The sequence below is a fragment of the Streptomyces avicenniae genome, assembly GCF_000719135.1.
Classification (GTDB): domain Bacteria; phylum Actinomycetota; class Actinomycetes; order Streptomycetales; family Streptomycetaceae; genus Streptomyces; species Streptomyces avicenniae.
This window is the reverse complement of sequence record NZ_JOEK01000020.1, coordinates 1-57671: the sequence shown is the minus strand read 5'-3', so window position 1 is coordinate 57671 and position 57671 is coordinate 1. Positions and strand designations below refer to the sequence as shown.

The following is a 57671-nucleotide window of genomic DNA, read 5'->3' as shown; positions in this document are numbered from 1 at the left end:
CCTGCTGCCAGCCGTCCACGAACGACTCCTGCGCGGTACGGATCAGCGCCTGCGCCTGGGGGCCGGCCTGGTCCGCGACGTCGAGGGCGTTGGCGACGCCTTCGCGCGCGGTGTCGGCGGGGCCTTCTGGTATGCCGTCGAGCCGGGTGTCGATGGCCGCGCGGTAGCCGGAGGACAGGAGCGCCCCGAGCAGGGCGACGCCGAGCGCCGTGCCGAACTCGCGCGTGACGTCGTTGAGCGCCGAGGCGACGCCCTGGCGTTCGCGCGGGAGCGCGCCGGTGATGGCCTCGGTGGAGGGGGTCATCGACAGGCCCATGCCCGCGCCCATGGCGAGCATGCCGGGGAGGACGGACAGGTAGCCGCCTTCGACGGAGACGACCGCGGCCATGAGCGCCAGGCCCGCTCCGGCGAGGGCGACGCCCGTGGCCGTGGTCGCGCGAGGGCCTGTGCGGGCGGCCAGCCGTGGGGCGAAACCGGAGGCGGCCATCATCAGCACGGCCATGGGCATCAGCGCCAGGGTGGACAGCAGGCCGGACCAGCCGAGGACGGCCTGGAAGAAGGGGAAGAGGACGACGAAGATCCCCGCCTGGACGCCGAAGACCACGAGAAGCGTCAGGGAGCCGCCGCTCAGGCCGCGGTCGCCGAACAGGCGCACGTCCAGGAGCGCGGCGTCCCTGCGGCGCAGTTCCCAGGCGACGAAGCCCGCGGCGGCGGCGAGGCCCGCCGCGAGGCCGAGCAGCGTGGCGGGGGCGGTCCAGCCGCGCTCGGGGCCCTCCTGGAGGACGAAGATGAGCCCGGCCACGGCGACGACGGACGTGAGCGCGCCGACGGTGTCGAAGGAGTGGCCGGTCCTCTCGCGGGAGTCGGGGACGGAGCGCAGCGTCATGACGACGGCGACGGCGACGAGCGCGACGGGCAGGACGAAGAGCCACCGCCAGCTCACCACGTCCACCAGGGCGGCCGAGAGGAGCATGCCCAGGACGCCGCCGCCCCCGGCCACCCCGGTCCACACGCCGATCGCCCGGCCGCGTTCCTCCTCGGGGAAGGTGGAGGTGATGACGGCGAGGGTGATGGGCATGATCATCGCGGCGCCCACGCCGCCGAGCAGCCGGGCGGCGAGCATGACCTCGGTCGTCGGGGCGAGGCCCGCCGCCGCGCTCGCGAGGGCGAAGACGACGAGGCCGGTGAGCAGGACGGGCCTGCGGCCGAGGCGGTCGCCGAGCGCGCCGAGCGGCAGCAGGAGCGCGGCCAGGGCGAGCGTGTAGAGGTTGATCATCCACAGGACCGTGCTCTGGGAGGCGTCGAAGGCGACGGCGAGGTCGGGCTGGGCGACGTTCAGCCCGGAGACCGAGGCGATGACGGCCATGAGCGCGATGCAGACGGTGACGAGGATCGTGCGGCGTTGGCGCGCGTCGGGCACGCCGTCGCTCGTGGGGGGTGGCTGGTGCGTGGTCATGGGTTCTCCCGGGAGGGGCGTACGGGCGGCGGCGCGGGTCAGGCGCCGGTCAGGCGCGGGAGGCGGCGAGGGCCGCGTCGGTGTCGGCGCGGGCCAGGTCGGCGTTGATGTGGGCGCCCGCCAGGGCTCCGGCAGCGGCGGAGGCGCCGACCTGGGCGGTCGGGTCGGTGGCGTTGCCCGCCACCCACACGCCGGGTACGGCGGTGGTGCCCGCCGGGCCGGAGGCGAGGCGGCAGCCCGCGCCGCCTGGGGCCTCGTCGGTCGGCAGACCGAGGCCGTCGAGCCCCTCGGTGCGTGGCCACGGGGTGGTCGCTACGGCGAGGACACGCCGGGGGACGAACCGCCCGTCCGTCAGGCGGACGCCCGCGATGCCGCCGTCGTCGGCCGTCACGACCTCGCCGACCGGGGCGTCCACGACGCGGATGCCGCGCGCGGCGAAGCGCGCCCCGGTGTCGGGGTCGAGGTCGGTGCCGTGGGTGAAGTAGACCAGGTCGTCGGTCAGTTGGCGGAAGAGCAGCGCGTGGTGGAGCGAGGCGGGACCGGTGGCGAGAACGCCGATGGGCTCGTCGCGCACCTCCCAGCCGTGGCAGTAGGGGCAGTGCACGACGCCACGGCCCCAGTGCCCGGCGAGACCGGGGATGTCCGGCAGGTCGTCGCGCAGGCCGGTGGCGACCAGGAGGCGGCGCGCGTGCAGGATGGCACCGTCGGCCAGGGTGACGGTGAAGCGCGGGTCGCCCTCGGGGGACGCGGCGGCCCGCACGGCGGACGTCACCTCGCCGGGGACGACCAGGCCGCCGTAGCGGCGCACCTCGGCGCGGCCCCGCGCGTACAACTCGGCGGGCGGGGTGCCGTCCAGGCCGAGCAGTCCGTGCACGCCCTCGGCGGGCGCGTTGCGCGGGGTGCCGCTGTCGATCACGGTGACGGAGCGGCGGGAGCGGGCCAGCATCAGCGCGCCGTTCAGCCCGGCGGCGCCGCCGCCGATGACCACGGCGTCGAGGGTGCCGCCGGACGGCGGGTCGGCCGCACGGGGGGTGGTGGTCGCGGGCATGTCGGATCTCCTTTCCGTCGTCGCCCCAGGTCGCGGGGGGCGGGACACGGCCGAAGCTAACCCGGACTTTGCGGTCGAGGCATACAATGTTGCGTATGACGCAAGACGATGGAGACCTGGACAGCCTGGTACGCAAGCGCGTCCGCGCCCTGCGCGTCGCACAGGGCCTGTCGCTGGAGGAGCTGGCCACCCGCGCCAAGGTCAGCCAATCGACGCTCAGCCGCATCGAGAACGGCCAGCGGCGCCTGGCGCTGGACCAGCTCGTCACCCTCGCCCGCGCCCTGGACACCTCCCTCGACCAGCTGGTCGAGACCGCGACGGACGACGTCGTCTCCAACCCGACGATCGACGGCGCCCACGGGCTGATGCGCTGGCCCCTCAAGGCGGAGCCGGGCATGACGGTCGTGCGCCAGCGCATGACCAACCCGCCGCCCGACAATCCCGCGCGCATGCGCGCCCACCCGGGCCGCGAATGGCTCGTCGTCCTGTCGGGCACCGCCGTGCTGCTCCTGGGCGACCGGCGCTTCCGGATCGAGACGAACCAGGCCGCCGAGTTCCCCACGATGCTCCCCCACGCCATCGGCGCCGAGGGCGGGCCGTGCGAGATCCTGGGGATCTTCGACGGCGACGCCCGCCGTGGTCATCAGCGCGGCGAGGACGCGGCGCAGGCACGCCGCCCGGCACCGTGACGCCGGCAGTCTTGCGTGGTCCGCAGCGCATCCGGCCATCGCCTTGCGCATCCGGGAAGCGGCCGGGCCGTACGGGGGCGGGCCGCCTAGCGTGGCCGCATGAACCACTCCTCCCCGCACACGGCACATCACGGCGCGCAGCACACACACGGGCATGAGCACGGGCACGGGCACGGGCACGACGCGGGCGGCCAGGCGGAGATCCTGGACCTGGACGCCGAGGTGCTCGCCGAGCACATCGCGTCGATCACCGCGTGGCTGCCCGTCAGGACCGCGCCCCGTCACGTCGTGGACCTCGGGTCGGGGACCGGCGCCGGGACCCTCGCGCTGCTGAGGCGTTTCCCCGAGGCCGAGGTGACGGCCGTCGATGTCTCCGCGGAACACCTCGACCGCCTACGGGAGAAGGCCGCAGCCGCCGGGGCGGCCGACCGCGTGCGTACCGTGCGGGCCGACCTCGACGCGGCGGCGTGGCCCGCGCTCGGCGCGCCCGAGCTGGTCTGGGCGTCCGCCTCGCTGCACCACATGGCCGACCCCGCCCACGCCCTGCGACGGGTGCGCGACACGCTGGCGCCCGGCGGGCTGCTCGCCGTCGTCGAGCTGGGCGGCTTCCCCCGGTTCCTGCCGCCGGACGCCCCGGCGCAGGCCCCCGGCCTTGAGGAGCGCTGCCACGCGGCGCTGGACCGCCACCACGCCGAGCACGTCCCGCACCGTGGCGCCGACTGGGGTGCCGCGCTCACGGCGGCAGGGCTCACGGTCGAGGCGGAACGCACCCTCGCCGTCGCCGTCGGCCCACCCCCCACCGACGCGGTCCGCCGCTACGCGCTCAGCGGCCTGCGCCGCATCCGCGACGGCGCGGCGGACGCCCTCGCGCCGGGGGACCTGGCCGTCCTCGACCAACTCCTCGACACCGAGGGCCCGTACAGCCTCTTGCGCCGCGACGACCTGGGGGTGCGCACCGAGCGCACGGTGTGGGCCGCGCGCCGCGCCTGACCTCGGGCGGTCGGCGGCGCGGCGGTCCCCGGGCCGGACGGCGCGTCAGGTGATCGTCTTCACATCCCCACCCCCTCCGTTGCCTCGGGTCGGCCAACTGGATACGGTGACGAAAACCGTTTTCAGAAACCCCGACGGGAGGCGCGTCGTTGGCCGCCACCAGACAACCCGCGCGAGCGCGGGAGCGACGCCGTCCCACCAGGACATCCCTGGTGGGCGTGCACGTCGCCCTGTTCCTCGCCATCCTGGCCACCCTGGTCGTCTCCGGTGCCACAGGACCGGCCGACGTGAGCACGGCCGACGCCGCGCGCGTCGTCGTCGGCCACCTCGTCCCCGACGTGTCCTGGATGCGGGACGGCTCGATCACCCCGCTCCAGGACCAGGCGGTATGGCAGTTCCGGCTGCCGCGCACCCTGCTGGCCGGGCTCGCCGGGGCCGGGCTCGCGCTGGCCGGGGCGCTGATGCAGGCGGCGGTGCGCAACCCGCTGGCCGAGCCGTACGTCCTCGGGGTGTCGGCCGGTGCGGGCGTCGGCGCGGTCGCCGTGATCACCCTCGGCTCCGCCGCCGTGGGCGGACTCCCGCTCAGCGGCGCGGCGTTCCTCGGCGCGCTCGGCGCGACCGCCGCCGTCTACCTGCTGGCCCGTCAGCACGGGGTGCTGGCGCCGACGCGCATGATCCTCGCCGGGGTCGCCCTCGGCTCGCTGCTGAGCGCCGTGACGAGCTACCTGACCCTCACCACCGAGGCGCAGAACGTGTTCAGCGTCCTCTTCTTCCTCCTGGGCAGCGTCTCCGCCGCCACCATGGACCAACTCGCCGTCCCGGCCGCCGCGCTGGCCGCCGTCACGCTCTACGCCCTGGCGAACGCCCGCGCCCTCAACGCCCTGCTGGTCGGCGACGAGAACGCCACGGCGCTGGGTGTCGGCGTCAACCGGCTGCGCGGGCGCCTGGTGATCGCCGCCTCCCTGCTGACGGGCGCGGTCGTGGCGGTCAGCGGCGGCATCGGCTTCGTCGGCCTGGTCGTCCCGCACACCGCGCGCATCCTGGTCGGCGCCGACCACCGCCGCATGCTGACCGTCACCATCCTGGGCGGCGCGCTGTTCCTGATGGTCGCCGACGTGCTCGCGCGGACCGTCGCCGCGCCCACCGAGATACCCATCGGCATCGTGACCGCCGTGGTGGGCGCCCCCTGCTTCCTGTGGCTGATACGCCAGGGACGCGCGGCCAGGGCGGGGATGCTGCGATGAGGATCGACTTCACGGACGTCGTCGTCCGCCGGGGCGGCAGCCGCGTGGTGCACGGGGCGACGTTCCGCGTCGAGCCCGGCCAGGTCGCCGGGCTCGTCGGCCCCAACGGCAGCGGCAAGTCCTCGCTGCTGCGCAGCCTCTACCGGGTCACCAGGCCCGAGTCCGGCACGGTCGCCGTGGGCGGGCAGGACGTGTGGACGCTGCCGCCGCGGACCGTGGCGCGGCAGGTCGCCGTCATGACGCAGGAGTCCACCGCCGACTTCGACCTGGACGTCCTCGACATCGTCCTCCTCGGGCGCCTGCCCCACCACCGCGGCTTCGGCGGCGACTCCCCGCGCGACCTCGCGCTCGCCGACCGCGCCCTCGCCCGCGTCGGCGCCGCGGACCTGGCGGGACGGCCCTTCGCCGGGCTCTCCGGCGGCGAGAAGCAGCGCGTCCTGCTGGCGCGCGCCCTGGTCCAGGAGAGCCAGGTGCTGGTGCTGGACGAGCCGACCAACCATCTGGACATCTCGTTCCAACTCGAACTGATGCGGATCATCGGCGAGTTGGGGCTGACCACGCTCGCCGCGCTGCACGACCTGAACCTGGCGGCGGCCCACTGCGACGTCGTCGCCGTCCTGCGGGCGGGCCGGATCGTCGCCCAGGGCCCCCCGGCGGACGTGCTGACGCCCGACCTGATCCACGACGTCTTCGGCGTCCGGGCCGACGTGCTCGCCCACCCGGCGAGCGGACGTCCCCTGATCGCCTTCTCCCCCCTGCCGTCCCGCTCACCGGACAGTCCGGCGCCCGAGCACCCAGTCAAGGAGCACACGTCATGCCCCGTCCCCTCCTCTCCCGCTTCGCCGCCGCGGGAACAGCCCTCACCTCCCTCGGCGTCCTCACGCTGACGGCCTGCGGCTCGGGGGTCACCGAGCAGGAGCCGGACGCCGAGGCGACCGGCGGCGAGCAGGCGACCGTCCTCACCAACTGCGGCCGGGAGATCGACCTTCCGCGCCCTCCCGAGGCGATCGTGGGCCTGAGCCCGTCCCAGACGGAGCTGCTGCTGCGCCTGGGCCTCGCCGACCGGATGGTGGGCCAGGCGCAGACCGCCACCGCGCCGCTGCCCGACGACCTGCGCGCCGAGGCGGAGGGCATACCCGTGCTCAGCGAGGACGCGCCCCCCACGCGTGAGGTGCTGCTCCAGGCCGGGCCCGACTTCGTGTTCGCGCCCACGGCCTACGAGTTCACCGCCGAGCAGGGGTTCGCCAGCATCGCGCAGCTGGACGAGGCGGGCGTGGCCGCGTACATCGCCACCGGCGGCTGCGAGGACCGCCGCATGACCGGCACGGTGGACGACCTCTTCACCGACCTGGAGTCCCTGGGCCGCGCGCTGGGGGCGGCCGAGGCCGCCTCGGGCCTGGCGGAGGCGTCACAGGCCAGGCTGGACGAGGTGACGGAGGCCGTCTCGGGCGAGGAGCCGGTGACGGTCGCCCAGGTCTACGTCGAGGGCGGCACGCTCTCCGCGATCGGCGCCGGGATCGAGTACGACATCATCAGGCGCGCGGGGGGCGAGAACGTGTTCGGGCCCGACGACGCCGCGTTCGCCGACTTCTTCGCCGCCCAGATCAACCCGGAGGTGCTGGCGGAACGCGCCCCGGACGCCCTGGTGTTCGCGGTCAGCGGCCCGGAGCACGAGCAGGCGACCCGCGACTACCTGGCGCGGACGTTCCCCGACCTCGACGCGGTGCGCGAGGACCGGCTCGTCGCCATCTCGGCGGCGGACGCCTACCCCGGCACGCTCGGGAACGTGGACGCGGTCGCGGAGATCGCGGCCGGGCTCTACCCCGGGGCGTTCTGACGCCGGGCGCGGGTGATGGACCGGGAGGCCGGGCGGTGCATGCCGCCCGGCCTCTCGGCGTCAGGAGGGCGCGTCGGCCAGGACGCGGAGGAGGGCGCTGCCGGGGCGGGCGGTCAGCTCGTCCCAGGTGCCCTCCTCGGCGATACGGCCCGCTTCGAGGACGGCGATGCGGTCGGCGCGGCGGATGGTGGCGCGCCGGTGGGCGATGACGAGCGTGGTGCGCCCGCTCCCGCCGATGGCGGCGGCGAGGCGCGCGTCACCGGTGTTGTCCAGGTGGGCGGTCGTCTCGTCCAGCACGAGGACGCGCGGCCCGGCCAGCAGGGCGCGGGCCAGGGAGATGCGGGCGCGCTGGCCGCCGGAGACCGTGGCGCCGCGTTCGCCGACGAGGGTGTCGAGGGGGGCGATCAGATCGACGCCGCACGTGCGCGCCGTCGCGGCGAGGAGGGCGTCGTCCGCGTCGGGTGCGCCGAGGCGCAGGTTGTCGGCGAGGGTGCCGTGGAAGAGGGGGGCGTCCTGGCCGACCACGGCGACGGCGGCGCGGAGCGCGGCGTCCGACAGGTCGCGCAGGTCGAGGGGCGGGCCGTCCTCGGGCAGCAGTTGGACGGCTCCCGTGGTGGGGTCCCAGAAGCGGGCCAGCAGGTGGGCGCAGGTCGATTTGCCGGCGCCGGATGCGCCGACGAGGGCGACGGTCAGCCCGGCGGGGACGGTCAGCTCGACGCCGTCCAGCACGGGCGGGCCGCCGTAGTCGAAGCCGACGGCGTGCAGCCGTACGCCGAGGGGGCCGGGCGGGAGGGGGTGCGGGGAGGCGGGCGGCGGGGCGAGGGCGGGCGCGTCGAGTGCCGCGCCGACCCGGGCCGCCGCCGCGCGCAGCCCCACGGCGCGGCTCACGGCGGCGGCCGACTCGGCGACCGGGCCGAGCACCGACAGGGCCAGCGCCATCGCGGCCGGGACCCAGGCGCCGTGCAGTCCCCCCGAGGCGGCGGACCGTGCCGCGGCGGCGACCACGCCGAGGACCGCGAGGACGGTGAGCAGGTCGCGGACGGCGGCGGCCGTGGCGTCCCAGGTGGCCTCGGCGCGCTGTGCCTCGCCCACCGTCACGCCTTGGTCCGCGAGGCGGTCGCGCTGCCTGGGGAGGGCTCCGGAGGCGAGCAGTTCGCGGAGCCCGTCCACGGTGTCCACGGTGTCGGCCGACAGCTTCGCGGTGGCCGCCCTGGTGCGCGCGCCCCGTGCGGCGCGTCCGCGTGCGTCGGTGAAGGGGGCGGCGGCGAGCAGGGCGGCGACCGGCAGGAGCGCCGCCAGGAGCCACGGCTCGACCGCGGCGAGCGTCGCGGCGCCGCCGGTGAACACGACTCCGGAGGCGAGGAGTTGGGCGGTGGTGTGGGCGTAGAAGAATTCGAGGGCCTCGACGTCGGCCATCGCGGTGGCGGCCAGTTCTCCGCTGCGCTTCCCGGCGACGCGGGCGGGCGCGCCGCGGGCGAGCCCGTCGAAGACGCGGACGCGCAGCTCGGCCAGCACGCGGTAGGCCAGGTCGTGCGAGAGGTCCATCTCGCGCCAGGTCGCCAGGGCGCGGACGAGAACGAGGACGACGAGTGCGGTGATCGTGCCGCCGCCAGGGGCGCGGCCCTCGGTGACGGCGGTGCCGACGGTGTGCGCGGCCAGTGTCAGGAGGGCGACGAGGGAGCCCTGTTCGACGAGGGCGGTCGCGCAGGTGCGGGCGACCATGGCGCGGTGTCCGGCGAGCGCGGGCAGCAGGGCGCGCAGTGCTCCGCGCGGGGGCGCCGCTGTGTGGTCGGTGGCGGTGGTGTTCATACGGTGACTTCCTCTTCGTGCGGGTGGCCTGCCGTGACGAGCTGCGCGTAGAGGCCCCCGGCCCCGACGAGGGCGGTGTGCCCGCCGACGGCGTCCACCCGTCCGCCGTCCAGCACCACGATCCGGTCGGCGTGCCGGACGGCGGCGAGGCGGTGGGCGACGACGAGGACGGTCCTGCCGCCCGTGGCGTCCGGCAGGTCGCGGACGATGTCGGCCTCGCGGCGTTCGTCCACCGCGCTGGTGGCCTCGTCCAGGACGAGGACCCGCGCGTCGGCCAGCAGGGCGCGCGCCAGGGCGAGCCGCTGGCGCTGGCCGCCGGAGAGGGTGGCGCCGCGTTCGCCGAGGACGGTGGCGTAGCCGTCGGGGAGGGCGGTGATCTCGTCGTGGATCCCGGCGGTGCGCGCGGCGCGGGCCAGGGCCTCGTCCATGGCGTCCGGCCTGGCCAGGCGCAGGTTGTCGGCGATGGTGGCGTGGAAGAGGTAGGTGTCCTGGGAGACGACGGCGATGCCCCGGCGCAGCGAGTCGAGCGTGTACGCGGCCACGTCGCGGCCGTCGAGGGTGATCCGGCCGCGCAGCGGGTCGCGGTGGCGAAGGAGCAGGGAGATGAGCGTGGACTTGCCCGCGCCCGAGGGGCCGACGATCGCGGTGGTGCGTCCGGCCTCGGCGGTGAAGGTGACGCCGCGCAGGACGGGTTCCTCCGCGTCGCCGTAGCCGAACTCGACGTCCTGGAAGTGCAGTCGGGGCGGGGCGGGCCAGTCGGCCTGGGCCGTACCCGTGTCGGCGACCGTGGGCTGTGCGGTGCGCAGGGCCGCGAGCCCGTCCGCCGCCGACACGCCCATGTACCCGGCGTGCCACTCGCGGGACAGGTCGCGCACGGGCCGCAGGCACTCGGAGGCGAGGAGCAGGACGAGGTAGGTGGCCGTCGCCGTGGCGGACCCGGTGACGGCGGACCAGGAGGCGAGCAGCGCGGCGGCCGTCGTGCCGCCCTGGATGGCCAGGTCGGTCAGGCCGGTGTCGGCGAGGGAGACGCGGAGCTTGGCGACGGTGGCCCGGTGCAGGGCGGCCGAGCGCGCTTCGAGGCGTTCCCTGGTGCGTCCCACGGCGCCCGCGGCCCGCAGCACGGGCATGCCTTGCAGGGCTTCGAGGTAGTCGGCGCCCAGGTGCTCGTACGTGTCCCAGTGCTCCTCGCCACGCCGGGCGAGGAGGCGGTCCCAGGCGCGTGGCCCGCCCAGGGCGAGCAGCAGCGCGGGAACGAGGCCGAGGAGGGCGAGCGGTTCGACGGCGGCCAGGACGGCGAGCAGCAGGGGCGGCACGGTGAGGGTGATGAGGAGCTGCGGCAGGTAGCGGGACACGTACGCATCGACGCCTTCCACGCCGTCCACGAGGGTGGTGCGGACGGCCCCGGCGCGTGCGGTGGTGAGGTGGGCCGGCCCGAGGCGGCCGAGGTGGGCGACGAGTTCGTCCCGCAGCCGTACCTTGACCTGCGCCCCGGCGCGGGTCGCCGTGCGGCGCTGCGCGCGGGCGAGGACGGCGCGGGCGGTGACGGTGGCGAGCACCGCGCCGAGGAGCGCGGGGAGTTGGCCGGTGTCGCCCCTGGCCGCTCCGGCGAGCGCGAGGGAGAGCAGGACGGCCTGCACGAGATGGGTGAGGGTGACCGCTCCCTGGAGGAGGGTGGCCGCGAGCAGGGTGCGGCGTGCGTGCCGTGCGGCGCGGCGTAGTTCTGGGTGGACGATCATGGGGTCCCCTCCCGGGGGTGGGTGGTGCCGAGTGCCAGGGCGTGGACGATCCAGTCCTCGCCCGGTGGGGCGCCGAGGGCGGCGCCGAGGTCTGCCTGTTGCCAGGAGCCGACGGGGCGGGCCGCGAGGCCCAGGCGTCCGGCCGCGACGTGGGCCAGGCCGACGGCGAGTCCGGCCCGGAGGTGGGCGCGGCGGATGCGGGGGGCGTCGGCGTCCGCCGGGCAGCCGTGGCCGAGCAGGACGGCGCCCGCGTCCGCGATCCATCCCTGACCGGCGGCCCAGGCGGCGAGCGTCGGCCGGGCCTCTCCGGCGGCGAGGCGCCGCAGGGCGCCTTCGGGTGTCGGGGCGACGAGTCCTGGCCGTGGTCCGCCGACCGCCGCGCACCAGGCGATCTCGCCCGCGCTCGCTTCGGTGAGGGTGGCGAGGAGGGCCCGCAGGGCGTCCTCGGGAGGGGCGCCGATCAGCGGGGGCGGGGCGCTGCGGCGGGTCAACAGCTCGTGCGGGGTGGGGGCTTGCGCGCTCGGGGCGGTGGTGGGCGGGGGGATGTGCAGGGTGGCGAGCGGGTGTGCGGATCGTCCGTCGAGGCGGAGGGTGGGCGGGCCGGTGCCGAGTGCGTCGGCGGCGAGGCTGAGGGCCGCGGCGGCGTGTCCGGTGTCGAGGAGCAGCAGGGGCCAGGCGCGGTGGCCGTAGTGGGAGGCGGTGCGCTGCGGGGTGAGGGACAGCTCCACGGTCGTGCCGGGAGGCGTGTCGTCGGGCGTGGGGCCGAGGAGGTGCGCGCGGTGGCGCAGCGGGTCGTAGCCGTAACGACCCTGTGGGAGCGCGCAGTTGTGGCCGACGACGAGTGTGGCGTCCACGGGGTGGAGGCCCCCGGCCGAGGCGGTGGGCCGTAGCCGTCCTGCCCGGTCCTGGGCCGCGAGGGAGAGGCGCAGCAGCGTCCCGAGGTCCAGTTCGCCCGCGCCCGGCTGGGGCAGCGGGATCGGGGGGCCGGGCAGGTCGGGGACGGCGGCCCCGGCGGGGGTGTCGGGGGCGGGTCTCTCGGCGGAGCGGGCGCGGGCGAGGGCGGTGACGAGGTCCACGGGTGCCCTTACATGTGCGGCGGCGGAGCGAGCGTGAAGTGCTCCGGCGCGTGTGGTGCGGTCGTGCGCCATCCGCGGGCGGTGGCGGCCTCGGCGAGGCGTGGGCAGCCGAAGTAGCCGAAGGCGGCGGGTGCGTTGGGGATCAGGCCGGAGACCAGGACCCGTGCCACGCGCAGCGGGGTCTCCGCGACGTCCTCGGTGGTGAGGTCGAACGTCATGACGCGGTGGCCGCCGTCGCGGAGGGCGCGTTCGAGACGGTCCTGGCTGCCAGGTTCGATCTCCGTCAACGGCACGACGCCGAGGGCGGGTTCGGTGAAGCGCCGGGCCTCGGGCGCCATCCGCTCGTCCAGCCAGACCTGTACATGTGCGCCCAGGTCCCGTACGTGGGCGAAGTGTTCGCCGCACGCGTCGAGGTAGCGGGCGTCGGGGCGGTGGTCGAGGTAGAGGCCGCGGGCGAGGAGACCGGCCTCGACGGCCTGGAACACCCAGCCGTCCGGGTCGGTGAGGCCCTGGGTGAAGACCCAGGTGTGGACCGCTTCGAGGACGGCCTTGCGGGCGGCATCGGCCGGGTCGTGGCGGCAGGCGAACCCGGCGGCGTGCAGGCCGAGTCGCCGGTCGTGGACGAGCGCCCCCACGCAGGGGGCGAACTCGGAGGGCATCTCCACGAGATGGACGTCGAGCCCCGATCCGGCGAGGTCGTCGGCGAGGCCGGGCACGCTGGCCGGGTCGATGCCGCGGGCCGGTCCGTCGAGGTGCCACCACAGCTCAAGCGCGTCGCGTTCGACCACCTCAAGCAGGCCGCGTTGCACGGCGTCGTCGAGCCCTTGCCCGGTGGCGATCCCGGCGTAGTTGAGGTGGTGGGTGCGCGGGAGGGAACGCAGCTCGCCCTGGCGCCAGTTGAGGTGCGTGAGCGCGACGGGCGCCCAGACATCGGCGGCTTCCCCGTCGGGCAGCCGCTCCTGGCCTCGCGTCCACAGGGCCGGGGTGTCGGGCGTGAGGGGACGGTAGGGGAACCGCTCGCGCGCGTACTGCCAGTCGGCGTACGCCGGAAGCTCGCCGGGCCCGTACAACCGCATCTCCTTGCCGGTCAGTTCGGCGGCGGTGGCGCGCAGCGGGGCGGCGGGGTGGCCCGGCGGCGGCACGCGGTTGCCGCAGTACCGCTCGACGCCCTCGGCTATGGCGGCGATCCTGGCGCCCTCGGGGTCACCGAAGGTCGTGCCGAGCGAGACCCGGTCGGCGGGCCACAGGCCGAGGCGGCGGGCGTCGGCGATCTCCGCGGTGAGCGCGGTGTAGCGGGGCGGCGCGCCCGCGGGGTGTTCGACGGGCTTGACCTTGCGGACGATGCCGCAGACGGGGTCAACGAGGGCTTCCAGCGGCAGCGCGGTCATCGCAGGATCTCCGTTGCGGGATCGGTGGGTTCGGGGCGGGAACGGAGCACGGGCAGCCGGAGCGTCACGCTTCCGGTCTCGACCTGGCGCCGGGAGGCGAGCAGGCGGGTGGCCGTGACCGGGTCGTCGCCCGTGTGGGGATTGCGGGCGTGCGCGGGGAAGTGGTGTCCGGCGATCTCCAGGCGCAGCCTGGTGCCCGCGGGCAGGCGCCGCGCGAGGCGGCCGAGCGTCACGGTGAACTCGGCGGCGTGGCCTGGCGGGTCGGCGCGCCGGGCGGCGCCCACGGCGAGCCGTTCGGCGGCGCCCTGGGGGGTGAGCGCGGCGAGCCGGGCGAACCAGTCGGCGTGTGGGGTGTCGGCGGTGGCGCGTAGCCGTACTTCGGCGGGGCCGAGGACGTCCAGCGGGTGGGTCAGCGGCGCGCTGACGAGCAGGCAGCGGTCGGGGGTGCCGTCCGCCGGAATGGTCAACGTCGTCGAGCGCACGGGGTGTCGGGGGTCGGCCGTGAACGAGGCCCCGTGCAGCGGCAGGAGGTCCGTGCGCTGCGGCTCGCCCTCGGTGTCGGCGGGCAGCCACAGCGGGCTGCCGCCGAGCGCGACCGCGCCGTGGCGGCCGGGCCGCAGCGTTCCGGCGAGGGCGAGGCGGGCCCAGCGGGCGTACAGGTCGCCGAGGTTCGTGCGGTGTGCCGGGCGTGCGTCGGGGCCGGGTTCGGCGACGAGCCCGTGGCCCCAGGGGCCCGTCAGCAGGCGCGCCGAGGGCCCGCCCCAGTGCCGCCACAGTGCCGCCGTGTCCTCGGCGAAGTGGTCGTGGTGGCCGCCCACGGCGAGGAGGGGCTTCGCGGCCAGGCCCGCCCACGTGCCGGGTCGGTCGGGCACGCGCCGCTGCCGCCACACGTCGGGCCAGGACGGCAGGCCGCGGCCGAGCCGTGCGGGCAGGTCGCTCACCGGCAGGTGGGCGAGCAGGTCGGGATCGGCGGCGAGGGCCAGGGCCAGGGCCTGTTCGTCGGAGTAGCGCCGGTCGCCGTGCGCCGCCCACCACCCGGCGCGGGCCGACAGCCGTTCCACGCCGGAGGGTTCGCGGGCGGTCTCGGCGATGCCGAGCGCGGGGACGGCGGCGATGACGGCGTCGGCGCGGGCGTCCGGGGGCGCGTCGAGTGCGAGGGCGAGGGCGCAGTGCGCGGCGTAGGAGGCGCCAGCCGCGACCAACTGGCCGTCGCTCCAGGGCTGTCGGCGGATCCAGCGCGCCGTCTCGGCTCCGTCGGCCGCCTCGTTCCGGTACGGGTGCCACTCCCCCGCCGAGGCATGCCGCCCGCGTACGTCCTGGGACAGGGCGGCGAATCCGCGCCTGGCCCAGCCGCGCAGCTCGGCGCGGTGCCGCAGCCTGTCGTACGGGGTGCGGACGAGGACGGCCGGGAAGGGGCCGGCGCCGTCCGGGAGATGGATGTCGGTGGCGAGGCCGTCGATGTCCGCGGTGAGCGGGGTCACGGGGCGTTCCCCGGCATCGGGGCGACGTCGGGGACCGGGAGCACGGGATGCTCGGTGACGGTGAGCGTGCGCAGATCGACGCGGCGCAGGCGGCGGCGGGCAGGCAGTCCGCCGGTGGCGGGGGTGTCGGTGGCCCAGCGGGTGAGGTCGTCGGCGAGGAGTGCCGCGAGCAGCCCGGCCGCCGGGGCGGTGAGGTGGAAGGGGGCGCCGGACGTGCGGGGGCCGCTCCAGTAGGCGGCCAGTTCGCGGTGCGCGGGCGTGGCGGCGAGGCGGCGGGCGCGGACGTGGGCCGAGGTGACGTCGCCCGCCGTGGCGGCGAGGGGTTCGACGTACGCCTGCCAGCCCTCGCGGTGGCAGCGCAGCCAGGCGATCCCTCGTCCGGGGAGCCGGTCGGCGGCGTCCCACAGCCCTGGGGGCACGGGGCCGTCGAGGCACCAGACGACGGCGGCGGGGTGGCCGTCGGCCGCCTCGCCTGCCTCGTCCGGCTCGGCCTGGCGCGGCGCGGCGCCCTCGGCCCGCAGGTGGGCGGCCAGCGGCCCGGTGAGCGCCGGGGCGCCCACCAGCCGGACGTCGCGGCGTGCGGCGGGCCAGGGGGTGCGTGACGCGGGCCCGGCCAGGTGACCGGCGTCCGCGAAGGCCCGCAGGAGGCGGCCGGTTCCGGTGTCGGGCGCGGCCGTCGCCGTGCCGGAGAGCTGGCGCAGCAGTGGCTCCGGGGCGGTGTCGCCGGTGCGTACGCCGAGGAACTCCCCGTCCGCCGTGCGGACGGCGAGCCCTCGGCCGGGCACGGTGACGACCTCGACGCCGGGCGCGAGCTGGCTGCGGGACACGTCGGTTCTCCTGTCGGGAGGGGCCGGGGGGGAGGCGGGGGTGGGCCCGCCGCCCACGAGGGACGGCGGGCCCACGGTCAGGACGTGTGGGTCCTGGTCACTCCTCGTCGGCGTCGTCGAAGGGGTTCTCGACGAGGGCGTTGGAGTGGGAGGCCGAGTCGTGGGCCAGCTGACCCGGATCGGCGATCGGCTCGAAGACCTGCTCGTTGTCCATGAACTCTCCTTTTCCGCAAGGGAGATGCGGTGCCCGGCCGGGCGCCGCACCCAGAACAGTAATGAATATGATTATCATTCACCAGTCCGAGGAGAGTGATCCAGGTAACACCGCGACGCCCGGAGCGACGCCTCGAACCCCCACCGACCGCCAGGAAAGGGACACCCATGACCGCCGATCCGCTGCTGCTCGTCTCCGACCACATGGCGGGCTCCGTCCACGTGCTGACCGTGCCGGACGGCGTCGAGACGGGCCGCCTCACCGGCCGCCACCTCTCGGAGCACGCCGGGTTCCTGGCGCTGCCGGGCGGAAGGACCGCGTGCGTCGATGACCGGAGGGGGGAGCTGCTGGTCCTCGACCCGTTCGGCCCCGAGCTGGTGGAGGCCGCGCTGCCTGTGGCCGTACCGGCGGAACACCTCGCCGTCGATCCGTCAGGCCGGTGGGCCGCCGTCACGACGGGCCTCGGCAGGAACGCGACGCCCTGGTCGGACCTGCTCACGGTCGCCGACCTCGTCACGGGCGACGTGGCCCGGGTGCGCGTGCGCGCCGACGAGCCGGGGGTGACCGTGCTGGGCGGCGGCGGGGAACCCCTGGTCGTGCTGCGGCACAGGGAGCCGGGGGCGTTCGCCGTCCACCGGTTCGCCGACCTGCTCGGCGCGCCGCCCGGCTGCCCGCCCGCCCCGGCCCACGCGCACCTGCCGCTGCCTGACGGCGGGCACGGCGACGCGCAAGTCCCGCACCGGGCCGAGGTGTTCGCGGCGGTGGGCGAGGGCGTGCACCGGGCGCGCCGCGACGGCGACGCGCTCACCGCCAGGCCGCCGATCCCGTGGGACGCGCCGGGCCGGGGCTGGTACCTCCGCCTCGACACCCGGCGGACGGCCCTGTGGTCCACGCTGCGCGGCGGCCCCGCCGACCCGTTGCGGTGGCCCGAGTGGACGAACCACGCCTGGCGTCACGACCTGGGGACGGGCCGTACGTCCCTGGCCGACCTCGGCCCCGGGCTCGTCTTCCGGCTGGCGCTCGCCAAGGACCACGCCGCCTTCACCCGCGTGCACCCGGACGGCGACGAACTGATCCTGCTGGAGACGGGCGACGGCACCGCCCGCCGCGTCCCCCTCCCCGCCATGGACGGCGCCCCGCGACGCGGCGGCACCCCCTGGGAGGGCGTCCAGCGCCGCGCGGTGGCGGCCTCGCCCGGCACCGACTGGATCGCCGTCACCCGGGGCGGGCACGGCGAGGTGCACCTCATCGACGCCCGAACGGGCCGCGAGGCGGCGCGCCTCGACCTCGGCACGCCCCTGCACCACGGCGGCCACGCGACACTGCGCACACCGACGGACGGAGCCGAGGCCGACCCCGTCGGCCGCTGAACGCCTCGGCCTCACCCGCCGGAAAGGAATCGGACGGGGCATCCTTTCCCTTACGGGTATCCGTCCGAACAGCTGCCGGAACCAGAAAGCGGATCTCCCGAAAGTGGCCTTGCGAGGTCGTTCACCCGCTACTCCACACAGTGCTTTGCGGAGCAGAGGCGCCCGGAGCCGCGAGCGGGTCAGCCCCTCCGAGCAGAGCGCTTGCCCGCTGGCACAGCACGAGCCCGGTGACTTTCCCGGACCGGAGAGCGAGAGCGAGGCCACGCCGACTCGACCTGCCCCCATGGCCGGAGAGTTCGAGAATCTCACGCGTCTCGTCCGCGTCGGCGACGGCGAGTTCCATCGACTCGTACCGCGTGGCCGTCTTCATGGCGCTCACCCCCTCGAAGAGCAGATCCAGGCAGGTGCTGTTCGCCTCGTCGGGAACGGACCTCAGCAGGAGCTGGGAATGACCGATCCCGTATCGCCAGACCCTGAAGACACGCTCGGACCTGAACGCGCGGTGGGGCCACCAGGCGTCTCGTTCGCATGGATTGTCAACGACATTCCCCCTCCGATACGAAGTGATCCGGCGCCATGCATCGACAAGCGGATCGGCACGAAAGTACACCCCTGCTTCGCCACGGCTGAGTCGAACGACGGGCGTCGGGGGCGGGTCCTGCATGGCGGGGCGACAACCCGTTTGGCGGACTGCCGCGACCGCTGCTACGGTCCCGGAGGCCGTGCGAGAGACCGAGGAGGTGGTACCCGTGAACGCAGTATCGACATGGGTGCTCCCCTGCGGGGTCACGGTCGGGCGGTAGGTCGTCCGGGAGCGCCGCTTCACGCGCTCCTGAAAGGCACGACCATGCATGTCACCTCCGAGCGGCGCCTCGACGACGGCGTCCTCGAACGCGCATTCACCCTCGGCGAGATCCCCGGCATCCTGTGGATGCCCGCCTCCGTGTCCGCCCCCGCGCCGCTGATCCTGATCGGCCATCCCCCGCTCGGACTGCGCAGGATGTACCCCCGGCTGGCGGCGCGGGCCCGGCACTACGCGACGGAGTACGGCTTCGCGTCGGCCACCGTCGAGCTGCCGGGGAGCGGCGAGCGGCCCCGCTGGCCCGCCGCCGAGCAGGCCCGCGCCGACCTGCGCCGGGCGCTGGAGGCCGGGGAGCCGATCGACGGCGGGATCGTGGACGCCCTCGTCCTCCCGCTGGTCGAGCGGGCGGTGCCTGAATGGCGGGCCGCCCTGGACGCCCTCCTCGCGCTGCCGGGGATCGGCGGCCCGGTCGGGTACGAGGGGGGCGTGATCTCCGTCGGCGTCCGCCTCGCGGTGGTCGAGCCGCGCATCGTGGCCGCCGGGCTCTTCGCCGGAAGCCTCGTGCCCGCCGCCATGTTCGAGGAGGCACGGCAGGTGACCATCCCGCTGCACGTCCTGTTGCAGTGGGACGACGAGGGGAACGACCGGCAGGCGGCCCTCGACCTGTTCGACGCCTTCGGTTCCCAGGAGAAGACCCTGCACGCCAATCTCGGCGGGCACACGGGCGTGCCGCAGTTCGAACTCGACACCGGGGCACGGTTCTTCGCCCGGCATCTGAGGTGACGCCCGGCCGTCGGGCGACCGGCGGACGGTGAGCCGGGCCCCTGCCCACGCGGCGGGGGCCCGCGCCTGCCGCCCGATCCCGGCGGGCGGCAGAGCGGGCGGCGCGCGGCTCAGGCGGCGGGGAGCCCGGCCGTCCCCGGCGGCTGTTCGTTGTCCGCGATCAGCGCGAGCAGCCCGGGGAAGCGGCGGTCGATGTCCTCGCGGCGCAGGCGCGCGCCACGGCTGTTGCCCCGGTCCACCTGCCGCACGAGACCGGCCTCGCGCAGGACGCGGAAGTGGTGCGTGCGCGTGGACTTGGTGACGGGCAGGCCGAACGAGGTGCAGGTCCGCTCGGTGCCGTCCGGCTCGCGGGCCAGGGTCGCGATCACGTGGTAGCGCAGCGGATCGGACAGGGCCTTGAGGACCGACTGGAAGTCGATCTCGCCGACGCTCGGATGGCCTTCTGTGTCGGGCATGGCGCGTCTCCTCGGCACGGCTGCGGGTGAGGTCGTTGGGGGCGGTCGGCTCCAAGGTACTACTTGCGTCGGACCTCGGGGGCATGCCAGGGTGAGGTTCGACCGAAATGAAACCTACGGCGGCGGTCCGACCTCGCGTACGGCGTCTCCCGCCCGTGCCCACTCCCCCGGCGCCGCCGACGGGGCGCCCGCGCCCCCACGTCCTCACCCCGGAGTTCCCCGTGACCCCACCCCTCGCCGACCCCACGCGCCCCGCCGGGGCACCGCCCGAGCGGTCCGCCCCCGCCCCCGCCCCCGCCGTCCCCGGGACGCGGAAACTGACCCTGGTCGCCGTCCTGCTGGCCGTCTTCGTCGTCCCCACCTCGATCTCGGGAACCGCCGTCGCGCTGCCGGACATCGGCGTCAGCACCGGCGCCGACCCCGGCTCGGCCGCCCTCCAGTGGGTCGTCAACGCCTTCAACCTCTCCTTCGCCTGCTTCACCCTCGTGTGGGGCAGCCTCGCCGACCTCGTCGGCCGCATCCGGGCCTTCGCGCTGGGCGCCGCGGTCTTCGCCCTCGCGTCCGTGGCCTGCGCCGTCGCCCCGAACGTGTACGTCCTCGACGGGGCGCGCGCCCTCGCGGGGCTCGGCGGCGCCGCGATCTTCGCCTGCGGCAGCGCGATCCTGTCCTCCGCCTTCGACGGCCCGGCCAGGGCGAAGGCCTTCGCCCTGTTCGGCACGGTCGCCGGGGTCGGCGTGGCCCTCGGGCCGACCGTCTCGGGCCCGGCCGTGGACACGCTCGGCTGGCGCTGGATCTTCGGGCTCCAGGCCGTCGTGCTGGCCGCCGTCCTCGCCTGCGTCCCGGTGATCGCGCGCGGCGTACGGGAGCCGGTGCACCGGTCGGGCCGCCTCGACGTACGGGGCGCGGCCGTCTTCGTCCTCGCCATGGCCGCGCTGACCTACGCCATCGTCCAGGGCTCGGCCTGGGGCTGGGCCTCGCCCGCCACGCTGGGCCTGCTGCTCGCGGCCCTGGTGCTGTTCGCTGCCTTCCGGGCGCTGGCCGGGCGCACCGAGGCGCCGCTCCTCGACCTGTCCGTCGTACGCGACCGCCGTTTCCTGGCGTACACCCTGGTGCCGGTCGCCGCGTCCTTCGGCTTCGTCACCCAGCTCACGTACCTGCCGTCCTACCTGTCCACCGTCGCCGGGTACAGCGCCTCGGCCGCCGGAACGACGATGCTGCTGCTCACCCTCCCCGTGCTGGCCCTGCCGATGGCGGGCGCCAAGCTGGTGGAGCGCGGGACGTCGGCGCTGGCGGTCGTCCTCGCCTCGTTGCTGTGCCTCGTGGTCGGCGACCTGTCCTTGCTGCTGCTCGGCCCTGACACCTCGCTCGCCGTGCTGGCCCCCGCGATGCTCGTCACGGGCGCCGGGATGGGGCTCTCCGCCGGGCTGGTGGACGGCCGCGCGCTGGCCATGGTCGAACCGGCCAAGGCCGGGATGGCGGCCGGTTTCTTGAACACGCTGCGGCTGGGGAGCGAGGCGATCGCCGTGGCGGTGTTCGGTTCCGTGCTGGCGTCCCTCGTGGCGTCGGACGGGGCGGACGCCGCCTCGTACGACAGCGCGTTCCACGCGCTGCTGTGGGCCATGGCCGGGGTGTGCCTGCTGCTCGGCCTGCTCATCGTCGGCCTCGCGCGCGGCGGCGGCGCGGCGCGCGAGGCGAGGTGAGCGCCCGATGACGTCCTCGCCCCGCTCCCCGCACACCACCGAGGTCGCCGTCGTCGGCGGTGGCCCGGTGGGCATGCTCCTCGCCGCGGAGCTGGCCCACTACGGCGTCGCCGTCACCGTGATCGAGCAGAACGAGCGGACGCTCGACGTGCCCAAGGCCGGTACGTTGCACGCCCGCACCGCCCAGTCGCTGCTGCGGCGCGGCTACCTCACCGGCCCCGAGCCGACCGCTGAGCTGCTGGAGGCGGAGCGCGCGCAGGCGTTCCACTTCGCCGGTCTGCCCGGCCTCACCATCACGGGACCGGCGGTGGAGGGCGAGCCGATCGTCGGACGCGCCCAGGGCGCGCTGGAACGGCTCTTCGAGCACACCGCCCGCCGACGGGGCGCCACCGTCCTGCGCGGGCACCGCGTCACCGCGCTGCGGACCGGCGAGGGGGCGGAGGCGGACGTACGACTGACCGTGGAGGCGTGCGCGGGCGGCGCCTCGCCCCGTACCGTCGTCGCCCGGTGGGTCGTCGGCGCCGACGGCGCCCGCAGCCTGGTGCGGGAGGCGGTCGGCATCACCGGCGAGGAGCACGCGCCGCGGACGCGCGCCGTCCTCGGCCTGGTGGACCTCGACGCCCCCTGGCAGGCGCCACCCGGCTGGAACGTCACCGAACGCGGCTGGACGGTCATCAGCCCCGGCGCCCACGGGCCCAGCCGCGTCGCCGCCTTCGACTTCACGGGCCCGCATCCCGACCGGCGGACGCCGCTCACCCTCGAAGAACTCCAGGCGACCGTCTCGCGCATCGCGGGCCGTGACATCCCCCTGCGCAACGCCCGTTTCCTCGACCGCTTCAGCGACTTCGCCCGGCTCGCCGACACGTACCGCGAGGGCCGGGTCCTGCTGGCGGGCGACGCCGCCCACGTCCACTTCCCCGTGGGCGGCCAGGGCCTGAACCTCGGCATCCAGGACGCCGTGAACCTCGCCTGGAAGCTGGCCCTTCACCTGCGTGGCTGGCCCAGCCCGTGGCTGCTCGACAGCTACACCGCGGAACGCCGCCCCCCGGCCGCCCGCACGATCGAGAACACCCGGGCGCAGCTCGCATTGATGACTCCCGGCACGGCGCACGACCCGCTGCGCGCCCTGTTCGCCCAGCTGCTGCGGTTGCCGGACGTGAGCCGTCGCCTCGGCGACATGATCAGCGACCAGGACGTCCGCCTGCCGGGCCATCCGGCGCAGTCACCCCTGACGGGGCTCTTCCTGCCCAACCTGCCGCTCGTCGTGGAGGGGCGGGCGACCAGCGTGGCCCGGCTGCTGCGGCCCGGCCGTCTCCTGCTGCTCGTCCTGGGCGACGGCGGCGCCGAGGACGAGGGGCGCAGGGCGATCGCTCCCTGGGAGCAGGTCGTGGACGTCGTCACGGCGGCCTGTGTGGCCCAACTCCCCGCAGGCGTGCTGCTGGTGCGTCCCGACGGATACCTGGCCTGGGCGGACGACGGGGGCGGGACGCGGGCCGGGCTCGCCGCGCTGGAGACGGCCCTCGACGGGCTCCTCGGGCGGCGCGCGCCCGCCGGGCCGGGCGTGGACTAGGGCGGGGGGTTGCCCCGGTCAGCCGGGAGGGTGCGCGCCGCCGGGCCGGTCGGGTGGCTGCTGGTCGCCGGTCCTGGACTCCAGGTAGCGCGTGTGGGTCCGCTGACGGCGTTCGAGCGAGTCGCGGACGGCGGCGGCGACCGTGCCCAGTTCCTCGGCCAGCAGCTCCAGTTGGCGTCTGAGGTGGCGATCGGGGGACGCGCCGCCCGGCTGGAGCCTGGCCCACCAGCGGGTGCCGTGGTAGGCGTCGAACGCCTCGGGGATGTCCGTGCGCACGGCTCGGCCGAGGATGTGCAACGCCTCGGGATCGGCGGTGATCTCCTCCTCGGCCCAGCCGGGTTCGAGGAGCGCGGCGAGCAGGCCGTCGAGTTCGGCGGCGGGGGCTTCGGCCTCTGCGGGCAGGTCCAGGGAGGCGACATAGTCCCGCAGGGTGGCGAAGTCCTGCCGGATGGCGTCGAGTTCGGCGCCGGGGCCGACCGGACCTGCGAACGGCGGGGGCGCGGGCCGTTCGGGCGGGGCGATCAGCGCGCCCGCCCCGTACAGGCCCGCGACCACGACCGGCCAGTAGGCACCGGCCAGCCCGGTGAACACCGTCGCCAGACCGGCCAGCCCGCAGGCGCAGCCGGTCAGGTTCTTCCGCGACTCCAGGTAGGCCAACACCCGGGCCGCCGGGCCTCTACTGGTAGCCACGGATCTCCTGGAAGGCGTCGTCGAGCGAGCCGCCGACCGCGTCGAACAGCTCGCCTCCGGTCTCGTCAGCGATCAGTCGCAGCTCGTCCCGGTCGGAGTCGCCGAACAGCACGGTGAACACCGGGACGTGGCGCTGCTCCTCGGGGAGGGCCCGGTGGAAGTCCTCGAAGTCGGCCGCGCCGACCTCGTCGCGGTTCTCGCCGTCCGTCATCAGCACGATCGAGGTGAACGCGTCCTGCGCCCCCTCCGCGGCCAGCAGCTCGTACGCCTCGATCAGGCTGGCGTAGACGGCGGTTCCGCCCTCGGCGGTCAGGGAGTCCACCCCTGAGCGGATCGCGGCCAAGGCGTCCTCGCGGCGCTCCGCGTCGATCGTCCAGGTGTCGGTGGAGACCACCGTGTCGTCGAACGGCATCAGTGTCACCTCCTCGCGGTCCCTGAAGCGCTGCCCCGCCGGGTTGTCCGCGCCGGTGAGGCGGATCAACGCCGCCTGGAGCGCGGCGAGTCGTTCGCCCTCCATCGACCCCGAGGTGTCGAGGACGTAGAGCGTGCGGGAGGGGCGGCGCAGTTCGCCGTCGTAGGCGTCGAGGAGGGCGTCGGCGACGTCGAGCGAGCCGGGGTAGGGCAGTTCGCGGCGCTGTCCCTCGGGGATCGCCTCGGCGGCCGTGACCCCGGCGGCGACCGGGCGGCGCAACGTCTCCTGCGTGAGGGCGCGTTGGGCCTCGTCGCCACGCAGGTACGCGCCGAGGAGGCGCAGCGCCTCGCCCGCCTCGGGGGAGGCGGAGGCGAGGGTGGTGAGCGGGTAGCGGGCGGTGACGACGCCGTCCAGCGGGCGGATCACCTCCAGGTCAGCGGCGCCGTCACGGTCGAGGCCGAGCAGCACGGACTCGTAGTTGATCAGCGCGTCCACGTCGCCGCGCTGCCGGAACGCGTCGGCGAGCCAGCCGGAGGACCCCGAGGTCAGCCGTTGTCCCGCGAACAGCTCCCTCAGCCGCGTGGCGCTGCCCGCGACGTCCTCGGCGGTGAGCGCCGACTGTGCGCCGGAGAGGGCCGAGGTCACCGATATGAGCGCGCTGTAGCCGGAGTTGGAGCGCGTCGGGTCCGTCATGCCGAACGTCAGGTCGCCCGCGGTCGCGGCCTCGTGGACCTGGGCCCAGGTGACCTCGTCGGGCCGCCAGCCGAGCCGGTCCAGGGCGTCGGGGCGCAGGCCGAGGGCGACGGGCGAGGTCATGATCGAGGTCTCGGTGAGGATGCGCCGCTCGGCGTCCGGGTGCAGCCTGAGGTAGTCGTTGGTGGCCAGCCACACGGCGTCGTACGCGCCGTCGGCCTCGCCCGAGAGGACCGTCCTGGTGGCGTCGAGGGTGCCGACGCTGGTGACCTCGGCCGTGACGCCGGTCTCCTCGGCGGCCCGCTCCAGCAGGGGTGCCATGTCGGCGAGTTCGCTGCCCGCCAGGATTCTGACGGTCCCTGCGGCTGCGACACCGCCGCCGTCACCCCCGTCGTCCTGGGCACCGGTGCAGGCGGCGGCCAGAGCGAGGGCGCCGAGCAGGGCGGCGAGCCGTGCGCCCGTTCTCATGCGAGTCCGTTCTCGCGCCGGTCGGCGGCGCGGGAGCGCTCCAGGTGACCAGCGGCGTTGCCCAGTTCGTCGGACAGGGTGCGGGCGGTGGCCGCCATGGCCTCGGTGGCCTGCGCCTTGTACGTGTCGATGGTGTCCAGGGTCCGGTAGATCTGCTGGAACGCGGCGCGCAGCGTCTCGGCGCCGACGGCCGGGTCGGCGGCCATCGCCTGGATCTCGCCGCTCTGGGTGGCGAGCATCTCGGCGTTGCCGCGGACGAGTTCCTCGGTGGTGCCGCGCAGGGCGTTCACCTGCTCGCCCACCTTGCGCTGGTTCTCCAGCGCGGCGGAGAGCATGATGCCGATGCGCAGCGCGGTGACGGTGGTGGTGGCGGCGCGATCGACGCCCTTGATCAGCTCCTCGTTGTTGCGGCGCACCACGTCCATGGCGAGATAGCCCTGGGCGCAGACCGCGAGCTGGGTCAGCAGGTCCTGGCGCTTCTGGCGGACGGGGAAGAGGACGTCGGCGCGCAGCGCGGTGGCCTGCTCGGGGTCGGTCGCCTCCATCTGCTCGACGCGGCGTTGCAGTTCGTCGTCCAGCGCCTCGGTGAGGACGACGTACTCCTGGAGCTTGCCCATGGTGTCCCACAGTCGGGCGCGCTCGGTGTGCAGGGTGGCGCTGTCGCGGCGCAGCTCGTCCTGGCCCGCGCGCAGGGTGCCGACGATCTTCTGGAGCGTGCCCTGGGCGGTGGCGTAGCGGGCGAGGTGGTCGCGGAACCTGTTGCCGCCCGGCAGCCGGGACAGCAGGCGCCGTACGCCGCCGGAGGAAGTCTCGCGCGGGTCGAGGTCCTCGACGGTGCGGCGCAGGTCCGTCAGGGAGGAGGAGACCCGCGTCTGGGCGTCGGCCGCGTCGCCGCCCGCGGCGCGGGAGAGCGAGCGGACGCTGCGGTCGAGCATCCGGTTGGACTGCTGGGTCGCGGCGCGCATCTCGGCCGAGCCGAGCGAGGTGACCTCGCCGACGCGGGTGGAGAACTCGGGTGAACGCGCGTCCAGCGCCGACAGCGAGTCGATGTAGGTGGCGGCGCGGCGGCCCAGTTCGTCGCGTGTCTGCGGGTCGAGCGGCACGAGTCCTGACGCCTGTTCCGCCTTGACCGGGGCGACGGGCTCGGGTGGGGTGAGGATCAGTGGGTTGTCGGTGTCTGTCATGGTTCCCCCTGGGTGAAGTTCCGCGCGGCGCTCAGCCCTTGGCGCGTTCGGCCATGGTGCGGAGCACGTCGGCGGTGGGCGCGGGTGCCTGCCGTATCCCGTCGAGTCCGTCCATGAGGTAGGCGGGGTGTGCGGCGGCGGCCTCGGTGAACTCGGCGGTGGCGCCCTGCGGCCGGAAGCCGTGCCGGACGGCGAGGCGGCGCAGCTCGGGGTCGGTGGCCAGGGCCTCGCCCAGGCGTCGGCCGTCGTCGGTGAGGGGCACGAGGGTGTGGTCGCTGGTCGCCGTCGTGTCCGGGTAGAGCACCACCATGTCGCCGGGGTCGGCGCCGCCGATCAGCAGCGCGGCGACCTGCGACTCGTAGGCGAGGACGAGCGGGTTGCCGACGCCGCTGACGAAGTCGCGGAACGGGCCCTCCGAGCTGGACTGTTGGGAGCCCTGGACCTGCACGAGGGTGCGGAGCAGCGGCGCGGTGCGTTCGACGGCGGCTGCGTCGGCGACGACCTGTCCTTCGTTCGCGACGAAGGAGGCGGCGGCCAGGTAGAGCGCGCCGGAGTTGGAGGTGAGGGGGTCGGTGCTGGAGATGTAGAGCGCGCCGCTGAGGCCGTCGCGCGCCTCGGCGCCTTCCAACTCCTGCCAGGTGCGGCCCTGTTCGACGGCGGCCAGGTAGGCGGCCATGGACAGCCGTCCGACGTTGTCGCCCTCCAGCGTGGCCAGGCCGCCCGCGGCCAGTACGTCGGCTGCCTGACGGTGGGCGAGCACCACCAGCGGCGAGTAGAACGGCCGCAGCGAGGTGCCCGGGTCGCCGGTCGCGCCGCGCAGTGCGTCGGCGGGGCCCTGGCTGGAGGGGAAGGCGAAGTCGTAGCCCGCCAGGTCCACGTCGTCCATGGCCCAGGAGCCGACGGACTGGGCCTGCACGGTGAGCCCTTGGTCGGCGAGGGCGGCCACCACGTCGGGGTCGGCGAAGAACTCCGCCTTCTCGGAGCCGATCACACCCCTGATCGCGACCGTTCCGCCGCCGCCGTCCCCGGTGTCGCGCCCGACGACGATCGCCGCGCCGACGCCGACCAACAGCAGTACCGCCAGCACGATCCCCCATGCACGCCTCACGAGGTGAAGCTTCCTCAGCGGAAGCCACCTGCGGGGGTCAGGAAGGTGGCCGACACGTGAAGCACCGGTCGCGGATCACATTGGGCCAACCTCTAGGTCGCGTTGAGGCCCGCCAAGCCATCGCGGCCCTCTCGTTCGCAGCAGGGTTCACCGCCCCACCGTGCTGGTGCCTAGACCTCCTCGACTGGCTGTCCGCGACACCACAGGGTCCGTCGCCGATCCGGAGAACGGCGACGAACCTCCCTCATAGCCTCCACTTCCGCCAAGGCGAGAACGAGTGCAATGCATCAAGCCCCGTCCCCGGCGTGAGAACAAGCTCCAGATTCGACGCTTCTCCGGCACTTGCCCAAGCGCGATCATAAGGAGAGCGGTAGCATCATTCGTCCGCTTGCCGTCAGCCACTGCCATCACCCTGGGCGGAAGCCCCCGCCAGGGAATACCTGACCAGGTCCCGCGCTTCTAGAGTCATCTCGCTTCGATCAGGCTGCGAGCAACTTCGATGAGGTACACCATCAGCGGAGCAGAGACATCACCCGCCCGCGGATCGATGGCCAATACCGCTGACGACCAGCCCTTGTCATCCGGGACGACGATCGCGGCGAAGGAAGCCCTCTCCGCGTCGCCGTGATTGCGGAACTCGATCACCCGTTCCCCTGCGACAGCATCTTCGAAGTCGATCACTTCGATCTCAGACTCACCGAATTTGACTATGCGCATCTTGATCACTTTCCGTCAGTCCAGGAATCCGGAGAAGCTTCCTTCTGGCGTGAAACGCGCACCCAGGCCGCCGTTCGGCAGACGTATGTCGATGACGTCTTGCCACTGCCCTCCGATGCGGCCTCGCCCACGCGTTTCGGTCACGTTCGGATGATTGAGGATCTCATCTAGCATTTCTTGGCCAGTCGTGTTCCATGCGGCGGGATTCTGCCTCCCAGATGGTATCGGCCATCCATTCGGGTTCCCGTTGCGCCCTGCATGTTTCTGGAGTGACCGCCCGGCCACGGTGTATTCGCCACGCTTATCCGACGGATCGATCCGCGCCCCCGACTGCAGTGCCAGATCAACGTCGATCGGGCAGTTGATATTGTGAACGAGGACTGGCGTCTCGCCCGCCAGCACATAGTACGTGTGGATGCCCTCGACGGTCAGATTGTAGGCCGTGGCGAACTGCGAGAAAGGGGCGCTGGAGACGATCTCCACCGTCTCGCCTGTATCCGTGCGGACCCGGTCACCGACGACCAACGCGCCAGCATCCGTCCACTCGTCGGCGCCCGCCCGCCAGAACGGATGGCCTGCCGTGGCGGTGACCGTGTACACGGCGCCGTCCTGGCCCTCGACTCCCAGAGTGACGAAGTGCTTCTGCCCGGTACGCGCAATTTTCGCCGTCACCGCGCGATGGCTTGTCTCGCCGCTCTCAGGGTCGGTAGCCACAACCGTGTCGCCGACCGCCAGGTCCTCGATCGGTTTCCTTGTCCCGTCCCCCATGAGCACTTCGGTGCCGACTTCGAAACTGTTGATCAAGCCACAGATCAGTTCCGGTATACCGGTATCCTTCGTCCGCGACCCATACAAACGAGCGAGGCCCTGAGCCGCAGGATGGGGTACGAAGTGCAGCCCAACGGCAGTACATCCCACAGGATTACCGCCAGAGCAGTCTTCCAAGGCTTCTTCATTTATCCCGATGCGACCTCTTACATAACCCCACAAGCCGCGCGCCCCACTTCCTCTCTCCTGGGCCTGGCCGCGGTTTCGGTCGTCCCGGCTTCCGTCGCCTCCGCCACCGAGCAGTTCTCCGACGCGCTCCTCGGAGTCACCGTCCGAGGAATATCCGCCATTCAGCGCCGCGATACGACTTGCCCACGCCCTCTGGAGGTACTTCATCCACATGGCCGCCTGGTGCTTCTTCTTCTGCGCGATGTCGTCTCGCGACGGCTTCAGGCCGGTGGGGTCCGTGAAGGTGGTGGGGTTGTTGTTGGAGTAGGCGTAGCCGTTTATCTGCTGGGGGTCGGTGAGGTCGAGTACGGGATCGACGGAGATGAAGCGGCCGAGGGCGGGGTCGTACTCGCGCGCGCCGAGGTGGGTGAGACCGGTCGAGTCGGCGATTCCGCCCACGAAACCGCGGCTGCCGGGCCAGAACGCGGGCTCGGCACCGCGGGGGCCGCCGAAGGGGAGCGTCCGGCGCTGGGCCAGTTGCTGCGTGCCGGTGTCGATGGCGAGTTCGCCGGTGTTGTGGTGGTCGGGGAGCGTCAGGTAGAGCGTTCCGTCGTTCTCCTGGACCGCGGTGCCGCCGCCGTACAGGTCGATGTAGCGGGTGGCCTGGGCCTCCGTCGCACCCGTGGCCAGCCGTAGCTCGGTGTGGCCGAGGTAGACGATGGTCTCGGTCGGGGTGCGGGCGAGGAGACGGTTGCCGTCGGCGTCGTAGACGTACTCGGTGACGGCGCCGTTCGCGTCCTCGACGGTGGCGAGATGTCCCTCCGCATCCCACGTCAGCGACTCCGTCTCACCGCCGACCTGGCGGGTGAGGGTGTTGCCCGAGTCGTCGTAGCCGTACTCCTGGAGTGAGGTGACGTCCGGCGTCTCCTGGGTGACGGACGTGAGCGTGTGAGGCTGCGCGGTGCCAGGCTCCGGATAGGCATACGTGCGGGTGGTCTGCTGTTCGTGGAGAGTCTCGGTACGGCGGTTGCCGACGAGGTCGTAGGTGAAGGAGTGCCAGTAGGGCGCGACTCCGCCCATGGCCGCGTCGCTGGGCGCGGTCGAGCAGGTGGTGTCGCCCTCGGCCCACGCCTCCGTCAGGCGGCGCAGGTAGTCGTAGCGGAAGCACTGGTTGTCGGTGCCGGTGGCCGAGTCGTCGGCGATGGAGAGTACGTTGCCGATGTCGTCGTAGCCGTAGGTGACCGACCGATCGACGCCTGACACGTCCTCGCGGTCCACCCGGGTGTCGTGCAGGCGCTGGGTCCCCCACTCGTAGGAGTTGGTGACCCACGTGCTCTGCGCGCCCCCCGTGAGGGCATGCTGCAACGGTTTGCCGGTGAGGCTGTAGCGGATGTCCGAGAGGTACGACGTGTTGTTGCTGCCGGTCAGGCCGGTGACGCGCCGTATTCCGTCGTACAGCGGCGTGAGGGTCGTGCCGGGGAGATCACCTGCCGTGGGATAGCCGATGGAACGTGGGGTGTTGTCCCGGTTGTACTCGGTGCCGGAGGTGTAGGTGCCGCTCAGTGCCTCCTCACCCGGCACGGAGGGCACGATGACGGAGGTGCCGATCGGACGGTTGCGGTCGTCGTAGCTCTCGAAGCGGGTGGTGTACCGGGCACCGTCGGCCGTGTGGCGGGTGGAGCTGGTGAGCTGGCCTTCCGCGACGGTGTCCCAGACCCAGGACGCCATGAGGCGGCCGTTCGCGGACCCCTCGCGCAGCGCCGTCCGGCGGCCGATGTTGTCGTACGTGTGGTGGACGGTCTCGGCGCGCGCGTCCGTCGTGCTGACAAGTTCGTCGCGCTCGTTGTACGTACGGACGGTGGTGCCGGCGTCCGGGTCCTCCGTGGTCCTGAGCCGGCCGAGGATGTCGTACTCCCAGGTCCACTCGTTCCCGGCCGGGTCCTCGGCGCGGATCAGCTCGCCCCGTGCGTTGTAGCGGTAGCGGGTGACGTCGTGCTCACCGGTGGGCGTCGCACCGCGGTACTGCCGCAGCTCGGTGGTCCGGCCGTGGACGTCCGTGATGGTCGTGGTGGCGATCCCCCCGTCCATCGGGTCCAGGTTGACGCGGTCGCCACCGTAGGTGTATCCGGCTCGGGCCCACTCGGTCGTGGTGCCGTCGCTGTTGCCCGACAGCTGTCGTTCGGTGGTGACCCTGCCGAGTCCGTCGTAGGCGAAGGCTGTCTGGCTCTCGATGTTGCCGGGCTGGTCAGGGTCGAACAGCTCCGGTTGGGGACCACCGGTGGTGTAGTAGGCGGCGTAAGTATGAGCTGACTGGCCGCGGTTGTCGTAGCGGGTGTCTGTCAGCAGCCTGCCGCCGTCGGGTCCGACGCTCTGGGTCTGGCGCGGGCGCAGCAGGCCGTCGTAGAGCGTCCAGTCCGTCTTGGTGCCGATTCCCAGCAGGGTGGTCGTGCCGATGGCGGTGATCTTGTTCTCGGCGACCCGGTAGGTGTAGGCGTAGTCCGCGGTGCCCTCGGTGCTGGTGCCGGGCAGCCGCACCCGGCTGAGGCGGCCCAAGGCGTCAAAGGTGAGGTGGGTGGCCAGGCCGCGCGTGTCGATGATGCGCCGGGCGACCCCGCGGACCGTGTCGTACTGCGTCCGGGTGATCTGGGTGGTGGTCGCGTCGCCGACGACGGCGGGTGGTGTGGTCACGGTGACCTCGGCGGGCCGCCCGGTGGTCGGTGTGTACCCCGTGGTGGTGGTCCGACCTGCATGGTCGGTGACCGTCAGGACGCGGCCGTACGCGTCGAACGTCGATGCGGCGGTGCGGTAGCTCGGTGTACCGCCGCTGAGGCCGTCGATGGTCTGGACGCCCGTCGGGTCGCCGCGGGTGGGGGCGGCACCGAACGCCTGGTCGTCGTAGAGGGTGCGGATGTCGGAGACGACACGTTCGGCCGTGGTCGGTTCGGAGGTGCAGGCCCCCGTCCACTCACGGGTACGGGCGGGCAGGTCGAGGATGTTCGCGGCCGGGTTGTCGGCGTAGGCGGTGGTGGTGCAGCGGTCGTCTCCGGTCTCGGCCACGTCGCCGAGATCGGCGGTGCGGGTCACCCGGCCGGCGACGGTGTCGTACGTCGTGTCGATGCGGGTCTCGCGCCAGCGCTGGCCGGCGCCGTCGTCGAGGGAGACGAAGGCGCGCTCGGTCGCCGTGCCGGTGAAGTTGGCGGTGACCGTTCCCCAACTGCGGGTGCGGGTGGCCGTCTGGTGGCGCCAGGGGACGCTGAGGGTCTTCTCCAGCACCACGCCGTCCGGCCCCGAGTACGCGACGGTGCGGTAGGGATACCCGGCATGGGCCTCGTGGTCGGTGATCGTGCCGCCCTGACCGTCATCGACGGCGACCTCGCGCTCACCGCCGCCCGGCCCGGCACGGTCGCCGTCCATGCCCCGCAGGAAGTAGTGGTCCGCCTGGGTGGTCATGCCCTCCGGGCCGCCGGTCCGGACGCGCACCTGGCCGTAGCCGCGCCACTGTGACCACGTCTTGTGCTCCGGCTCGGTCAGCCCGTCATCGTCGTCGTAGTGCCACGCCGCGCCACCCAGGTAGCTGTAGCGGGTGTACATCTCGGGGGCGCCGCCGGTCCGGTCCGAGGCGACGACCTCCGTGACGACGTATTTGTTGAACCACTCCTGTTCCGGGTCCTCGGCTCCGGGCGGGGTCCAGTACTGCGGGAAGCAGCGGCTGGTGTTGCTCTGCAGGGTGGGCAGCGCCGCCGGGTCGCAGGCGGGCGAGGAGTAGTTGATGTCGGTCTGGCCGCCGAACTCGTCGGTGACGGTGGACAGCCGGTGTTTGATGAACGGGGCGACGCCGTCACCTGCCTCGTCGAGCCGGTTCGCGCCCTGCTCGTAGACGAACTCGGTGGCGGGGAGTTCGATGGCAGGAGTGACGGCGCGTCCGGTGCGCCGGAGTGAGGTCGGCAGCAGCGTCCAGTCGATGTCCGCCCTCCCCCAGCGGTAGGTGAGGTCCCACGTGTCGATCGGGGTGTAGGTGCCGGACTCGTTGAGGTTCTGGGTGGTGATGCTCGACAGGCGGTACCGGGACCAGAAGGTCGGGGACAGCCTGCCTTCGTCGCACTCCGTGCCCGCTGCGCAGTTCAGGTCCCAGGGCGTGTCGTACCACGGGGAGGGCAGGTCGCCGATGTCGCCGACCGCACAGGTGACGCCCTCGGCGGGAAGGCAGCGCTCGCCGGTGGTGAAGACGACCTGGGCCGACGGCCTGGCGAACACCGCGTCGGAACGCAGCCCGTAGTTGATGTTCTTCAGCACCCCGCCGCGCACGTAGGGGGTGTCGTCGGCGGCTTCGAGGTAGCGACCGTAGGAATTGTCCTCCTGGTCGTAGAAGTACGTGATGACATTGCCGCGCGGGTCCACGACGTAGTCAAGGTTCCATCTCCACGCCTGCTGGCACCAGGAGGTGACGAAGGTGGCAGCACGGCAGGGCTCTCCGGTGTTGTTGCCGTAGACGGGAACGTTCCACACCGACTCGGTCTCGGGCCGCCCGCTGGTCCACCCCGGAAGACGGTTGTAGCCGAAGTGGTACTGCGTGCCGTCGGGCGTGGTGACCTTCCAGTACTCGCCGTCGGCGTCGCCGCTTGAGCGCGCGGTGTCGGCGAAGCGTTCGATGCGCGTGCCGTCGTCGTTGCGCAGCCGCCACAGGTTGTCGCCGACGGAGATCAGGTCGCCCGCCGTGCCGCCCATGCTCAACGTGGCGTTGTCATAGGCCCAGCACAGGTCGGGCACGTCCACGCCGCCGCGTTTGAGCCCTTCGTCGGCGCAGCTGTGGTAGGAGCGTTCGATGTAGCCGGGCCAGAGGTTGAAGCCGTCGCCGACCCAGGAGGACTGGTTGTTGGTGGCCGAGGTGCGGCCGTCGATGCTGCCGGAGGAGTAGCCGAGGCCGACCGTGGGAGTGAGCCCGCCGGGGACGTCGGGCACCGGAAGCTCGTAGGACCAGGTGAAGTCCCCCGAGTTGAGGCTGACCTCCCAGGTGCCGGAGGGCGAGAGTTCGGTGGCGGCGTAGTCACCGGTGGGACCGCTGTCCTCGGCGACGGCGGCCAGGACGGTGGGGCCGCCGGACAGATCGACGCTCTCCGAGGTGACCAGCGTGCGGGCCTCCGTGTCGTTCAGGAAGCCGAGCGGCGTCTGCTGTCGGCACCGGGGGGTGTCGGGCGTGGTGAGGGCGCAGGCGGGCAGGCTGACGAGACCCAGCCGTGCGCCGTAACCGCCGCCGTACGCCTGGGCGAACGACGAGTAGTCGAGTTCCACGCCCACGCCCATGCCTGCGCGCTGCGTGGTCGAGGGGGTGCGTGCGGCGGCGGTGCCGCTGAGGGAGAACAGCAGGCCGTCGATGCCGACGCGTTCCGCCGCCCGGCGGTCGAGGATCTCCAGCCGGGCGCTGGTCGTGGCCTCGGCGTCCGCCATGGAACGGGCGGCGCCCGGCGGGGAGATCAGACGGACGGGTGGCTGCCCCGCGTTCCGTGCGGCAGGTCCGTCAGCCTGCGTCGTGAGCTCTGCGGTTCCGGCCTCGGGCCAGTCGGCCGATGGGGCGGGAAGCCGTTCTTCGAGTGCGGGGTCCACCGGCCGGGGCCTGACGTCCCCGCGATCGCCCTCGATCACGGTCTCGGAGGCGGGAAGGCCGGGTCGCCCCGAGCCGTCATCCGCCACGGCGATCACCGCGACGGAGGGCAGCAGCGCCAGGAGCAGTGCGGTGGTGACCACTCCGGTGACGTGGGACCGCAGTGGCTGGGCCAGCCGCCGCGGCAGGCCGACTCTCCGGTACGCGCCGGTGTTCATTGCCCGAGGCCGCCTTTCGTGACGGTGGAGGAGGGTGCGGTGCGTCGTGTACGTGCGACAGGCACAGAGTTCTGTACGCCCCGGTGGTGGCCGCGGGGCGGAAGTTCGCCGGTCCCGGTCGTCAGGGGGTGTCGAGGTCTTCGTTCCGCTCGCGGTAGGCGAGTCTGCGGATGTCGTCCTCCGGGACGACCCCCCGGAAGGCCCAGACGTCGTCGATCACGCCGGACCAGTACTCGCCCCAGACCCCGCCGGTCCGGCTGCGGCCGATCTGGAGACCACCGCCTGCCTCGAACGGCCAGGTCGAGGCGCGCCAGGAGAGGATGTCGGTGCACTCCGGGTCCTCCGCGTCCTCGCAGACGACCTGTTGCAGCTCGCCGTTGACGTAGAGGGACATCTGGTCGGCGAAGGCGTCGTAGACCGCGGCCACGTGATTCCAGCCCGTGGCCGTGGGGAAGGCGTCGTGTTCGGCGATCTGGTGGGTCCCGCCGGCGCCGTCGGCGGTGGCGACGTCCAGCTGCCAGCGGCCCGCGTACGCGGGATCGTCCGGGTCGGGCACATAGCGCAGGATCAGGGCGCTGTCGGAGTTGCCCGCGAGGGAGAGGACGGTCGCCTGCCGTTGTGGGCGGGCGGGTGCGGCCACCCACGCGCTGACCGTCCAGCTCTCGGCGGAGTCGAAGGGCGCGCCCGCGGTGGCGGCGTAGTCGCCGTTCCCGTCGAGGGACAGCGCCTGGCCGTCCCCGATGACACCCGGGGCGAACGTGGCATTGCCGTGGAGGGTGGCGCCCGGTCCCGCGCCCGTCGCTTCTGGAGTGACCGGCGGGGTCCCCGAGGCTCCGTCCAGGCGCCAGCGTCCTTCGAGGACGGGATTGCGGCGGAACAGATCCTGGATCTCCTCCTCGGAGATCACCCGGTCGAACAGGCGGAGCTCGTCCAGGCTTCCTTCGAAGAAGGTGCCCATGGTGCTGACGCCGCGGGCCGCGCCGAGGTAAAGGGGCCCGTTGGGAGTCCAGTTGTAGGCATAGTCGGCGCTGCTGACGCGGCGGCCGTTGACGAACAGGGTCATGGATCGCGCCACATGGTCGTAGACGGCGACCACGTGCTGCCACTCACCGGCTCCCGGGCAGGCCCCACTCGTCGCGCTGCATGCGCCCTGATTGATCCGGACGGCCCCGGCGTCGGCGGTGTCGGCCGTGGCGCGGGCGAAGACCCAGCCGCCCTGCGCCTTGGAGTGGTAGACCTCGAACGCGGCGTTGTTCGTGCCTTCCTGGTCGAGAACGGTCATCGTCCGGTCCGCGTTCTCGGGCAATCGTGCCCAGAAGGAGGTGGAGAAGCTGTAGTAGGTGTTCACGACCGGGCGGGGGGAGACGGCGTAGGCGTCGGTGCCGTTGAGGTGGAGCGACGTACCGGTGACCCCGGCGGTGCCCGGCGTCGCGCCTCCTGCGAGGTCGGCGGCGACGGACTCCCCGGTCCCGGTGACGGCAACCGCGCTCGCGGGCTCGTCCAGCGGCCAGGCCGCCTTCATCGGCCGACCCGGCATCACCGGCTCGTCCGCGTGCAGGGCCGCCACCTGGGTGTCCCGCAGGGCCACGTCCCACACGCGCAGGTCATCGAGATCACCGGCGAAGAAGTTGCCCGCGACCCCGTCGTTGGCGTTGGCGCCGATCAGAAGGGAGGCGCGGGAGTCCCAGTCCGCGGTGTAGGTGGCCGAGGCCACCCGCTGACCGTCGATGAACAGCCGCATCTCGTCGGCCCCGTGATCCATGACGCCCACGACGTGCGTCCATCTGCCGGAACGCCTCTCGACGCACGTGGCGTCGCCTGCCGGGCAGGCGGGCTGGGAAGCGCGGACGACGGTGCCACCGACGGGGCCGTCCGTGGTGTCGCGGTAGAACACCCAGCCGCCGAGTGCGGCGGAGTGGTACAGCTCGAAGGCGGACTGATGCGCCCCGCTCTGCGAGACCGCGACCGTCGCGCGTTCCGCGCTCTCCTCCGGCAGCCGCGCCCACAGGGACACGGTGAATCCCTGGGTCGTGTCAACGATGCCACCGGGAGTACGGGCATGGTCGTCCACGCCGTCCAGCGTCAGGCCGTTGCCCGAGCGTCCCGCCCCGCCCGCGCGCAGACCGCCTTCGAGTGACGCCGGGTAGGAACCGGCGCTGCCGAAGGTCTCGCCCGATCCCGGCGCTTCGTCGAATCCGAAGGCGGCGCGTTCCGGCTGGCCCGTGCGCACCCGGAACCGGTAGGTGGTGATGTCACTGTTGTTCCCCGCCGCGTCCCACGACTGGGCGGTGATGAAGTTGACTCCCACCCGGGTGGGCATGAAGTCGATGCTTCGAGGCGCACCACCTGAGGTGGTGAGGCTGTTGGCCGTGGTGGGGTTCCCGTTGACGCCGTAGGTGTACCGCACGACATCCGGCTCGGCGGCAGCGAGCGTGAAGGCGCCGTACCGTCCCACGCCGTTCATCCACGGATCGGCCGGATTCGACGGATCCGATTCCGGGTACTGCACCGAACCGATGGTCGGCCCGTCCGGATGAGTGGGGTCCCAGATGAAATGGCAGGCCGTGGCCGCGCCGTCGAAACTCCACGGACTCCATGCCGCGCCGTCCCAGACACGAACGCCCCAGCTCAGCAGTGCGTTCGCCGGGAACCGACCGTCGTTCGGCAGCTGATACCGGAACGTCGATCCCGACGCCTTCATCGCGGACAGTCCTGAAGTGAACAGCACGTGGGTGGTGTTGTCCCATTCCGCGACGCGCCACTGCACCGCGATGTCGTCGCCGTCGGGATCGTGCGCCTCCACGTCGGTGGACGGCACACGGTTGATCCGGCGCGCGTCGGCGCCAGGGACACATCCGCCACCCGGATTCATCGTCAGGCCGGAGACGCGCGGTTGCGTCGGCGCGCGGTTGTAATGGACGCGGAGGAAGGCGGTGTCGTCGAAGCGCTTCCAGGCAGCATGGTCGTTCTCGTCCGTGGCCCGCAGCCCGAACGTGACGGTCGGCCAGCCGTGGGAGGCGGCGTCCGAGACGGCCCGGCCTGCCCAGAACTCGATGTCACCGGCCGGGCAGCCGTCCCAGCCATGCGCCTCGTCCCGCGTCTGGAGCCGGTCGATCCAGTAGCCGCTCTCCGTCTGCCTGTCCCAGGTCGTCCCCGCGCTGACGTCACGCGTGCGCCACAACTGCACCTCCTGGGGTCTGCAGTTGAAGGAGAAGGAGTTCTCGATGACGAACTCGGCGTCCAGGATCGACTTCCCCGCGTAGCGGGCCGTGGGCATCTGGTAGAACAACCGCTTGACGTCCTGGTAGTTGCAGTCCGCGTCGTAGCCGTAGGGACACATCCCCACGCCCTCATCGCCCGAGAACTTGAAGAACGCCTTGTTCGAGTGGTGGCGCGACACCATCCCCCACTCCGTGTCGCGCTCGGTCCACCATTGGGGATCGATGTACACCGGGTAGGTCGTCCCCGGGCCTTGCAGGAGATCCTGGTCCGGCGTGAGCACGACCTCCTCCCCTTCGGACGAGACCTCGGCCGTGACAGGCGCCAGCAACGCGCTCCCCGAAGGTCCCTCGGCCGGGTCCGCCGCCGATCCGTCGGTTCTTGCCGCAGCGTCGGGCGCGCCCGACGAGTCCCACATCATCGGCTGGGCGGCGGAGAACACGACACCGCCCGCCCCCTCGTCGGCGGCTTCGAGGCCGCCTTCCCCGTCGGTCCTGAGGTCGAGTCCCTGCGTGGCCACGGGCAGGACCAGTTCGTCCAGCGCCGGATCGGCCGCCGCCTCCGGGGTCTTCACCACCAGGAGATGGGAGACGTTGTCCACCTCGGCGCGTACCTGGAGATCAACGCCCGGCAGCACCTCGGGGTAGGTGGCCACGGTGCCGGAGACCTCGGGCGTGGGCAGCTCACCGGGCCAGTCCACGGTCAGTTCCCGGCCGGCCAGACCGCTCAGGGTGAACATCGGCTGGTCGCCGCCCCCGGAGATGGCCACGTCGAGCACCGATGCCACCGGAGCGATGCCGCCGCCGGGCAGCACCCGCAGGGTGGCGTCCGTGTCCACCCACTCCCCGTCCGCGTCACGGACCCGGACCGGACGGAGATGCTCCTCCGTGGTGAACGAGCCGTCCGGTTCCGCGAACGTCCGACTGGTCTCCGACGTCAGCCCCGATATCTCGACCGGTTGCCCGGACCGCTCGGCCTCGGCAAGGGCTTCGGCCTCCGGCCCGGGCCCTACGCCCGGACCGTCGCCCACCGCGTCGCCAGGCACTGCCGCGGCAACCGCCGGTGCCGAGGACAGCAGCACCACGCCGACCGCCAGAAGCGTCGCCAGCCGTTCCGCTCCACGGCGCAGCCGTTCGCCCCCCATGCCCACCCCTCCCACCGAAACACCAGATCGACGGCACAAGTCCCCTGCTCACGCCGATCCGTTCACGGCAGCCCCCCAGGAAACGCACATCGAGCCCGCAGAGAATCTCCGATGCGACGACGTGGAGCAATGAGGCATCCCCCTCCGGCACCACAGTTCCCGGCACGTCCACCCGAGAGACACCCGCGCTTCCCCTCACGTCTCCCCCATACGAGACGAACGCCTCATAGGGAGAACAGCCGACAGTGGCGAGATATCCCTCCTGCTCGTCCAAAGTGACGCAACGACGCGTTGTCATGAGGAAACGGGTGGCCCGTGTGGACGGGGACGGTCCGTCGCCCAGGTCAGGGGCGCCTGAGTGCCGCGTGGGCCGCTTCGAGGCGTTGGGGGGCTGCGCGTTCGGAGTGGTCCTCGGCGATGTCGTCCGCCCACGCCAGGAGTTGGTGGAGGTGCGCGTCGGTCTCTCCGGCGGTGACACGGGGGGTACCGAGGGCGACGTCGCCCGTGGTCCCGTCGAGGGTGACGAGAGCGCCGTCGGCGAGCGTGCGGCCCCCGGCCGTCACCGTGCCGCTCCCGGCATCGACGGCGAGTCCGGCGACGCCGACGACGGCGGGCTTCCCCAGGGCCCGCGCGACGATCGCCGCGTGGCTGGCCGGTCCGCCGCGCGCGGTGACGATGCCGGTGGCGGCGGCCAGGCCGTGCATGTCGTGGGGCGACGTCTCAGGCCGCACCAGCACGACCGGGGCCTCGGCCGCCATCCGCACCGCCAGCTCCGCAGTCGTCGCCACCCTGCCGACGGCGACGCCTGGGCACGCGCCGACGCCGCGCGCGAACAGGTCCGCGTCCCGCGGCGACGCCAGGCGCGGCGTCCCGACGTGCAGGAGCTGCCGCGGCGAGATCCTGAGCACCGCCTCGCGCCGGTCGATGACCCGTTCGTCGGCCAGCTCCACGGCGAGGCGGACCGCGGCGCCCCCGGTAAACCGGTCCGGCCTGACCTGGAGGAGCCACAACTCGCCCGACTGGAAGGTGAACTCGACGTGGCACGCGTCCCGGTAGTGACCCTCGATCCGACGCAGCGCGTCGAGCAGGCGCGCCCACACCGCGGGCTCCCGCGCGGCGAGTTCCCGCAACGGCCGGGTGGCGGATCGCCCCGAGACGACGTCCTCGCCCTGCCGCCCGAACACGACGTCCCCGTAGGGACCCGGCTCGCCTGTGGTGGGATCACGGCTGAACGCGACCCCGCTGCCGCTGCGTTCGTCGCGGTTGCCGTACACCATGGCCTGGACGATCACGGCCGTGCCCGGCCCGTCCGGGAGGTCGTGCACCGCGCGGTACGTGCGGGCGCGCGGCGCGTCCCATGACGCGAGGACGGCCTCGACCGCCCAGGCCAGCTGACGGGCCGCGTCGTCCGGGATCGGCCGTCCGCACCGCTGCCTGACGAGGTCCTCGACGGCGCCGGTCGCGTCGGTGTCGAGCACGGCTCGGGCGAAGCTCGACAGGAAGCGCCGCCGCGCGTCGAGGGCGAACCGCCGGTCGCCCGTCTCGTCGGCGAGGCACGCGGTCGCGTCGGTCGTGAGGCCCAGGCCGAGGACCGTGCTCATCATGCCGGGCATCGACACCGCGGCCCCGGAGCGCACGGAGACCGCCAGCGGCCGTCCGGGGCCGCCGAACGTGCGCCCGGTCTCGCGTTCCAACCAGCTGACGGCCTCGGTCAGTTCGCCGCCGAGCCCGCGTGGGAAGGCGCGGCAGGCGGCCGTCGTGAGGACGAAGGCGGCGGGCACGGGCAGCCCGAGACGGTGCAGGAGGACGAGACCGAGCGCCTTGCCGCCCAGCGTCTCCGCCGTCCCCTCGGTGTCGGCGCGGAGCGTCCTGATCCACCTCATCGCCGCAACCCGAGGGTGGCGAGCAGGTCTTCGTGCAGTTCGGCCCACACGGTGTGGTACGAGACGGTGCTGTCCGTCACGTACGCGGGCTCCCCGGCGGCGGCGCGCGCGAGGGCTTCGGCGAGGCGGTGACGGTAGCGGCCGAAGCGGGGCAGTGCGGCGGCCAGTTGGGCGAGGACGGGGACCGCACGCCGGTCGAGGTCGGCGAACCGGCGCAGGACCCGGGAGTCGTAGGCCGGGTCGCCGTGGTCGTTGGCGGTCATGACGCCGTCCACGCGGCGGAGTTGCCATGCGGTGCAGAGATCGAGCAGTTCGGGGTTGAGCACGAGGAAGCGGGCGAACGCCGCGTGGACGGCACGGCGGGCGTCGGCCGCGTCGAGTTCGGCGGTGACGCGCTCCGCGTCCGCCGCGCGCCCCGCGTCCGTGAGCGCCCAGAAGGGCATGGCGCCCGGGGTGCGCGTGACGAGGCCCGCGGCGCCGAGGTCGATCAGCTCGGACTCGGCGTCCGGCCCGTCGAGGCCCGTGAACGCGCGGACGCGTCCGAGGCTGGAGGCACCGGCGCAGCGCAGCGCGTGCAGCACCCACAGGCCGGGGTCGGTGGGGCGGATTTCCGGCGAGGTCATGGCGTGTGCGTCCCCTGGGTGGGCGGTCGGTCGTGCGGGAGCGGCGCTCGTCATTCGCGGCGGCCGTAGGCGCGGACGGCGAGCGGGCAGAAGACGAGGAAGAGGGCGGCCGACCACAGCAGGGCGCGGCCGATGCTCCCGGTGTCGGGCGTGCCGTTCAGCAGGGCGCGGCAGGCGTCCATGACGTGGGTGACGGGGTTGACGTCCGCCCAGGCGCGGAGCCAGCCGGGCAGGGTGTCGGTCGGGGCGGCGAGGCTGGTGCCCAGTTGCAGGGGCAGGAAAGTGAGGAAGCTGAACGCCGTGACGGCCTCTGCGTTCCTGGCGAGGACGCCGATGAGGACCGTGACCCAGCTGACGCAGAATCCGAAGAGGATCGCGAGCCCGGCCGCTCCCAACGCGGCGGGCACGCCGCCCTCGGCGCGGAAGCCGAGCAGCGTGCCGAGGGCGGACAGGATCACGACGGCGATCAGGTAGCGGAGGACGTCGGCGCCCACGGAGCCGAGCAGCGGGGCCGTGCGGCTGATGGGCAGGCTGCGGAACCTGTCGGTGACGCCGTTCCGCAGGTCGAGGTTGACGGCGGAGCCGGTGGAGATCATGCCGGTCAGCCCGGCGCCCATGACGAGGATCCCGGGGAAGAGGTGGTGCAGGTAGGCGCCGGTGGTCCCGGCGACGGGGCGGCCGAAGAGGTAGAGGAAGAGGACGAGGAACAGCGCCGGGGTGACGACGCCGTTCACTATGGGGCCGGGGTTCCGGCCGGTCTTGACGAGGCTGCGCCGGGCGAGGACGGCGCTGTGCCGCACGGTGGCGAGGGGGCGGGGCCCGGCGGTGGGGAGGGGCGTGGTCATGCTGCGTCCTCGGTGTCGGTGGTGCGGGCGCCGGTCAGGGACAGGAAGACCTCGTCGAGGCTGGGGAGTCGGAAGGCGAGCTCGCCCACGTCGATGCCGTGCGTGCGGAGTTGGGCGGTGATCTCGAAGAACGCGGCGTCACCGGCGACCGGTACGACGAGTTCGCCGGGGCGTGACCGGTCGGGTTCACGGCCCGCGACGCGTGCGACGATCGCGGCGGCGGGATCGAGGTCGCCGGTGTCCGCCGGGCGCAGGACGACCGTGTGTCCGCCCGTCGCGCGCTTGAGGTCGGCGGGCGCGCCGGAGGCGATCACCCGTCCGTGGGCGAGGACGGCGATGTCGTCGGCGAGGGTGTCGGCCTCTTCGAGGTACTGCGTCGTGAGGAGGACCGTGACGCCGTCGCGGGCGAGCCCGCGGATCATCCGCCACAACGCGTCGCGTCTGCCGGGGTCGAGTCCGGCCGACGGTTCGTCGAGGAGGACGACCTCGGGCCGCCCCACCAGGCTGGCGGCGAGGTCGAGGCGGCGGCGCATCCCACCGGACCACGTGGCGACGAGCCGGTCGGCGGCGTCGTCCAGGCCGAAGCGGGTCAGCAGTTCACCGGCCCGCCGGTGGGCCTCGGTGCGCCTGAGGTCGAGGAGCCTGCCGAGCATCACGAGGTTGGCGCGTCCGGTCAGTTCGTCGTCCACGCTCGTGTGCTGTCCGGCGAGGGCGATCCGGCGGCGGACCAGGGCCGGGTCGCGCCGCACGTCGGCCCCTGCGACGCGGACCTGCCCGTCGTCGGGGCGCAGGAGGGTCGCCAGGACGCGGACGACGGTCGTCTTCCCGGCGCCGTTCGGGCCCAGCAGGCCCAGCACCTGCCCGCGGCGCGCCGACAGGCTCACCCCGTCAACGGCCGTGATCCGGCCGAACCGTTTGACGAGTCCCTCGACCTCGAAGCCCTTGTCGCCTGCCACGCGAATCTCCGATGTTCGTCGTTTTCAGATGCCGTTATCATCTGGATGCCAGTTGTATCATGCCGGGGACGGAGAGGGGACCACGATGGCCAGGCTGACCCGGGCGCAGCAGCAGCGGCGGACCCGTGCGGCGGTACTCGTCGCGGCCGGGGCGGAGTTCGCCGAGCGCGGCTACGCCGAGGCGAAGATCGACCGGATCGCCGAGCGGGCCGACCTGACCAGGGGCGCGGTCTACTCCAACTTCACCGGCAAGCGCGCGCTGTACCTCGCGGTGCTCGCCGACGACGCGGAACGGGCCAGGGACGCCGCCGAGGCACCGGCGGCGTCGCCCGCGACCGCCGGGCAGGCCCTCGGCGCGTTCGCCCGGGTCTGGCTCGAACGGCTGCCCCTGTCGGGCGACGAGCCGGGGAGCGGACGGCTCAGGCTGCGTTCGCTATCCGGCGTGCTCGACACCGCGCCGACCAGGGCCGCGCTGGCCGAACTCGTCCGGTTCGAGGCGCTGTTGCTCGCGCTGGCCCTTGAGTCGCGCCGGGCGGCGCGGCGCCGGATGGTGCGGCCCGCCGAACTGGCGCTCGCCCTGCTGGACGGGGCGGCCTGGCGCGCGGAGAACGCGCCGGGGACCGGCGACCCCTTCGACCTGACCCGCGCGGCCGAGCACCTGGCCGACATCGCCCTGTCCGACGACGAGGCGGCGGCACACCTGCCGTTCGTCGCCCCGGCGCGGACGGCCGACGACCCGTGGGCGCCGCCGCGCGGGCTCACCGACGAGATCACCGGCCGGGCGGTCGATCCGGCCGAGGACGGCGTCGTCGTGGTGCTGGGCGTGGGCCGCCTGTCCGCGGCCGAGGACGCGGTGCGCTCGGCGGCGCCGCGTGACGCGCTGACGTTCGTCGTCGTCACGGACGACGCGGCCGAGGCCGGACGGCTGGCCCGCCTGCGCGTCGCCGATCTCACCGGCTGCCTGCGGCGGGTGTTCGCGGCGGGGGAACTACCGCGTCCGCGCGTCGTGTTCGACGAGGAGGGCGCGGTGTCGTCCGCCCTGGGACTGCCCCCGGGCGGGGACCTCACGGAGGCCGCGGTCCGGGTACGGGCCGGGGTGGTCGTGGCACGCGCCGACGGCCGCGGCGCCGGTCACGCCGCCGCCGTCAGCGGCACCCGGACCGGCTGAGGCCGGGCGCGGAGCCGACCCGGCGTGAGGATTCCGCTCCGCCCGTGATCGGGGGCCGTGACGGTCGTTGGACACCGTGCGGCCCCGTCGCGGGCCCACCGCCGCCGCCGACGACGACGAGGAGCCCCCCCATGACGGAACGCCCCCTCGCGCCGCACGAGGCCGCGATCGCCGCGGCCGGCGTCCGGCTCGTCCTGCACTCCGTGGTCGAGGGCGAGTTGGACGAGACGGTCCTCGCCGAGGCCCTGCCCCACCTGCGGGTGTCCTGCCCGCTGATCGCCGGGCGGATCACCGGCGCGGCCCCCCACGGGCGACCGACGGTCCGCATCGAGGAGGGCACGGCAACACCCGTCCTGCACCGGGGCGTTGACTTCCACGAGGAGATCAACGCGCCGCTCGACTGGGACGCGGGCCCCCTGCTGCGGCTCGCGGTCCTGCACGAAGCGGGGCACAGCCGGATCGTGATGACGCTGCCGCGCGCGTTCGCCGACGGGATGAGCCACCTGGCGCTCCATCGCCGCCTGTGGACCCTCTACTCGGCCCTCGCCACGGGCGGGCCCGTCCCCTCGGACGTCGTCCGGCCCGTGCTGGGCCCGGCGCTGGACGACATGCTCGCCGCCCGCACCACCCCCGGGCAGCTCAGGGACTTCGTCGCCGAGCGCGCGGCGCAGGACGCGCAGGCGCCGCCCGCGCTGCTCCCCGCCCTCGCCTCGCGCGACGGCGGGCCGGGCCCGGACAGGAGCCTGCGTGTCCTCGGGGTCGGCGCCGACGCGGAACGGACCGCACGGCTCGTCCGGCAGGCCCGGGGCGCCGGGCTGACACTCAACGCCCTGGTCTCCGGCGTCCTGCTGAGCAGCCTGCGCGCCCGGTTCCCCGCGGCCGACGGCCCCGTCCGGCTGCTGTGCACCACGGCCGTGGACATGCGCCGCCGGTTCACCCCGTCCCTGCCCGACGACGTCCTCCAGTCGGCGGCGACGACCACCTCGCTCCGGCTGCGGATCGGGCACGGCGCCCACCCGGCCGACATCGGGCGCGAGCTGGCCGCGCAGTTGCGCGCCGCCCTGGAGAGCGGCGCGGCGGCGAGGGAGCTGGCCGCGTTCCCGCACATGCTCGACCAGCAGCCGCCGAGCCTGGTGATCACCGACGTGGGCGTCATCGCCGCACCGGAGACGGCGGGCGGGCCGCGGATCAGGAGCGTGCGCATGGCACCGCTCGGGCACGTGCCGATGATCTTCGCCGTTCTCAGCCGCTACCAGGGCCGCCTGGCCATCGACCTGACCTACAGCCGCGCCTGGTACACCGACGCCCAGATCCGGGAGCTGGCCGACGGGGTGTCCGCCACGCTGGACGAGCTGACCGCAGAGCGGTGACGCCCGCTCGTCACAGGCTCGCGAGCAGGGCGTCGAGCGGGGCAGGGACGTGGGCGGGGTCGAGGGCTTCGACGAGGACGCGGCCGTAGTGGATCTTGCGCCCCTTCTTCGTGCCGAGGAAGCGCCGCAGCTGCCGCTCAGGGCCCCGGTCCTGCTGCGCGGGCTGGCGCAGGAAGGTCTGGAGGGCGCGCAGGTCGCCCTCCTCGCGGACGAGTTCGGCGACGCGCGGGACGCCCAGCGCGCGGATCAGCTCGTCCTCCAGGTCCGCCGCGCAGACGAAGAACTCCGCCCCCGCCGCACCGGCCCGCTCCAGGCCGCGCGCGTACCATCCGCGCTCCGCCTCGTCGCACAGCCCCGTGAGGCGCAGGCCGAGGCCCGTGGGTCCGAGGAGGTGGGCGAAGCGCCCGACACTCATCGCGCCGCCCATCGGCAGGACGCAGACGCCTTCCGCCTCCAGGTCCCGGCCGCGGCGCGCCGCCAGCGCGCCGACCGCCGCCGCGTCGCTCGGGCCTTCGAGCAGGACCACCGTCCGGACGGGCAGCCGCGCGGCCAGCTCGCGGGCCGGGTCACCGCCGCCACCGGCCGCCCACGCGGTGACCGCCTCCCGGAACTCCCCCATGTCAGCCATGGGAGGAGTCTCCGCCCTTCCCGGCCGCCGCGGTAGGCAATTCCCCCGAGGGCGTGCCGCCCGCGAAAAGGGCGGCCGATCCGGCGGTTTGACCTGAAAGCGGGGTACGTACGGGTTTGAGTTCGGGGATTGCGTCAACGGGTACGGTATGGCCCAGTCGAAACGAGAGACAGAACGCAAGTACGCGGCGCCCGCGGCCGGTGTCACCTCATGGCTGCCCGACCTGACGGGCGTGAAGCCTGTCGTCTCGCTCGCGGACCGCGGCGTGCAGGAACTGGACGCCGTCTACTACGACACCGCCGACCTCCGGCTGACCCGCGGCAGCGCGTCCCTGCGGCGCAGGACCGGGGGCACGGACGCGGGCTGGCACCTGAAGCTGCCCCTGCCGGGCGACAGCCGGGAGGAGATCCAGACCCCGCCGGATTCCGAGGACGTCCCCGGGGAACTGCGCGACCTCCCCCTCTCCCGTACCCGCGGAGCGCCGCTGCGTCCGGTGATGCGGCTGCGGTCCACCCGCATGCTGCGCCAGCTCCTCGGCGCGGAGGGCGACGTCCTGGCCGAGCTGAGCGTGGACGCGGTGCGCGCCGACTCGCTGCTCGACGGCGGGGGGCACACGATGTGGACGGAGCTGGAGGTCGAGCTGGCCGACGGCGGCGACCCCGCACTCCTGGACCGCATCGAGAAGGTGCTGCGCAAGAACGGCGTCGGCCGCTCGCGGAGCCCGTCCAAGGTGTCCCGCGCCCTGGCGGAGACCGCGGCAGCCCCGGAACAGGCGCCGGGCGCGGGCGCCGGGGTCTCCCCCGGGTCGGCCGGTGCGCACGTGCTCGCGTACGTGGACCGGTGGGTCGGCACCCTGGTGGACCTCGACCCGGCCGTCCGGCGCGACACGCCCGACGCCGTGCACCGGATGCGCACGACGGCGCGTCGCCTGCGCGGCTGCCTGCGTTCCTACCGCTCCGTCCTCGACCGGGAGGTCACCGACCCCATCAGGGAGGATCTGCGGTGGCTCGCCGGGCAGCTCGGCGCGGAACGCGACCACGAGGTGCTGCGGGAGCGGCTGACCTCCGGCGTCCGGGAGCTGCCGGGCGAGCTGATCCTCGGGCCCGTCACCGCGCGGCTGCAGATATGGGACGCGGCGCATCGGGCCGACGGCCGTCAGCGCGTGCTCGACACGCTCGCCTCGCCCCGCTACCTGGAGCTGCTGGAGAGGCTGCGGGCCCTGGCCGACACCCCGCCGCTGCGCGCGAAGGCGGCCGGGAAGCCGGGGAAGGTCCTGGTCAAGGCGCTGCTGAAGGAGTACGGCCGACTCGCGGAGCGTATGGACCGTGCGCTGGCCATGCCGCCGGGGACCGAGCGTGACGCGGCGATCCACTACGCCCGCAAGGCCGCCAAGGGACTGCGCTACGCGGCCGAGGCCGCCGGTCCGGCCCTCGGGGAGCCCGCGGCGCGGCTGAGGAGGCGCGCCAAGGCCGTGCAGCAGGTGAGCGGTGCGCAGCACGACGGCGTCGTGGCGCGTGACGCCCTGCGGCATCTGGCGATCTCCGCGCACGCGGCGGGTGAGCCGGGCTTCACCTGGGGTGTGCTGCACGGGCGTGAGGGGGCCGCGGCCGAGACGAGGGAGCGTGAGCTTCCCGAGGTGTGGGCCCTTGCCCGCGAGGCGGCCGGGGACAAGGCGCTGCGGGGCTGAGGGAACGTGGTCGCGGCCGGGTGGTTGACCCTGACGCAGGGGCGGCCCCGCAGCATGTTCGCCATGACGACGAGAGAGCACGCGAGCGACCCGGACTCCCCGCGGCGGACGGTCAGCGGCGAGGAGGGCGGCAGGGCCGTGGAGCGCTTCACGGTGCACCACGACGGAGTGACGATCCCGGTGTCCCGCGGCGGCCGGGGACGGCCGCTGGTCCTGTGCCCGGGACTGAACTCGACGCAGGCGGATCTGCACGGGCTGGTCGGGCTCCTGCGCCAAGACCACGAGGTGGTGACCTTCGACCTCAGGGGGCACGGCCTCGCCCCGGCCGCCGACCGGTACTCCTTCGACGCGTTCCTGAGCGACCTCGCCGCCGTGCTGGCTGACCCCCGGAGCGTCGGCCCGGCCTCGCCGCCCGTGCTCGTGGGCTACTCGCTGGGCGCGGACCTGGCCGTGCACCACGCCTCCGCACATCCCGGGAGCATCGCCGGGCTCGTCCTCATCGACGGGGCGAACCCCCTGCCCGAGCCGTTCATCGGCGCCACCGACCTGGCCGTCTTCCGGGCGATGGCGGACGATCTGGCGAGGTCGCAGGAGCGCGGGCGGACCGGGGGCGGCGCGCACCGGGTGCTGCTGACCGCCCAGGACATCCACGTCCTGAACCTGGAGATCGACGTGGTCCGCTCCGGGATCCTCGACCTGTACCGGCGGATCGACCGCCCGGTGAGCATGATCATGTCCCGGTCGATCGCCGGTGACGGCGGCGAGGGGCGCGCGCCACGGCACAACCGTCTCTGGCGCGACGGCATCGAACGGCTCGTCGGCGAGCGCCCGGACGTCACCGCGTCCTGGCTGGACGCCGATCACCGGCTCGTCTTCACGCACGCCCCGGAGATCGCCCGGATCATCCGCCGGGCGACGGGACGGATGGGCCGGGGCGCTTCGTGAACGGCCGGGGGGAGAGCGGTCCGACGCTGACGATCGGCGAGCTGGCGTCGTACGCGGGGGTGACGGTACGCACGGTGCGGCACTACCACGCCAGGGGCCTGCTGCCGGAGCCGGAGCGGGACCGTTCCGGCTACCGGAGGTACGGCGGCGGCGCCGTGGTCGAGCTGATCAGGATCCGGACGCTCGCCGAGGCCGGGGTGCCGCTGGCGCGCGTGCGCGAGCTGTTGCGTGCCGGTGAGGAGGAGTTCGCGGCGGCTGTCGCGGACATCGACAGGCGGCTGCGGGCGGAGATCCGCGAGCGGCAGCGACGGCGTGAGCGGATCGCGCGGCTCGTCGCCGGGGACGGCCTGGCGCTGCCTCAGGACGTGGTCGGCTACCTCGACCGGCTGCGGGCGCTCGGGGTGGACGAGCGGATCGTCCAGGTCGAGCGCGACGGGTGGATCCCACTGGCCGCGCGCTCGCCCGAGCGGGTCGCGGGGTGGATGGCGCGCAAGCGGGAGCAGCTCGCCGACCCGCAGTTCGTCGCCTTCTACCTCGCCCTGGGCCGGGCGCTGGACCGGACCGACGACGACCCGCGGCTCGCCGCGCTGGCCGACGGGCTGGCCGTCCTTCTCACGCGGATGGCCGAGGAGCACGGCGAGGGCTATGTGGACGACACGGGGGTCGAGCCGCCGTTCGCCACGCTGATGGACGCCCTGGCGTTCGACGCCGCGCCACCGGCCCGGCGGCTGGCCGAGCTGCTGAGGGAGCGGGGCTGGACCGGCTGGACGAAGCTCGAACGCGTGGCGCCGGAGGACCGCGGGGGCGGGGAAGGAGCCGTGGCCGGGGACGTGCCGTGAGCCATGCCGCCCACCCGACACACCGCGGGCATCTTCGCCGCCGACGTGCTTCTCTGCACTTCACTCTCAGGGGTGAACGGGGCTATGTGGCTCGTCAATGGGCCTCCGAGACAGACGGGGTGGGGACAGCGCCGACGACTGCCCGGTGAGTTGTCGGGCGTCGGTAAGATCAGCGCTCTCCTTGGGGGTGCGATGCGAACATCAGGGCGGGCCAGCGAGGGGCAGAAGTACGCGCTGACCTCGGACGAGGACGACAGTGACTTCTGGGGCTTTACTCACGAGGCCGAGGGGCTCTTCACCCCTCTGCCGGACGAGGAGGGCGCACGCCGAGTGCACCTCGAAGGGTGTCTCCCGCAGGGTGGCCTACTGAAGAGCCTCGATCATGTCGGTGGTCGTCGCGCCATGGCGGGGAACGCATGGCTCGCCCTTCTCGACGGCGACGGTGCCACCATGGGGTCCTACTTCGTCAACGAGGTCACCGTCCTCGACGCCAAGCCTTCCGCCCTTGGAACCGGCCTCGTGGACGTCACAGTGACGCTGCGGTGCGAGAACGCCCTGCCCGGAGCGGAACGAGCGTGGGATCTGGTCCGCACGGGTCAACTGGACCGCACCGGCATGTGGCACGAACTCGCACCCGAGGATCGACACGCGTGGCTGTCGGTAGCCCTGTGGTCCCGGGAGTACCAACGCCAGGGGAAGCCCGATGCGCCTGCAGGCCAGGTGTTCGCCTTGGACGGCCGGCACATGGTCGGCGAAGACAGCTTCTACTGTGCAATCGGTGAGGCCATCAACGGACCCGGCGGATACTTCGGCTGGAACCTTGCCGCTCTGGACGACTGCCTTTGCGGCGGGTGGGGCGCCACTGCTCCATTCACCTTGCACTGGGATTCCTCGGCCGAGGCTCGGGAACGGTTGGTAGAGCGCGTGCCCGCCGGTGACCGCGAGCTTGTGCTGTTCGACCTCCTCCTGGAGATCTTCGAGGAACGAGGCGTGAACGTCATCCTTCGGTGACGGCTGGTCGCTTCCAGGCATTGGCCCTGGGAGGGTCATTCGGACTCCTGGGGACGGCGGCGTGCAGGGATGCCGAGGTGGACGGCTGGTCGCTGGGCTCGGCGTTGGGTCTCGTCGCGCTTCGCGCGGAGGAAAGTGAGGGTGAGGTCGATGCCCTCGATCTCACCGATCCAGCCTTCGGCCTCGGCCTGCGTCCTGCGTTGCAGGAGGTCGGCTTCGAGCTCGGAGAGCCGGGCGAGCATCTTGGGATTGACGTGGAGCATCGGGCAGCGGATGCCCCGTTGACTGAACGAACCAGGTTGATTGTGCAGTTCAGGGCACAGGTGAGGTTGCGGCCCAGTACGGTCTGCGGTCGTGATGAACGATCGTGTGCCCGAGCGGGATCTGTCGAGGTTGGCCCTTCCTCGGTGGGGTCGGGTGGTGGAGACCGGCGACCGGTACGAGCCCTACCGGCTCGTCGACGCCGACGGCGCGGTCGTGGCGCCAGTCGCGGTGTTCTTCCAGGAACTGCTCGCAGCCGGGAGGGCGGCGGCAACCGTCCGTTCCTACGGCATGGACCTGCTGCGCTGGTGGCGGTTCCTGCACGCGGTCGAAGTGCCGTGGGATCGAGCGACACGCGTGGACGCTCGGGATTTCAGCTGCTGGATCCAGCTGACGGTCAAGCCGCGAGCAACCGCGGCCAAGCGGCGGCCAGCCCGCACCATCGGCACCCCGAACCCCGTAACCGGGAAGACGAGCCCTGGGCTCGGCTATGCCCCGTCGACCGTCGCCCACAGCGAGACGGTGCTGCGCAAGTTCTACGACCTGCACCGCGATGCCGGATCCGGGCCGTTGCTCAACCCGTTCCCGCTGGACCTGGCTCGTCGTTCCGGCCGCGCACACGCCCACCACAACCCGATGGACGCCTGGGCGCCAGAGCGGACCGGCCGCTACCGGCCCACGGTTCCGCGCCGGATTCCGCGCTCGATCCCGGACGAGTGGTTCAACTCGCTGTTCGCGGCGCTGCGGTCGAACCGGGACCGGGCAATGATCGCGTTTTGGATCTCCAGCGGAGTCCGGGCCTCGGAGCTGATCGGCGTCCGGCAGTGCGACGTCGACCCAGGGCAGCAGCTGATCAGCGTTGTGCGGAAGGGCTCCCGAGCACGGCAGCAGGTGCCGGCCTCGGCAGATGCGTTCGTATGGCTGCGGCTCTACCAGCAGGAGCTGCACGGGCTGGTGCCGAGGGGCCGGACGCAGCCCGTGTGGTGGACGCTACGACGTCCGTCTCAGCCGCTGACCTACCACGGCGCCCACCGCATGTTCGAGCGGGTAAACGCAACCTTCGGCGCGGACTGGACCCTTCACGACCTTCGCCACAGCGCCGCCGCCCGCATGGTGCGCGACCCGGCGCTGACGCTGACCGACGTGCAGTGGGTCCTCGGACACGCGCATCTGACCACGACCGAGATCTACCTCGCGCCGCGCCAGGACGAGGTCGTGGCCGAGGTGCTGGCCCACCACGCCCGACAGGCAGACCGGCACACCGAACCGGTGCCGCCGCCTCCCGCACCCGGCTACAACCCGGAAGCCTTGGACGTGCTGTTCGGGCGGTCTTCATGACCACCACCACGAAACACTCGACCCGCCGACAACTGCAGACCGCGAATGCAACAGTCGAACAGGCCCGAGCACGGAACAACGTACTGAGGGAACGGTTCCCGCCCCGCTCCGCAGAAGCATGGTGGCCGACGACAGCGCAGTCGTCGGACGAGGTGCTGCGGCGGCTGACGGCGCCACCGTTCTTGCCAGCGGCCAACGCCACCCGGGCCGGGCGACGGCGCGGGGTCACCAAAATTCTGCACTGGCTGTCCAGCCTCCCCGGGGATACCTGGCAGCAGCGGTGGAAGGCCAGCTGCGCTGAGGACATCCCCGGCGCGAACTGGACGGATCTCCCGCTGAGATTCTTGCGCCAGAGTGGGCCGTCACCGTCGTATGAGCGCGTTGACCTGACCTCCGGGCTGCTGATGCTGGCCTGCGGCGACGTCATCCGTCCCGACCTGGCCTGGATGCTCACCCGCACCCACAAGCACCTGGCTCCGGTCATGGCCGAGGTCCGCGACCCCGAAGGGTTCGCACGGCTGGTACAGCTGGCCGAGTCCGGACCGGTCAGCGCCCGAGGAGAAGTCACCATCGCGGCGACTCGGATTGCGATGCTCCTGGCCTGCAAGGGCGGTCCGATCGCTGACATCACCGTCGGCGACTGCGTGGAGCTGGTCGACACCCTGCGTCGGGTCCATGTCCGCGGGGGTCAGCGCAAAGTCGACTTCTACCTTCGGCTGCGAGCCTTGGGTGTCTTCCCTGAGGACGCCCCGGCCACGATCCGAGCGTTCGGGCTTGCCGCCGGCCGGCTGAGTATCGAAGAACTCGTGGATCGCTATCCGATCCAGTGCCGCCGGGTCCGCGACCTGATCGTGGACTACCTGCGCGAACGGCAACCGTCGTTGGACTACACCAGCCTGGACGCGGTGTCGCGGACACTGGCCGGGCTGTTCTGGACCCGGATCGAAGCGCTCTCCCCGGGCATCGACTCCCTGCGGCTGCCACCGGCACTGGCCCGGGCCTGGAAGACGGACATCGCCACCAAGAAGCGCACCACGATCGGTCCGGACGGCACCGCCGTCGAGATCGCCAGCCCCCGGCTGAACGCCAAGGACGAGCTCATCCGCGTCCGCTCCTTCTATCTGGACATCGCCCATTGGGCTGCTGAAGAGCCGGCCCGCTGGGCGCCGTGGGTGGTGCCCTGCCCGATCAGCGGCGAGGAGATCAGCAAGGCCAAGGACCGCAAACATCGCAAGGCCCGGATGGACCAGCGCACCCGCGAACGGCTTGCCGTCCTGCCGGTGCTGACCGACACCGCCGACCGCAGGCGCCACGCCGCAGCCGAACTACTGGCTGCCGCCGAACACACCCGGCCCGGGGATCTGATTCCCGACACTGCCGGGGCCTTGCGCAGAGCCGACGCGCCCAAGGCCGCCGGGCACCTGATCTGGGCCGAGGAGACCTCGACCGGGCGGCGGCGGAACCTCACCCACGAAGAGACCGAAGCCTTCTGGGCCTTCGCCGCGATCGAGGTCCTGCGCCTGACCGGCATCCGCAACGAGGAACTCCTGGAGCTGACCCACCACAGCATCACCGAATACCGGCTCCCAAGCACCGGCGAAGTCGTGCCCCTGCTGCAGGTCGCCCCCTCCAAGACCGACAGCGAACGGCTCCTGCTGATCAGCCCGGAACTGGCGGACATCCTTTCCACCATCATCCGCCGCCTGCGAGGAAGCAGCCGCGCGATCCCGCTGGTGACCTCCTACGACGTCCACGAGCGGGTCTGGAACCCGCCGATGCCGCTGCTGTTCCAACGCACTATCGGCACCGAACACCGCGCTTTCACTCCGACCGCGCTCCGCAAGCTTCTGATCAACGCGCTGGCCACCACAGGCCTGACCGATGCCGGCGGCGAACCGCTCGTCTTCTCCCCGCACGACTTTCGCAGGATCTTCGTGACCGAAGCCATCATGAACGGCCTGCCACCGCACATCGCGCAAGTGCTCTGCGGGCATCAGAGTCTTGACACGACGATGGGCTACAAGGCGATTTACCCGGCCGAGACCATCGAGGCTCACCGCGCCTTCATCGCCCGCCGCAGGACTGTCCGGCCCAGCGAAGAGTATCGGACCCCCACCGAGGAGGAATGGGACGCCTTCCTCGCGCACTTCGAGAAGCGCAAGGTCTCCATCGGCACCTGCGGTCGCGCCTTTTCAAGCCCTTGTGTTCATGAACACGCTTGCGTTCGTTGCTCGCTTCTCCGGCCGGACCCGGCCCAGCGCGGCCGGTTGCAGGAGATCCGCGACAACCTCGTCGCCCGCATCACCGAGGCCGAGCGCGAGGGCTGGCTCGGGGAGGTCGAAGGGCTCAGGGTCAGCCTGGCTGGCGCCGAAGACAAGCTTGCTCAGATGAACCGACGAGCTTCCGACGGTACGGCGATCGACCTCGGCATGCCGCGCATAACCGCAGCTCAATCCACCCAGGCGGGGGGAACGGCTTCGCTGACACAATCACTGGATGACCAGTAATGACATCCGGTTCGACTGCCAGCACCGTGGCGACGGCGGCCCGCTCGTGATCTGGGACTCCTTCGAGCAACCCCACCGCCAGACACGCGACTATTCGGGATTCGGCCCATTCCATTTCGACCGCTATCAATACGATGACGCCGTGAATGCCCTGAGCGCGGCAGTCAGCTCCGAGATGATGTGAGCACAACCCATCGGCTCAGCACGGGAAGGAAGCAGTCGTGTTTGACCACGTCATCGGGATAAGCCCCGAGCAGGCCGCATGCTGGACCGCCTTGGTCGAGGAGTCCCGACCAGTCCTGCAGAGCGACGGAATGGAAGCCGTTCAGACCCTCCTTGCCGAGCGCGGCATGAGCATCATCCAGGCGATCGCAATCACCCGGGCACTACTGGGACATGCGGAAACACCACTCCGAGTCGCCATCGACATCGTGGCTACGAGCAAGGTTCGGCAGTAAGTTCAGAGAAGCAGGCGTGCTCGTGCTGGCAGGGGGTGCCGTAGGGGCGGGCGCAGGAGCCGAGCTCGACCTTGCGGCGGTCGAAGTGCTCCTCGAACTCCGTCCACTCGTCGGAGGTGGTGTCCCGGTATTCGTCGGTGGGACGGATCTGGCGCCGGTGCTCCAGGTGCTCCTGGTAGTGGCGCCATCGGGCCGCCGACGAAGCGGCTGGGGTAGTCCAGGCCCTCGGCGATCGGGCCGTGGCGGCGGCTGACGCCGGTGGTGGGGCTCGCGGCGGTCTTGGGCACCGAACACCGCCGCGATGTCGTCGGCGGCGTAGCCGGTCGGGTAGCTCACCTGGGGGCGCGGCTGGTTGTAGTGCTCCAGCAGGGCGTCGAAGATCTCCTCGACCCGCACCGCGAGATAGCGGCTGGTGGTCTGGATGTTCGCGTGGCGCACTGGACCGGCCCAACACCGGCTTGGGCGCCAGCGGGCTCAGGTGGCTCAAGGCCCGGCGACGCTGAGGCGAGGCGGGCACCGGGTTCGCCACCGGGCCGCGTCCGTAGTGCGCGTGGAACGTGTAGAAGCCGCTGACCACCGACAGGGCGTGGTTGATCGTCGTCGGTGAGTACCCGGGGCTGAGGTACGGCTTCCCGGTCCGCGGATTGACCGTTCCCGGAGGCGGCGACTGCGGGTTGCGCCGCCGACGCCGCGGGTTCGGGGCCGTACGTAGCCAGCCGGTCAGGACGGCCGTCTCCGCCTCGGTCGCCCGTTCCCAGGCCACATCGAGCAGCCACAGCAGTCGGAACCAGCGCAGCATCCCGAAGGCGTAGCTACGTGCAGTCAGCGGGCTGCTGTCACTCAGCGCCAGGTCGCGCAGGTACGCGGTGACCGGCTCCACCTCGCGTCCGATGCCGTCGATGGCGATGAAAGGAGGGTGGGCCTCACCGGTTTCCACCACGGCACCAGCGCGGGGCAGCTGGGCCCGACCCTCCATCAGTTCGTGACGTAGATCCACTTCTCCTCCTTGATCGCGATGATCGACACCGCGATCAACGAGGAGAAGAGGTGCGGATAACGGTGCAGGTTCTTTGTTTCTTCCCCGACGGGACGGTCCTCGACGTGACCGGCGGCGGGCGCTGGGTTCAGGACGCGATCGCGCGGGGCGCGAGGCATTCCTCAAGGAACGCGAGCGCGCGCAGGTGGTAGGCGCGGGCCGCCCAGCCGAGGCTGATGTTGTGGCCCGCGTCCGGCTGGCGTTCGGCGCGGACGTGCGGCGCCGCGCCGAAGGCGGCGGTCAGTTCGGCGAGCGCGTCCGGGTCGTGCCGCCACCATGCCTCGTGCTCGGCGAAGGTCAGCCGGACGGGTACCCGGACGCGTGGCGCCAGGTCGCGGAAGTGCGCGGGCCAGCGGGCGGCGTCCGCGATCTCCTGGGCGGGCATCGGCTCGACGGGGACGCTGCGCGCCTGGAAGGTGCCAGGCGGATACAGGTGCAGTGGGCCCCAGTTGCGCCGCCAGTCCCCGTGCCGGGTCAGGTCGGGCGGGCCGTGGCGGGGGTCCTGGTAGGCGTGGCCGATGCCGGAGAGGTCCAGGCCGAGCAGCGTCTCGCCGGGGAGATCGGCGGCGGCGCCGATCGCGACCTTGCCGCCGAAGGAGTGCGCCAGGAGGAGGATTCCCGCGCCGGTCGCGTGGCGGGACGTGAAGTCCCGCAGCGCGCCGGTCACGGTCGCGGCCTGGTCCGTCAGCGTCTGGCCGAGGGGCAGCCGGGCCGCCGACGCGCCGTAGCCGGGGCGGTCGAGGGCGAGCACGGTGTATCCGAGGCTCGCGCCGAGGGTCACGAGCGACAGGCCGGGAGCCGTGCGCGCGTCGAAGTATCCGGCGTTCAGGCCGCCGCCGTGCAGCGCCACCACGGCGGCCCGCGCGGGGGCGTGCTCCGGCTCGCCGAGCAGCCCGGACAGCGTCACTCCCCCGGCGTCCACGCTGATCCGGCGGACCGTCGCGGCGGGGTTCGGCGGGGGCGGAGCAGTCATCGGTTCGGGTGCGCGCGGCATGGCTGCTCCGTGAGCTGGGAGGGGTCCGGTGTGCCCGGCCTTGTGGTGGGGCCGGGCACACGAGGGCGTGGTGGGTCAGTAGCGGTAGTGGTCGGGCTTGTACGGACCATCGACCGGCACGCCGATGTACGACGCCTGGTCAGGCCGCAGTTCCGTCAGGCGGGCGTCCAACGCGTCGAGGTGGAGGCGGGCGACCTTCTCGTCCAGGTACTTCGGCAACGTGTACACCCCCGTCGGATACTCCGAGGTGCGGGTGTAG

General features: G+C 73.1%; 45 protein-coding genes (1 of these 45 running past the window's edge). 19 read left to right on the top strand and 26 right to left on the bottom strand.

The annotated features are described in order from the left end of the window. Positions 1-1456 carry the 5' portion of an MFS transporter gene (locus IF27_RS28105; RefSeq protein ID WP_052852674.1) on the bottom strand. It extends 119 nt beyond the left edge of the window, so only the first 1456 of its 1575 coding nucleotides appear in the window; it begins with the start codon at positions 1454-1456; its stop codon lies off the left edge, out of view. Between the two features lie 49 nt (positions 1457-1505). Beyond that, complete coding sequence (locus IF27_RS28100) at positions 1506-2504, bottom strand: NAD(P)/FAD-dependent oxidoreductase (RefSeq protein WP_052852673.1); 999 nt, start codon at positions 2502-2504, stop codon at positions 1506-1508. Between the two features lie 95 nt (positions 2505-2599). Between IF27_RS28100 and IF27_RS28095 the strand changes: the two genes are divergently transcribed. From IF27_RS28095 to IF27_RS28075, 5 genes are all read left to right on the top strand, one after another. After that, entirely contained in the window at positions 2600-3193 is a 594-nt protein-coding gene (locus IF27_RS28095; RefSeq protein WP_052852672.1) for a helix-turn-helix domain-containing protein, read from the top strand. Positions 3194-3292: 99 nt separating this feature from the next. After that, positions 3293-4183, top strand: a complete 891-nt coding sequence (locus tag IF27_RS28090; protein ID WP_052852671.1) for a class I SAM-dependent methyltransferase — start codon at positions 3293-3295, stop codon at positions 4181-4183. A 212-nt stretch (positions 4184-4395) separates the two neighbouring features. Then, positions 4396-5427, top strand: coding sequence for a FecCD family ABC transporter permease (locus tag IF27_RS28085; protein ID WP_223291241.1), 1032 nt, complete (start codon positions 4396-4398; stop codon positions 5425-5427). Beyond that, entirely contained in the window at positions 5424-6314 is an 891-nt protein-coding gene (locus IF27_RS28080; RefSeq protein ID WP_110946315.1) for an ABC transporter ATP-binding protein, read from the top strand. Before IF27_RS28085 ends, IF27_RS28080 begins: the two co-directional genes overlap by 4 nt. Further along, positions 6242-7264, top strand: a complete 1023-nt coding sequence (locus IF27_RS28075; RefSeq protein WP_052852670.1) for an ABC transporter substrate-binding protein — start codon at positions 6242-6244, stop codon at positions 7262-7264. The genes IF27_RS28080 and IF27_RS28075 overlap by 73 nt, the downstream gene beginning before the upstream one ends. Before the next feature lie 60 nt (positions 7265-7324). On the opposite strand, the gene IF27_RS28070 is transcribed toward IF27_RS28075, so the two are convergent. From IF27_RS28070 to amiA, 7 genes are all read right to left on the bottom strand, one after another. Beyond that, positions 7325-9073: an ATP-binding cassette domain-containing protein gene (locus IF27_RS28070; protein ID WP_052852669.1), complete on the bottom strand. Its 1749-nt coding sequence runs from the start codon at positions 9071-9073 to the stop codon at positions 7325-7327. Next, a complete protein-coding gene (locus IF27_RS28065; RefSeq protein ID WP_052852668.1) occupies positions 9070-10809 on the bottom strand; it encodes an ABC transporter ATP-binding protein/permease in 1740 nt (579 codons plus the stop codon). The genes IF27_RS28070 and IF27_RS28065 overlap by 4 nt, the downstream gene beginning before the upstream one ends. Continuing rightward, positions 10806-11885, bottom strand: coding sequence for a nitroreductase family protein (locus IF27_RS28060; protein ID WP_052852667.1), 1080 nt, complete (start codon positions 11883-11885; stop codon positions 10806-10808). Before IF27_RS28060 ends, IF27_RS28065 begins: the two co-directional genes overlap by 4 nt. 8 nt (positions 11886-11893) lie before the next feature. Continuing rightward, entirely contained in the window at positions 11894-13273 is a 1380-nt protein-coding gene (locus IF27_RS28055) for a YcaO-like family protein (protein WP_052852666.1), read from the bottom strand. Further along, positions 13270-14754: a CocE/NonD family hydrolase gene (locus tag IF27_RS28050; RefSeq protein WP_052852665.1), complete on the bottom strand. Its 1485-nt coding sequence runs from the start codon at positions 14752-14754 to the stop codon at positions 13270-13272. Before IF27_RS28050 ends, IF27_RS28055 begins: the two co-directional genes overlap by 4 nt. Further along, positions 14751-15581 carry a hypothetical protein gene (locus IF27_RS28045; protein ID WP_052852664.1) on the bottom strand — a complete coding sequence of 277 codons (831 nt, stop codon included), beginning with the start codon at positions 15579-15581 and terminating at the stop codon, positions 14751-14753. Before IF27_RS28045 ends, IF27_RS28050 begins: the two co-directional genes overlap by 4 nt. Before the next feature lie 97 nt (positions 15582-15678). Then, complete coding sequence (gene amiA, locus IF27_RS31885) at positions 15679-15795, bottom strand: streptamidine family RiPP (protein WP_263053857.1); 117 nt, start codon at positions 15793-15795, stop codon at positions 15679-15681. 167 nt (positions 15796-15962) lie between these two features. On the opposite strand from amiA, the gene IF27_RS28040 reads away from it, so the two are divergent. Next, positions 15963-17165 (top strand): hypothetical protein, encoded by a 1203-nt coding sequence (locus IF27_RS28040; RefSeq protein ID WP_052852663.1) that lies wholly within the window; start codon positions 15963-15965, stop codon positions 17163-17165. An 847-nt stretch (positions 17166-18012) separates the two neighbouring features. After that, the gene (locus IF27_RS28030; RefSeq protein ID WP_052852661.1) at positions 18013-18750 is read left to right on the top strand and encodes a hypothetical protein; all 738 of its coding nucleotides are present in this window, start codon (positions 18013-18015) and stop codon (positions 18748-18750) included. 110 nt (positions 18751-18860) lie between these two features. Here the strand turns inward: IF27_RS28030 and IF27_RS28025 are convergent, their stop codons facing one another. Further along, entirely contained in the window at positions 18861-19205 is a 345-nt protein-coding gene (locus IF27_RS28025; protein ID WP_052852660.1) for an ArsR/SmtB family transcription factor, read from the bottom strand. A gap of 221 nt (positions 19206-19426) precedes the next feature. Here IF27_RS28025 and IF27_RS28020 point away from each other — a divergent pair, with 221 nt between their 5' ends. Then, complete coding sequence (locus IF27_RS28020; RefSeq protein ID WP_110946314.1) at positions 19427-20905, top strand: MFS transporter; 1479 nt, start codon at positions 19427-19429, stop codon at positions 20903-20905. A 7-nt stretch (positions 20906-20912) separates the two neighbouring features. Next, complete coding sequence (locus tag IF27_RS28015; RefSeq protein ID WP_052852659.1) at positions 20913-22475, top strand: FAD-dependent monooxygenase; 1563 nt, start codon at positions 20913-20915, stop codon at positions 22473-22475. An 18-nt stretch (positions 22476-22493) separates the two neighbouring features. Here IF27_RS28015 and IF27_RS28010 read toward each other — a convergent pair whose 3' ends face one another. The 11 genes from IF27_RS28010 to IF27_RS27960 all read right to left on the bottom strand — a co-directional run bounded on the left by IF27_RS28010 (position 22494) and on the right by IF27_RS27960 (position 43170). Next, positions 22494-23165, bottom strand: coding sequence for a hypothetical protein (locus IF27_RS28010; RefSeq protein ID WP_190233129.1), 672 nt, complete (start codon positions 23163-23165; stop codon positions 22494-22496). Beyond that, positions 23152-24738: a VWA domain-containing protein gene (locus tag IF27_RS28005; protein ID WP_052852658.1), complete on the bottom strand. Its 1587-nt coding sequence runs from the start codon at positions 24736-24738 to the stop codon at positions 23152-23154. The genes IF27_RS28010 and IF27_RS28005 overlap by 14 nt, the downstream gene beginning before the upstream one ends. Beyond that, positions 24735-25922, bottom strand: coding sequence for a toxic anion resistance protein (locus IF27_RS28000; protein WP_052852657.1), 1188 nt, complete (start codon positions 25920-25922; stop codon positions 24735-24737). The genes IF27_RS28005 and IF27_RS28000 overlap by 4 nt, the downstream gene beginning before the upstream one ends. 31 nt (positions 25923-25953) lie before the next feature. Then, entirely contained in the window at positions 25954-27030 is a 1077-nt protein-coding gene (locus IF27_RS27995) for a hypothetical protein (RefSeq protein ID WP_052852656.1), read from the bottom strand. A gap of 465 nt (positions 27031-27495) precedes the next feature. Next, positions 27496-27747 (bottom strand): hypothetical protein, encoded by a 252-nt coding sequence (locus tag IF27_RS27990; protein WP_190233128.1) that lies wholly within the window; start codon positions 27745-27747, stop codon positions 27496-27498. A gap of 15 nt (positions 27748-27762) precedes the next feature. Continuing rightward, entirely contained in the window at positions 27763-34500 is a 6738-nt protein-coding gene (locus tag IF27_RS27985; RefSeq protein ID WP_052852654.1) for a polymorphic toxin-type HINT domain-containing protein, read from the bottom strand. Between the two features lie 121 nt (positions 34501-34621). After that, the gene (locus tag IF27_RS27980) at positions 34622-38863 is read right to left on the bottom strand and encodes a LamG domain-containing protein (RefSeq protein WP_052852653.1); all 4242 of its coding nucleotides are present in this window, start codon (positions 38861-38863) and stop codon (positions 34622-34624) included. A gap of 344 nt (positions 38864-39207) precedes the next feature. Next, positions 39208-40746: a pyruvate, phosphate dikinase gene (locus IF27_RS27975; protein WP_052852652.1), complete on the bottom strand. Its 1539-nt coding sequence runs from the start codon at positions 40744-40746 to the stop codon at positions 39208-39210. Then, positions 40743-41369 carry a hypothetical protein gene (locus tag IF27_RS27970; protein ID WP_052852651.1) on the bottom strand — a complete coding sequence of 209 codons (627 nt, stop codon included), beginning with the start codon at positions 41367-41369 and terminating at the stop codon, positions 40743-40745. The genes IF27_RS27975 and IF27_RS27970 overlap by 4 nt, the downstream gene beginning before the upstream one ends. A gap of 50 nt (positions 41370-41419) precedes the next feature. Further along, positions 41420-42214, bottom strand: a complete 795-nt coding sequence (locus tag IF27_RS27965; protein ID WP_052852650.1) for an ABC transporter permease — start codon at positions 42212-42214, stop codon at positions 41420-41422. Then, entirely contained in the window at positions 42211-43170 is a 960-nt protein-coding gene (locus tag IF27_RS27960; protein ID WP_052852649.1) for an ATP-binding cassette domain-containing protein, read from the bottom strand. Before IF27_RS27960 ends, IF27_RS27965 begins: the two co-directional genes overlap by 4 nt. Before the next feature lie 85 nt (positions 43171-43255). Here IF27_RS27960 and IF27_RS27955 point away from each other — a divergent pair, with 85 nt between their 5' ends. Both IF27_RS27955 and IF27_RS27950 read left to right on the top strand, forming a co-directional pair. After that, complete coding sequence (locus IF27_RS27955) at positions 43256-44338, top strand: TetR family transcriptional regulator (protein ID WP_052852648.1); 1083 nt, start codon at positions 43256-43258, stop codon at positions 44336-44338. A 131-nt stretch (positions 44339-44469) separates the two neighbouring features. Beyond that, positions 44470-45708 carry a phthiocerol/phthiodiolone dimycocerosyl transferase family protein gene (locus tag IF27_RS27950; RefSeq protein ID WP_052852647.1) on the top strand — a complete coding sequence of 413 codons (1239 nt, stop codon included), beginning with the start codon at positions 44470-44472 and terminating at the stop codon, positions 45706-45708. Between the two features lie 10 nt (positions 45709-45718). Here the strand turns inward: IF27_RS27950 and IF27_RS27945 are convergent, their stop codons facing one another. After that, a complete protein-coding gene (locus IF27_RS27945) occupies positions 45719-46336 on the bottom strand; it encodes a TOPRIM nucleotidyl transferase/hydrolase domain-containing protein (RefSeq protein WP_052852646.1) in 618 nt (205 codons plus the stop codon). A 148-nt stretch (positions 46337-46484) separates the two neighbouring features. Between IF27_RS27945 and IF27_RS27940 the strand changes: the two genes are divergently transcribed. From IF27_RS27940 to IF27_RS27925, 4 genes are all read left to right on the top strand, one after another. Beyond that, on the top strand, positions 46485-48023 hold the full coding sequence (locus tag IF27_RS27940; RefSeq protein WP_052852645.1) for a CYTH and CHAD domain-containing protein: 1539 nt from the start codon (positions 46485-46487) through the stop codon (positions 48021-48023). 63 nt (positions 48024-48086) lie between these two features. After that, positions 48087-48968 (top strand): alpha/beta fold hydrolase, encoded by an 882-nt coding sequence (locus tag IF27_RS27935; RefSeq protein ID WP_190233127.1) that lies wholly within the window; start codon positions 48087-48089, stop codon positions 48966-48968. Then, positions 48965-49807: a MerR family transcriptional regulator gene (locus IF27_RS27930; protein WP_223291240.1), complete on the top strand. Its 843-nt coding sequence runs from the start codon at positions 48965-48967 to the stop codon at positions 49805-49807. The genes IF27_RS27935 and IF27_RS27930 overlap by 4 nt, the downstream gene beginning before the upstream one ends. A gap of 192 nt (positions 49808-49999) precedes the next feature. Continuing rightward, positions 50000-50818, top strand: a complete 819-nt coding sequence (locus tag IF27_RS27925) for a barstar family protein (protein WP_052852644.1) — start codon at positions 50000-50002, stop codon at positions 50816-50818. A 35-nt stretch (positions 50819-50853) separates the two neighbouring features. Here the strand turns inward: IF27_RS27925 and IF27_RS27920 are convergent, their stop codons facing one another. Next, positions 50854-51081: a recombinase gene (locus IF27_RS27920; protein ID WP_110946313.1), complete on the bottom strand. Its 228-nt coding sequence runs from the start codon at positions 51079-51081 to the stop codon at positions 50854-50856. 94 nt (positions 51082-51175) lie between these two features. Between IF27_RS27920 and IF27_RS27915 the strand changes: the two genes are divergently transcribed. From IF27_RS27915 to IF27_RS27900, 4 genes are read left to right on the top strand one after another with little or no spacing between them, the layout of a single operon-like run. After that, complete coding sequence (locus IF27_RS27915) at positions 51176-52417, top strand: tyrosine-type recombinase/integrase (protein WP_052852643.1); 1242 nt, start codon at positions 51176-51178, stop codon at positions 52415-52417. Beyond that, positions 52414-54924 (top strand): site-specific integrase, encoded by a 2511-nt coding sequence (locus tag IF27_RS27910; protein WP_110946312.1) that lies wholly within the window; start codon positions 52414-52416, stop codon positions 54922-54924. Before IF27_RS27915 ends, IF27_RS27910 begins: the two co-directional genes overlap by 4 nt. Next, positions 54914-55108 carry a hypothetical protein gene (locus IF27_RS27905; protein WP_052852642.1) on the top strand — a complete coding sequence of 65 codons (195 nt, stop codon included), beginning with the start codon at positions 54914-54916 and terminating at the stop codon, positions 55106-55108. Before IF27_RS27910 ends, IF27_RS27905 begins: the two co-directional genes overlap by 11 nt. Before the next feature lie 37 nt (positions 55109-55145). Beyond that, positions 55146-55382 (top strand): hypothetical protein, encoded by a 237-nt coding sequence (locus tag IF27_RS27900; RefSeq protein WP_052852641.1) that lies wholly within the window; start codon positions 55146-55148, stop codon positions 55380-55382. A gap of 975 nt (positions 55383-56357) precedes the next feature. Here the strand turns inward: IF27_RS27900 and IF27_RS27895 are convergent. The 3 genes from IF27_RS27895 to IF27_RS27885 form a co-directional block, all read right to left on the bottom strand. Continuing rightward, the gene (locus tag IF27_RS27895; RefSeq protein WP_052852640.1) at positions 56358-56537 is read right to left on the bottom strand and encodes a hypothetical protein; all 180 of its coding nucleotides are present in this window, start codon (positions 56535-56537) and stop codon (positions 56358-56360) included. Next, positions 56507-57412: an alpha/beta hydrolase gene (locus IF27_RS27890; protein WP_052852639.1), complete on the bottom strand. Its 906-nt coding sequence runs from the start codon at positions 57410-57412 to the stop codon at positions 56507-56509. The genes IF27_RS27895 and IF27_RS27890 overlap by 31 nt, the downstream gene beginning before the upstream one ends. 75 nt (positions 57413-57487) lie before the next feature. Next, a partial coding sequence (locus IF27_RS27885) for an adenosylhomocysteinase (protein ID WP_190233126.1) occupies positions 57488-57671 on the bottom strand: 184 nt, incomplete at its 5' end.

Bases quoted from the DNA above. Each gene is read 5' to 3' on its own strand.
- IF27_RS28100 (WP_052852673.1), bottom strand. From the start codon at position 2,504: ATGCCCGCGACCACCACCCCCCGTGCGGCCGACCCGCCGTCCGGCGGC.
- IF27_RS28095 (WP_052852672.1), top strand. From the start codon at position 2,600: ATGACGCAAGACGATGGAGACCTGGACAGCCTGGTACGCAAGCGCGTC.
- IF27_RS28090 (WP_052852671.1), top strand. From the start codon at position 3,293: ATGAACCACTCCTCCCCGCACACGGCACATCACGGCGCGCAGCACACA.
- IF27_RS28080 (WP_110946315.1), top strand. From the start codon at position 5,424: ATGAGGATCGACTTCACGGACGTCGTCGTCCGCCGGGGCGGCAGCCGC.
- IF27_RS28075 (WP_052852670.1), top strand. From the start codon at position 6,242: ATGCCCCGTCCCCTCCTCTCCCGCTTCGCCGCCGCGGGAACAGCCCTC.
- IF27_RS28070 (WP_052852669.1), bottom strand. From the start codon at position 9,073: ATGAACACCACCGCCACCGACCACACAGCGGCGCCCCCGCGCGGAGCA.
- IF27_RS28065 (WP_052852668.1), bottom strand. From the start codon at position 10,809: ATGATCGTCCACCCAGAACTACGCCGCGCCGCACGGCACGCACGCCGC.
- IF27_RS28055 (WP_052852666.1), bottom strand. From the start codon at position 13,273: ATGACCGCGCTGCCGCTGGAAGCCCTCGTTGACCCCGTCTGCGGCATC.
- amiA (WP_263053857.1), bottom strand. From the start codon at position 15,795: ATGGACAACGAGCAGGTCTTCGAGCCGATCGCCGATCCGGGTCAGCTG.
- IF27_RS28040 (WP_052852663.1), top strand. From the start codon at position 15,963: ATGACCGCCGATCCGCTGCTGCTCGTCTCCGACCACATGGCGGGCTCC.
- IF27_RS28030 (WP_052852661.1), top strand. From the start codon at position 18,013: ATGCATGTCACCTCCGAGCGGCGCCTCGACGACGGCGTCCTCGAACGC.
- IF27_RS28025 (WP_052852660.1), bottom strand. From the start codon at position 19,205: ATGCCCGACACAGAAGGCCATCCGAGCGTCGGCGAGATCGACTTCCAG.
- IF27_RS28015 (WP_052852659.1), top strand. From the start codon at position 20,913: ATGACGTCCTCGCCCCGCTCCCCGCACACCACCGAGGTCGCCGTCGTC.
- IF27_RS28005 (WP_052852658.1), bottom strand. From the start codon at position 24,738: ATGAGAACGGGCGCACGGCTCGCCGCCCTGCTCGGCGCCCTCGCTCTG.
- IF27_RS28000 (WP_052852657.1), bottom strand. From the start codon at position 25,922: ATGACAGACACCGACAACCCACTGATCCTCACCCCACCCGAGCCCGTC.
- IF27_RS27990 (WP_190233128.1), bottom strand. From the start codon at position 27,747: ATGCGCATAGTCAAATTCGGTGAGTCTGAGATCGAAGTGATCGACTTC.
- IF27_RS27985 (WP_052852654.1), bottom strand. From the start codon at position 34,500: ATGAACACCGGCGCGTACCGGAGAGTCGGCCTGCCGCGGCGGCTGGCC.
- IF27_RS27980 (WP_052852653.1), bottom strand. From the start codon at position 38,863: ATGGGGGGCGAACGGCTGCGCCGTGGAGCGGAACGGCTGGCGACGCTT.
- IF27_RS27975 (WP_052852652.1), bottom strand. From the start codon at position 40,746: ATGAGGTGGATCAGGACGCTCCGCGCCGACACCGAGGGGACGGCGGAG.
- IF27_RS27970 (WP_052852651.1), bottom strand. From the start codon at position 41,369: ATGACCTCGCCGGAAATCCGCCCCACCGACCCCGGCCTGTGGGTGCTG.
- IF27_RS27965 (WP_052852650.1), bottom strand. From the start codon at position 42,214: ATGACCACGCCCCTCCCCACCGCCGGGCCCCGCCCCCTCGCCACCGTG.
- IF27_RS27955 (WP_052852648.1), top strand. From the start codon at position 43,256: ATGGCCAGGCTGACCCGGGCGCAGCAGCAGCGGCGGACCCGTGCGGCG.
- IF27_RS27950 (WP_052852647.1), top strand. From the start codon at position 44,470: ATGACGGAACGCCCCCTCGCGCCGCACGAGGCCGCGATCGCCGCGGCC.
- IF27_RS27945 (WP_052852646.1), bottom strand. From the start codon at position 46,336: ATGGCTGACATGGGGGAGTTCCGGGAGGCGGTCACCGCGTGGGCGGCC.
- IF27_RS27940 (WP_052852645.1), top strand. From the start codon at position 46,485: ATGGCCCAGTCGAAACGAGAGACAGAACGCAAGTACGCGGCGCCCGCG.
- IF27_RS27935 (WP_190233127.1), top strand. From the start codon at position 48,087: ATGACGACGAGAGAGCACGCGAGCGACCCGGACTCCCCGCGGCGGACG.
- IF27_RS27925 (WP_052852644.1), top strand. From the start codon at position 50,000: ATGCGAACATCAGGGCGGGCCAGCGAGGGGCAGAAGTACGCGCTGACC.
- IF27_RS27920 (WP_110946313.1), bottom strand. From the start codon at position 51,081: ATGCTCCACGTCAATCCCAAGATGCTCGCCCGGCTCTCCGAGCTCGAA.
- IF27_RS27915 (WP_052852643.1), top strand. From the start codon at position 51,176: ATGAACGATCGTGTGCCCGAGCGGGATCTGTCGAGGTTGGCCCTTCCT.
- IF27_RS27910 (WP_110946312.1), top strand. From the start codon at position 52,414: ATGACCACCACCACGAAACACTCGACCCGCCGACAACTGCAGACCGCG.
- IF27_RS27905 (WP_052852642.1), top strand. From the start codon at position 54,914: ATGACCAGTAATGACATCCGGTTCGACTGCCAGCACCGTGGCGACGGC.
- IF27_RS27895 (WP_052852640.1), bottom strand. From the start codon at position 56,537: ATGCCTCGCGCCCCGCGCGATCGCGTCCTGAACCCAGCGCCCGCCGCC.
- IF27_RS27890 (WP_052852639.1), bottom strand. From the start codon at position 57,412: ATGCCGCGCGCACCCGAACCGATGACTGCTCCGCCCCCGCCGAACCCC.